Raw genomic sequence first — 57671 nt, forward strand, 5'->3', positions numbered from 1 at the left:
CAGAGGCGGCGATTGAGACAAAAGGTCGTATGCTCGTTCTGTTTACGTCCTATCGGATGCTGAAGCAGGTTTATGATCCGCTCAAGGAAGCGCTGGCGCCAACCGGAATTCATGTTCTGGGACAGGGAATTGACAGCAGCAATCGCAGCAAACTAACCAGAAGATTTCAACAGCAGCAAGCTTCTGTTCTGCTTGGAACAAGCAGCTTCTGGGAAGGCGTAGACATTCCCGGTGATGCATTGACCTGTCTGGCGATTGTCAGACTTCCATTCCAGCCGCCTAACCATCCGCTGGTGGAAGCAAAGTCTGAATTGCTGCAGGAGCAGAAGCAGAACCCGTTTATGAAGCTTTCCATCCCGCAGGCGGTAATTCGCTTCAAGCAGGGCTTTGGCCGCCTTGTGCGGACCGGTAAGGACCGCGGCATTGTTCTTATCTACGATACCAGAGTGATTGATACGTATTATGGCAAATATTTTCTGTATTCCCTACCGGGGCCGAAGATCGAGCATATGCATTTAGAGCAAATTGTTCCTCGCATACGCGAATGGCTTGCACCAAGTCCAAGTTCAACTCCAAGTGAAGAAGAGGTGGAGAAATGAAGCCGATGAAAATATCCGAGGCGGTCGTTCGCAGACTACCGGTTTATCTGCAGGTCTTGAACGATCTGAACATGCGGGATGTTCAGACGGTTTCATCACAAGATCTTGGCAATAAGCTGGATCTGAATCCGGCACAAATCCGGAAGGATCTCGCTTACTTTGGCGATTTTGGCCGAAAAGGGATCGGTTACGATGTCACTTATTTGATCGAGAAAATCCGTCAAATTCTAAAGCTGGACCAGCCGCTGAATGTAGGGCTGGTCGGAGCCGGGAACTTAGGACGAGCACTCTGCAACTATAATACGTATCTGAAGGATAATATGAAAATCACTGCCGTCTTCGATGTTCATCCTTCTATGGTGGGTGCTTCCATTAATGGGTTGACTGTAATGTCGATGGATAAGCTGAAAGAAACGGTCGCTGAACTCAATATCCGCATAGGAATCATTACAGTACCTGCAATTGAAGCGCAAAATGTAGCAGATAAATTCGTCGAGGCCGGCGTTGATGGCATCTTGAATTTTGCTCCTACGATTCTCAGAGTGCAGGAGCATGTGCGTATCCATTATGCGAATTTCACTACTGAGCTGATGAGCTTAGCGTATTACTTGGATGAAGAAGGGGACGACGAGAATGAAACGGTTGTGGATTGAGAACGGTACTTTTGTCACGATGGACGAGCAGCGTCCCGTATTGAAGGGCCATATGGTCGTGGAAGGCGATACCATTCTGTATCTGGATGAGCAAGCGCCGGACCCGATTCCGGCAGGGGCTGAACGTATAGATGGACGAGGGCTGGTATTCATGCCAGGTTTAATCAATACGCATGGACATGCTGCAATGTCACTTCTCCGCGGCTATTCCGATGACGAAGCGCTGCAAGTATGGCTCGAGCAGAAGATGTGGCCGATGGAAGGCAAATATACGGATGAGGATGCTCGCTGGGGGACTGCTCTGGCCGTTGCCGAGATGCTGAAATCCGGAACGACAACATTCGTCGATATGTATGATCGGATGCACATCGTAGCTGAGGTTGTAGAGCAATCCGGTATGCGCGGCCTGCTTACTCGCGGTGTAATTGGACTTTGCCCGCCGGACGTGCAAACTGCCAAGCTGGATGAAGCAAAGCAATTTGCGCAAGAGTGGAACGGAAGAGCAAACGGCCGTATTCGTACGATGCTTTCACCGCATGCTCCATATACATGTCCTCCGGATTATATCGCTCGTATCGTAGAAGCTGCGAACGAACTGGATCTGCCGCTTCATACACATATGTCGGAAACGGCTGCGGAAGTGCAGTTCAATGTCAATGATTACGGCTGCCGGCCTGTCGAGCACTTGGACAAGCTTGGTTTCTTCTCCCGTCCGGCTTTGGTCGCGCATGCGGTTCATTTAACTGATGAAGAGATCGCGCTTCTTGCCGAGCGTGGCGTAAGTGTTTCCCATAACCCTGCCAGCAACCTGAAGCTTGCGAGCGGCATTGCGCGTGTACCGGATCTGATGAAAGCCGGCGTAACCGTATCGCTTGGGACGGACAGTGCGGCAAGCAATAATAATTTGGACCTGTTCGATGAAATTCGGTTGGCAGCATTGATTCACAAAGGGATCTCCGGCGATCCGACTGCAGTTCCGGCATGGGAAGCGCTTAAGCTTGGTACCGTATACGGCGCACGAGCGATTTGGCAGGAGGAGCGCTTAGGCGCACTTAAACCGGGTATGAAGGCCGACTTTATCGCTTTGAATATCGAACAGCCGCATTTCTATCCACAGACTGAAATTGTCTCCCACCTCGTGTATTCCGGATCAGGCCGCGACGTTGTTCATGTATGGGTTGATGGCGTTCAAGTCGTGAAGCAAGGCGAATGTGTCTTCCTGGATGAAGCACAAATTCGCGCTGAGGCGCAGCGCTGCTTCGAAAGGCTGCTCTCCAGCTAATGCGTGCTAATCGACGCAAAAGACCGCCGGTAATGTCAGCAGGCCGCTGGATTGCGCTTAGTGCCACCGTGATCATTCTTATCTTGATTGCGCTAAACTGGTATTACCGGTCTGTGCAGACTCCTGTTTGGAAGGAAGAACAAGCTGCAGAAGCCGAAGCGAAGGATCGCGGCAGTCTCAGCAGCGTGGACAACTCTTATCATTATGTTTGGGACGAACCGGTCTGGGTCGTAAAAGGAAAGGACCATAATGGCGATACTACATATGTATGGCTGAAGCAGAATGAGTCCATTACGCTGCGAGAGAATGAAGGTATTGCTAAATCCGAGATGAAGGAACGGTTTCTGCTTGGGAAGCCGGACGCTGCCATCTCACACTTAAAGCTCGGCCTATTCGGTGGCGAGCCGGTTTGGGAAGTATTCTATTCCCGTGATCAAGCCGGCGTGACGAATCATTATTACGAGTTTTATCGCTTCCGCGATGGCGTGTTCTTGATTACGTATAAGCTTCCTGCAAGGTAGGAGTAGAACGATAATCAACATGCAGTAAGATCGACCATAGTTCCCTTTTATTACACGCCCTCTGTATCTGCAGGTTGTGATATACTTTCGTATAGCAGCAAGTGATAGACGAAAGTGCAGCGCAAATTGTTCGATGAAGGGGGCTTTTTGCTATGAAAATACGTTTACTTCCAGCCATTATTACTGCAGTTATTTCTGCCGGATTATTAGTAGGCGGTTGGTATATACACCGTAATGTGGCGACGATTGAGCCGCTTGAACGCATAGTTGCCGAAACACCTGGAGTGATAGAAGGAGAGCCGGTAATCAGTCGCAGCTCGGTTACGATCGATTTAAAGCTGGACCGTGATGCAAATCTGCGGAACGTGTACGATACGATCGCTACGAAAGGCGATAACATGATCGGGAATCGTGAGCTTATGCTTGATATTCGTAATGACAAGACGTCAAAGCAGCTGGATGACATCTGGTCGACGATGCTCTTCGATGTCGCCCAAGCCATGGAGCATCGCAATTACGCGGATATTCCGGCAACCTTGAAACAAATCCAGAGCCAAAACGCCGGTGTTACTGCAGTATCTGAAATGGATGATACGAATGTCTATATTACGTTAAAAGACAGTAAATCGGAGAAGTACATCCTATTGCCTCGTACGCCAAATACGTTGGGAGCGTGGCCGAATGTTTAAGTATGGGAAAGAAATGGCGATCGGCTTCGTGCCGGTTTTTATCTTATTTCTGCAGTTTTATGTAGGTGTAAACACCATTCCACTTGTTTTTCTTGCTGTTATTGTCGGTGGATTGCTCTACATGGCGAAGTCACGTGGGAATTTGGCTACAGTAGGCGGTGGAAGCAGAGGAAAGGCGAGAGTGACGAAGCCGCTTTCGTTTGACCAAATCGGCGGTCAGGACCGAGCGAAGCAGGAGCTCGTCGAAGCGCTTGATTTTCTGATTCATGTCGATCAAATTTCGAAATTCGGTATTCGACCACTGAAGGGCATTTTGCTTACAGGCCCTCCGGGAACAGGGAAAACGCTGCTGGCGAAAGCGGCAGCTCATTATACGGATTCGATCTATGTGGCCGCATCCGGTTCTGAATTTGTTGAAATGTATGTCGGCGTCGGCGCAAGCCGTATCCGCGAATTGTTCAAGGAAGCCCGCCAGAAGGCGGCTAAGCAGAACAAGGAAAGTGCCGTTATTTTCATTGATGAGATCGATGTTATCGGTGGAAAACGCGACGGCGGACAGCAGCGCGAGTATGACCAAACGCTGAATCAGCTCTTAACTGAGCTTGACGGTATCCATACGTCGGATACACCGCGTATTCTGTTGATCGGCGCGACGAACCGAAAGGAAATGCTGGACAGTGCACTGCTTCGTCCCGGCCGGTTCGATCGTCATATCGCCGTTGATTTGCCGGATAAGAAAGGCCGCTCGCATATTCTTAATATCCATGCGCAGAACAAACCGCTCCATACCGAGGAAGTAAACCTCGATAAGATTGCGGAAGAGTCCTTCGGGTTCTCCGGCGCACAGCTGGAGAGCGTCATGAATGAAGCTGCCATCTATGCAATGCGTGAAGAAGGCGAAGTGATTAGCCAACGTCATCTATCCATGGCCATTGATAAAGTGATGATGGGTGAACGCACGGATCGCGAAGCGACGAGTGAAGAGCGTGAACGTGTGGCTTTGCACGAATTGGGCCATGCGATTGCAGCGGAACTCATACGTCCGGGCAGTGTTTCCCAGGTAGCCCTGCTGCCTAGAGGACAGGCGCTGGGTTATGTACGTCATAACCCGCAGCAGGATAAGTATTTGTATACGAAGCCGTTCTTGGAAGGTCAGATTATGATTGCGTTAGGCGGAGCTGCAGCGGAAGAGATCTTCTATGGCGGACGCAGCACAGGCTCCAGAGGAGATTTCGATCAGGCGATGAGTATCGTTCGTTCTATGGTGGAATCAGGTCTTACCGATCTTGGCATTATCGACAGCTCGATGATGACGCCCGACAAGTGGGCGGATGTGAACGGACGTATCTTAAATGAGCTTATGGAACGTGTGAAACGCATGCTGGAGAGTAATCGTGGAGTGTTTACGTCCTCACTGAAGGTGCTGACCAATGAAGAAACGTTGAGCGGTGACCGCTTCCGTTCTTTACTTGGCCAGGTCGTTTCAGAGGAACAGCTGCTCGCAGCACAATAATGGATGACGAAGAAGGCGGAGCCCCTCCGCCTTCTTATTTGATTTAAAAATATGTATAATAGACACAGAACTATGGAGGTGTGAACGTTGACAGCGGTACGTAAAGCAGGCGTCGTTGGCGCCGGTACGATGGGGCAGGGCATTTGTGAAATGCTGGCCTTTAACGGTCTTGAGGTCTACATAGTAGAACAAGACCAAACACGATTGGATCATGCGATCAATATGATTGAACAAAGCTTAGACAAGCAGATGGAGCGTTGGGCGCTTACGTCAGCGGAGAAGAAGCTGGTTATGAACCGGATTCATCCGATGGAGAAGTTCTCCGATTTGGCTGAATGCGAGCTTGTCATTGAGACGATTACGGAGGATGTGGACAGCAAGCTGGACATCTTCAAGCAGCTGGATCACATTTGCGCGCCGCAGGTTATTCTGGCGAGCAATACGTCAACACTAAGCTTAACCGAGCTTGCAAGTGTGACGAATCATCCGGAGCGTGTAATCGGCATGCATTTCGTCTATCCGGTCAGTAAGACGGATTTGGTAGAGATCGTGCGCGGTCTCAGAACCTCAGATGAAACCTTCGAGCAAACCAAACATTTTGTTGAGGAAACGATACATAAGAAAGGCGTCATGGTGTTCGAGTCGCCCGGTTTCGTCACTACGCGGCTTATCTGCCTGTTCATAAATGAGGCGCTGCACGTGCTTGAGGAAGGAGTCGCCTCGGCTGACGATATTGACAGCGCTATGCGAATCGGCTATTCGTTCCAGCACGGACCGTTCGAGATGGCGGATCGATTCGGTCTCGACGCGGTGCTCGCGGCGCTTGAGCGGATGTTCCGAGAATACGGGGAGCTCAAATACCGGCCATCCTTCATTCTGAAGAAAATGGTGCGAGGCGGGCAGCTCGGCGTGAAAAGCGGCGCCGGCTTCTTCAGCTACGATAAAGATGGAGGCCGAGTATGATCATTCTCGTTATGAATGCAGGCAGCTCTTCGTTGAAATATCAGCTGTACAACATGGAGGATGAATCGGTTCTCGCCCAAGGCCGCGTAGAGCGGATTGGCATGGATGATTCGATTCTGACCCATGAACCGACAGACGGTATTGAGGTGAATCGGGTTAGTGAAATTCTCGATCATAATGAAGCTGTCCGCAAAGTCAGCAACATATTGGTGCACCGCGAACATGGCGTATTGAAATCGTTGGATGAAATCAAGGCCGTTGGTCATCGGGTCGTCCACGGCGGCGAGAGCTTCAAACAGTCTACCCTCGTCACCGTTGATGTGAAGAAAGAAATCAGGCGCTTGTTCGACTTGGCGCCGCTTCATAATCCGCCGGCGATGATGGGCATTACTGCCGTTGAATTGAACCTGCCGGACGTGCCGCAGGTTGTCGTATTCGATACGGCGTTCCACCAATCCATGCCGATAGAGACGTTTCTGTATCCCATTCCAATGGTACTGTACCGCCGCCACAAAATCAGGCGTTATGGCTTCCATGGCACTTCGCATAACTATGTGAGTAAACTAGCTGCACAGAAGCTGGGCAAGCCGCTCAATGAGCTGAAGATCGTAACTTGCCACATCGGAAACGGCGCCAGCTGCGCGGCCATTCTGAATGGACAGTCCTTTGACACCAGTATGGGATTAACGCCGCTTGAAGGGTTGATGATGGGGACGCGGAGCGGGGATTTGGATCCGGCAATCGTGCCATTTACGATGAACAAAGAAGAGCTGACGCTGAATGAAGTGAACTCCATGCTCAATAAGCATAGCGGACTCATGGCCATTAGCGGCATCAGCAGCGATATGCGTGAAATCGTGACCGCGATGGAAGATGGCGATAAGCATGCGAAGCTGGCTTTCGATATGTACACCTACCGCCTTCGCAAGTATATCGGTGCCTATGCGGCCGGTATGAATGGCTTGGATGCAGTCGTGTTTACAGCCGGTGTAGGCGAGAATTCCGTTGCCGTCCGTAAAGCGGTATGCGAGCAGCTGACTTTCCTCGGTATCGAGCTCGACGAAGATCGCAACGCAGAGCGGTCCAAAGAAGTGCGGTACATTACGAAGGATGACTCACGCGTCAGTGTGCTAGTCGTTCCGACGAATGAAGAGCTATTAATTGCAAGAGATACGTATGAGATCGTGAAAGAATAGATGGTTTAATGAATATGAAGATCCGTATAGACGGAAAGGCGGAAATAAACGATGAAAACATTAACGACGATCGGACAATTGAAGGATTTTGCCGGACAATCCGTATGGATTGGCTGCTGGCTGAACGGGAAACGCTCCAGCGGTAAAATCCAATTTCTACAGCTGCGCGATGGAACAGGTTATGTGCAAGGTGTTGTTGTAAAGAGTGAAATCGAGGAAACAATTTGGAACTCCGCGAAGGAATTGACGCAGGAGAGCTCCCTTTACGTGAAAGGCATTGTGCGTGAGGAGCCGCGCAGTCAGTCCGGTTACGAGCTAACCGTTGAAGATATCGAAGTTATCCAAATTGCGCAAGACTATCCGATTACGCCGAAGGAGCATGGCGTCGACTTCTTGATGGATCGTCGTCACCTGTGGCTGCGTTCGCCGAAGCAGCGGGCGATTCTCGTTATTCGTGCGGAAATTATCCGCTCGATTCAGCAGTTCTTTGACGATCGTCAATTTACGCTCGTGGATCCGCCGATTCTGACGCCTTCTTCTTGCGAAGGCACGACGAACCTGTTCCACACGAAATATTTTGACGAGGATGCTTATTTGACGCAGAGCGGTCAGCTGTACATGGAAGCCGCAGCGATGGCGCTTGGCAAAGTGTATTCCTTCGGCCCGACATTCCGTGCAGAGAAGTCGAAGACTCGCCGTCACTTGATCGAGTTCTGGATGATCGAACCCGAGATGGCGTTCGTGGATCATGAAGAAAACTTGCGCGTGCAGGAGCAATTCGTTTCTTTCGTGGTGCAAAATGTCGTTAAGAACTGCCGTAAGGAGCTTGAAACGATTGGCCGCGATATCAGCAAGCTGGAGAACATCGTGGCGCCATTCCCGCGTATTACGTATGACCAGGCGATCGATTTCTTGCAGGAGAACAAGCATGAAATTCAGTGGGGCGAAGATTTCGGGGCGCCGCATGAAACGGCAATCGCGGAGAGCTATGATCGACCGGTGTTCATCACCCATTATCCAGCATCGTTCAAAGCGTTCTATATGAAGCCGGATCCGAACCGTCCGGAGGTTGTCCTTTGTGCGGATATGATTGCGCCTGAAGGGTATGGCGAGATTATCGGCGGTTCGCAGCGGATCGACGATCCGGAGCTGCTGGCAGAACGCTTCGCTGAGCATGAATTGTCAACGGAAGCGTATCAATGGTACCTAGACCTGCGCAAATACGGCACAGTGCCGCATTCCGGCTTCGGACTGGGGCTAGAGCGTACAGTGGCATGGATCTGCGGCTTGGAGCATGTGCGTGAAACGATTCCGTTCCCTCGTTTGCTGTACCGTCTGTATCCGTAAGCGCAAGGGGAGGGAGGACGAACGGTGAAAACCGAAATGTGGAAGGCCTACGCACGCGGAATGGCTGCCGCCATGAACGGCGGCGGCGTCGTGGTGCCGGCCGGTCTGCTCCGTGCTTATCGCGGCATTGGGCTAACGGATACGGAGATGCTGCTTATGCTGCAGCTTATGACGTACCGTCAGGTCGAAGGCGTAGATTTCCCTACGCCAGAGCAGCTGGCCGAGCGGCTTGGCATTCTGCCTAATGCAGCGCATCAGCTGCTCAGCCGCTTGATGAAGGAAGAGCTGCTCGCCATCGATGAGGAAATCGACCCGGTGAGCGGCATGCAATTTGAACGCTACAACTGGAACGGCTTCATTATCCGCAGCGCGGAATGGTTGGCCGAAGAGGCGCGATTGTCGTTTGAGAATGATCGGGAGCTGCAGCGTGCTGCGAGCGTCGGGGTTGGTTCCGGAATTGGAGTGGTTTCCGGCGCAGGAGCGGGTTTAGGAGCATCAGGTGGATATATAGCTGGTGGAGCGGGTTCCGGCGGTGTAGGAGCAGGTGCTGGCGGAGTACATGCCAGTGCCGGTGCCGGTATCGCAGGCGAGTGGCCGAAGCAATCGGATTTATTTTCTGTATTCGAGCAAGAATTCGGCCGACCGTTGTCTCCGATGGAATGCGAGACGATCAGCGCCTGGGTGGATCAAGATCGTTATCCGGACGAGTTGATCCGATTCGCACTTAAGGAATCCGTCTTTGCCGGTAAGCTGCATTTTCGCTATATCGACCGCATTCTCATTGAATGGAGCCGCAACCGGGTGACCAACACCGATGAGGCAAAAGCACATACACAGAAATTTCGCGGTGGCCGCGGGTCTTCATGACCTGCGGTTTTTTTTGCGTGTTTATGGAGAGTGGATGGAAGTAGAAGGTGATACGACGTAGTAGCGTGTAGCGGGGTTAGATGTGAGATGCGGGGTAGCCGCTTGTCCGCAAACGAAATAGGGCGAAGTTGCATAAGCTGTTGTCATAGCTGTGTGAGTAGGCTTCACCCTAGGAAAGTGGAGAGGATGACAGGACAGCGATGCCGGATTATTCGTTTTGGCAAGGTAGACAGGTGTTTGTGACGGGGCATACGGGTTTTGTGGGAACATGGCTTAGCTTATGGCTGCACCGCTTAGGGGCGGTTGTAACAGGCTACAGCGATGAATTGCCGACTACGCCGTCGATGTACCGTCTGTGTGGACTTGAGCACATCATACCGTGGACGAGAGGCGATATACGGGATACCGAGAAGCTTACGGCCGCATTGAGGGATGCGAAGCCGGAGGTGGTTTTTCATTTGGCAGGGCAATCCGAACATCAAGGGAAGCACAGCACGGTTGAAATCTTTGATGTCAATGTCGCTGGGACAGCTGCGCTGCTGGATGCGGTGCGTATCGTACACGAGGATCACCCGATCCGCGCTGTAGTGGCTATGACCGCGGCGGATTGTTACGCGCCGCGCGATTGGGTGCTCGGCTACCGCGAAGCCGACGGCCTCGGCGGAGCGGAGCCCGGCTCCGCGAGCAAAGCATGCGCGGAGCTTGTCGTGTCCGCCTTCCGGCGCGCGTACTTCGCCGGAAGCACTGACGGGCCCGCGGTCGCGACTGTCCGCGCGGGCCATCTCATCGGCGGCGGCGACTTCGCGAGCGGCCGCCTCGTGCCGGACTGCGTGCGCGCCGCGGCCGGCGAGCGCGCAGCGCTCCAGGACCAGCAGCCATGGCCGAGCGGCTTCCGGCCATGGCTGCACGTGCTTGAAGCGCTCGCGGGCTGCCTCGCGCTCGCGCAGCGGCTGTTCCCGCCCGGCGGCGGCGGCGGTGACTTCGCCGAGGCGTGGAACTTGGGTCCGCGCACATGCGAAGCGCGGACCTCGGCCTGGCTGGCCGAGGCGCTGCGCGCTCGCCTCGGCGGCCAGCCGGCAGCGTCGGTGCCTGCTGGCGGGACCGCAGGCGCCTCGAGGCAGCGGCAGCAGGCGGATGCGGCAGCGCCGCCGATGCTGCTCGACACGACGAAAGCTGCTTCTCGCCTTGGCTGGCGGCCCCGATGGGATGCGCAGCTCACGGCTCAGCTTACGGCAGACTGGTACGCGGCTTGGTTGCAAGGCGCACCGATGCGCGATGTCAGCGTTTCGCAGATTGTGCAATATGAAACGCGTTTATGAATAGGTCGTGAAGAGAGCAGCCGCTTGGCTGCTCTCTTTCATGCTATGTCATACTTTCGAAATATGCTAAACTAAGAATATCACTTCCGAAATTGCAGCTGTAACAGCGTGAACCTTCGGAATATTGGAAGGACGTTTATCGATGTCAGAACTTCATTCCCATACTCATAACCATTCGGATGCTCATAAATCGCAAGATACGGTCAAGCAAATGATTGAGATCATGTCGCAAAGCGGCTGGCGCATTACCGAGCAGCGCCGAGAGCTGGCAGAGATTTTCGCGAAGACGGAGGGGTATTTGTCTCCGAAGGACGTATATGACCATATGTCGCGCGCGTATCCGAGCGTGAGCTTCGATACGGTTTATCGTAATTTGCGTCTGCTGAGTGAGATGGGAGCGCTGGAGCAGTTTTATTTTATGGATGGGGGCTTGAAGTTCCGCGTGAGCTGCCTGTCTCATCATCATCATCACTTGATTTGCATCAATTGCGAGAAGACACTTACATTCGAGTATTGTCCGATGGACCAGTCGCTCGATTTGCCGGGTTCATTCAAGATTATGAATCACCGATTTGAAGTTTATGGCGTCTGTGAAGTCTGTCAGCGGGAATCGGGTACATGATGTTCATGTATCCGGCTCCCGTTTTTTATTAGGCAATCAAGGATCTGAGCTGGGCTTGGACATCTCCGCGGAACAAACCGCCATGGTAGCAAATAACCTGATCGATCGGATAGGAGATTAATTGCTCCAATGAACGAAGAGCGGCGTCATTCCGTCGCCGTAGCCAAGTGGTAATTCGCACATTTAAGTGGGATGGCCAGCATTTGTCAAAGCATAATAAAAAGGCATAACCGGTTGATCATCAGCCGGTTATGACTTATTTACTTACACGATGAACATGGCGACGATTGTCGTCACGGCCAGCCCGAATAAGACCGGCTTCAAGTTGCGGCGAGCGAGCTCGAACGGATCAACGCCGCAAATTGCAGCAGCGGGAATGAGTGCCCACGGAATCAAAGTGCCTCCGCCGACCCATATGGCAGCAACCTGCCCGAGTGCAGTGAGCGTTGCCGCACCGGAGCCGATTGCCGATGCGAAGAGCTGCGCAATCGAGCCGGCAAGCGATATCCCCGAGAAGCCGGAGCCGTCAAGGCCGGTAATGGCGCCGGTGACAGCCAGCGTAACGGACCCGATTGCTTGATTAAGCGGTACGTGATTGGCGAGTGCCACCCCCAGGTCATTCACTATGCCATGCGATCCTTCCGGCAGCCCGCCGCCGAACAATTCGGTAAACGCCGAATCTCCCAAGTAGAAGAAGGCCGCGATCGGAATAACGGGTCCAAATACTTTGAATCCAAACTGAAAGCCCTCGATAAGGTACGCGGTCGTCTGTTCCAATCCTTTGTTGCGATGGGCCAGCATCGTGACGAGGATCAGAATAAACACGGCTGTGCCTCCGATTAAAGCCGTCGCATCTCCACCTTGGAGATTGAGCACGAACATCGCCACGACATCGACAATAAACAAGAGGGGAATGAGAATGGCAAGCGTCTTCTTCCATGTCATTGGCATGTTGACCCGATCTTCGGTTAACGAATTCACGGGATTCGTATTTGCCGCAATCAGTCCGTCTCTCCACTTGCCTGTACGCATATCTCTGCGCATCATCCAGAAAGCTGTAAGCGTGGTCACTACTCCCATCACAATGACTAGCGGCACACTGGCTTGCATGACACTGGTAACGGATAACCCGGCTGCGTCGGCGGTCAGCTTCGGCGCACCTTGGATGATATAATCACCGGATAATGCAATGCCATGACCGAACAGGTTCATCGCCATCGCAGCACCAAGCGCCGGAAGTCCAACACGGACGGCAACAGGCAGCAATACAGCTCCGATTAACGCTACGCCGGGGGAAGGCCAGAAAAACCACGAGGTCACCATCATAATCAATCCGATTCCCCAGAAAGCGAGAGCAGGTGTGCGTAAGAAACGCGTAAGCGGCTCTACCATCACTTCGTTGATGCCGGTAATAATCAAGATGCGACTCATCGCAACGATGATCGAGATGATGAAAATCGTGCCGAGCAGCTCCTTCGTTGCATAGATAAAGCTGTTAAAAATACCACTCACCGAATCGCTCAAGCTTTCAGTTGCGATAAGGCCAAGCGCAAAGATGCCGACCACGCAAACGAGCGTCGTATCTCGTCTTTTGATCAGCACACCCAAAATAAAAACGATAAAGGCAAGATACACCCAGTGTATTGGAGCTAAATGCAATTCCACCAACCATCACCCTTTCCAGAGGCTGCTGCCTATATCGTATGCAGGCGGCTAATTAGGCGTTCATCCTGGCTGCTGTACGGGCCTGGGACGATTGCCGGTGACCAAGCTGATGCGAATCTCATATATATGTTAATAGGTTGCAAGATCGAAATGGTAGGGAGGTGTCGTGTCTAGATGGACAAACAATCCTTTTTTGACCTGCTGCTCCCAGTTGCGAAGCGGCTTTATGCAGAAGGATCGCCTATATTTCCATCCGTCCGGTTAGCCCAAAGTTGGTTGGAAACAGGGGGCAATATTCCTTACTGGAATAACCTTGCAGGTTATAAAGTGGGATCAGGCGTGCCCAATGGTTATTGGAAAGGCGCGATCGTGGACAAACGAACATGGGAAGTCATTGACGGTAAACGAGTTACGTTGACGGCGACATTCCGCGCTTATGATAGCATTTACGATTTCTATAAGGACCAGGATTTGTTATTTGCACGCAGCCGATATGAGCGAGTGCGGATGGCTAAGACGCCGTTTGAACAAGTCCAGATGCTGCTTGCATGCGGCTATGCGACAGATCCCGATTATGCGAGTAAATTGACTGCTATTATCAATGGGAGCAGCTTGACGCAATATGACTACAAGAGCAAAGGGGATGAACCGATGACTGCAGAGGAGAAGAAGGCATTCGATGAGCTGCAGAGAATGGCCTTGAAGCTAAAGGCAGACCATGATCAACTCAAAATCGCGCTGCTAGACCAGACGAATGCATTAAAAGAGCTGCAATTATGGGCACTTAAAATCGATGCCAGCAATGAAATGGATACCGTGCCTGATTGGGCGAAAGACGCTGTCGATGCAGCAGTGAAATCGAAACTGATCGATACGCCAAAAGGCGGCAGCTATGATTTTTACCGTTTACTTTCCGTGCTGCACAGGAAGAAATTGATTTAACGATGTATATATTCGCCTGAACTGGGCATTCTTAAGATATCGGCGTCGCGAGATGCCGTAGACAACCGCGGAGAAGACTTACGTTTCCCCATAAGCTCTTCGTCCGGTTTCTCCTCTCCCATGAAAGGGGCCCCAGCAATGGGGCCCCGGATTTTTTTTACCTGATCTATAGCCCTATCAGATACACCGCGATGGACATTCATCGTGGTTTTTTTGTTGTCTCACTTGCTCGTTAAACGAAATTATCCTTGACGTAAATAAATCCTAATGATAGGATAATAAATATCCTAAATATAAGATAAATAATAATAGGATAAAATACATTAGGGTAAAGGGAGAGAGTTAAGTGTTTTCAATCATTCTTCAAATTGTACTGGGTATTGGCTTTCTGATGTTTGGATTTATGAAGTTCGGATCTCAAATGGTTGAAGAATTCAAGCGTTACGGGTATTCGGCAGGATTTAGGGTATTTACAGGTTTCGTTGAGATCATTACCGCAGCATTGCTTATTGCAGGGATTTGGAGTGAAAAATTAGCTGTGTGGGGCGGTTGGTTAATTGTTGTAACCATGCTGGGTGCTATCGTTACGCATATTAAAGTGAAGGATGCGGCAAACAAAATGATGATGCCTATCATTTTGTTCATTTTGGGAATCGTTGTACTACTTATCAATATTTAATCCTTGTATTTAAAGGGTTTGATTAGATATAACAGGCTGTATTATTCATTAGTACAGCCTGAGGTTCTTCCGCTGCCCGAGCCAGACACGATAGTTAAATTTGTAACGGTTGCCAGCGTGCTTATTTCATGAAAAAGTCGACTTTTAAAACGCTAACGGTTGTGACAGAGCTTATATACTGCCAATGGTGGATTTTGGATTGAAATGTGTCCAAATAAGCTTGGTGGCAACCGTTAGAAAAAATAATGAGGTTTTTTATGCCAAATAAGCGCTGTCACAACCGTTACAAAATAGACTGTTGAGTGAGGCCGTTTTCTCTGCAACCTGAGGCTGTACTATTCAAAGGCTGCCGATCTTTGAATCGGCAGCCTATTTTTGGATGTTCGGGAAAGTCTCGGCAGCCTGAGAAAGTCCCGAAGGGGCTGCTGCCTGAGCATTTCAGGAGTGCGGAAAGTTCTAACGAACGGTACGGGTCTTATTTGGCCTTGCGCATTTTGGAGTCGTTTCACCCTAATAGCGCCCCTACGGTTCGTTAGATTTTCGGAGGCGTGAAATTCGGCCTTATAAGGCCTCCACGGTTCGTTAGAGTTAGGAGACCGCAGCTGAGAGTCGCCAAATCGAACTCTCAGCATCATAATGGCGAGGTTTTAGCTCTGAGAGTTCAGATTCTGCACTCTCAGCATCCGATGCGCAGGGATTGGGGTTAGTTTGCTCGCTGAGAGTCGCCAAATCGAACTCTCAGCATCCATCGCGGGGGGAGGGGGTAGTGTGCCCCGCCGTTTTGATCAAACTTAAGTTTCTCTGCAACCTGAGGCTGTACTATTCACAATAGTACAGCCTCATTTTTTTGTTCAACGCCAAGGTCTGGATTGGAGTTGCGTGAAAATTTTAAAACGGAATAATTCCATCACTCACTTAGGAGCCAATGAACCGTTAGCTTCTCACTGTACCGGATTGGGTTAACGTTTTCCGTTTTGAAACATGCAAAAAACGCTATATATAATGAAGAAACTTTTTTGAGAAAACGCGTTACAGCAATAAAGCTACACTCCGTATATGCGTTGAAGTAATAAAGGAGTCTGAAAAGTCGCTGAAATCAGCTGAAATTTGTTCGCATCCAGGCATTTATGCGGTATGATCAACGTAATGGCATGCCGTAAGAAATACTCGGATTATTGCAGAACGAAGGGGAGATATAAGCGATGAGGATTGTAGTCTTGGATGGATTTACGTTGAATCCGGGAGATCTGGATTGGGCTGAATTCAGCAAGCTTGGAGAGCTGATTGTGTATGAGCGGACAGCGCGCGAGGATATTGTGAATCGAGCGTTAAGTGCCGATATCGTGATCACGAACAAAACGCCGATTTCTGCGGAAACAATCGCTAAGTTGCCGGAGCTTCAATACATCGGCGTATTAGCTACCGGTTATAACATCGTGGATACGAAAGCCGCTGCAGAGCATGGCATTGTGGTGACGAATGTGCCGGATTACAGCACGCATTCCGTTGTTCAATTGGTCTTCGCGCTTATGCTGGAGCTGACTTATCATGTAAGTGCCCACAGCAGTGCCGTACATAGCGGACGTTGGTCTGCAGGACCTGATTTTACATTTTCACTGCATCCTCTGATGGAGCTATCGGGCAAAACGATGGGGATCGTCGGCTATGGCCAAATCGGTCAGCAGGTTGCCAGAGCAGCGTTAGCTTTCGGTATGAATGTTGTCGTACAGACGCGCACCCCTCGCGAGGTTCCGGGTCTTGAATCGGTTACCTTTGTCAATAACAGTGAATTGTTCCGCACAGCAGATGTTATCTCGCTGCACTGTCCTTTGACGCAGGACACTACCGGACTCGTGAACCAGCGTACATTAGGACTCATGAAACGCTCGGCGATCCTTATTAACACTGCACGGGGCGGTCATATCGTGGAACAGGATTTGGCGGAAGCACTTAACAGCGGTCGGATTGCAGGAGCGGGACTTGATGTACTGAGTGTGGAGCCGCCTGCAGTCGACCATCCGCTGCTGCATGCCGCTAATTGTACGATTACCCCGCATATCGGCTGGGCAACAGTCGAAGCACGAAGAAGACTGATGGGGATTGCAGCAGATAATTTGCGCTTGTTTATGCAAGGCGATATTCGCAATCAGGTGAACTAAGGCGATGCGCGGTTTTTGCATTATTATGGGCTTTGACGGGTTGGGCTGGCTGTTGCATCAGTTTGCGTCGGTTCCGCTTCCCTCACATGTATTAGGGCTGCTGCTTCTGTCAGCAGCTTTATTTATGGGCATCGTGAAACTGGAGTGGGTGGAACAAAGTGCGGGATTTCTGAATCGGCATATGATGCTGTTCTTTATCCCGCTTCTGGCCGGTGCAGCAGCATTCGGTCCGCAAATCGGATCATCCTGGTTAGCGGCGATTGTTAGTCTTACCGCAGGGACGTTAACGATCGTAATCATAACAGGACTATCAACCAAGATGCTGGTTAAGCGGAAGGAGCGTGCAGGGAATGAGGAGTGAACTGTTCGCTGATCCAATGTTTGGCATCGGACTGACGCTGGCCGCATACGCTGCCGCCGTACTCATAAGGCGTCGATGGGGTTGGCTGCATCCGCTGCTGAGCGCACCGATCCTTGTTTATTTGGTGCTGCTGCTTGGGGATATCTCCTATCCTGACTATAGGGCGGGCGGAGATATCGTGACCTTTTTTCTCGGCCCAGCAACGGTTGCGATGGCGGTTCCGTTGTATAAGCATGCCATGAGGCTTCGCCGCATGCTTCCGTCTTTATTGCTTGGTGCTCTTGTTGGAAGTTTTGTAGGCCTTCTGGTGAATGCTCTGTGTGTAGTGCTGTTTGGCGGAACGGAAGACTTTCTTCGCTCGGCGCTGCCCAAGTCGGTAACCGCCGCCGTAGCCGTTGATTTATCCGGCTGGCTGGGCGGAGCGCCGGAACTAACTGCCGCTCTTACCGTATTGACCGGACTTGTCGGCAGTATTGCAGGTCCTCCGCTGCTGCGATTATGCGGTGTGCGAGACAACATTGCCTCGTCGATAGCAATAGGTGCTGCCGCACATGGAATTGGGTCGGCGAAGCTGCTTTCCGAGTCTGAAGAGCAGGGAGGTCTCAGCGGCTTCTCCATGGCTGCTTGCGCCATGTTTACGCCTGTACTTTTGCTGCCTGTGCATGCTTGGCTGTTTTGACGAATTTTCGATTATTTCGTCATATTTCATCTTATCTTAAGGTTTACGCGGGTTATACATGATATAGTGTCACAGTAATGTTAAAACTGATTGCAAATGCCGGAAGGGAGTTTTCAAGTTGAACGAGAAAGATAAAGAGAAAAATTTGAATGACAATGAGCTTGAGGCAGTAGAGCAAGAAACGAATGAAACGAAAGAGGATATGTCCTCGAATGAAACGGCTGAGGTTACAGCTGTTGAACAAAACGAATCGACAGATAGGGACAAGGAACAGGCTGTCGAAGAGACCGAAGAGGATAAACAACAACCTGCAGTTGTACAGCCTGTACCAGAGGTAGCAGCAGCTCCTGCAGCAACGAATAACGGTAAGGCATGGATGTACATTTCGATCGGACTAGCTGTCATTTTGATCTTCACCATTGTAAAAATGCCATTCGGCGGCGGCAGCAGCGATACAGTGGGCTCCGTTAACGGCGTGGCCATAACGAAGGATCAATTGTATGACGAGATGGCGAAGGTTGGCGGCGAGCAAACGCTTGACAACATGATTCAGGACGAGCTTATTAAGCAAGAAGCAGATAAAGCGGGCATCGTTGTAGGCGATGCTGAAGTGACGAAAGAAATCGACAGCATCAAGAAGCGTTTCCCATCCGAAGCGGAATTCGAGACAGCGCTTCAGCAGGCAGGTATGACGCTTGACGATTTGAAGAAACAAACACCAATGCAGCTTCGTATCCGCAAAATTCTGGAGCCACAGGCGAAAGTAACGGACGAAGATATTAAAACGTATTTTGAGCAAAACAAAGCACAATTCGATCAGGCGGAACAAGTGAAGGCTTCGCATATTCTTGTAGCCACCAAAGAAGAAGCGGATGCAATCGAGAAACAGCTTAAAGAAGGCGCAGATTTTGCAACGTTGGCGAAAGAGAAGTCCACTGATCCAGGCAGCAAAGAACAAGGCGGCGACCTTGGTTTCTTCGGCAAAGGCGCTATGGATCCGGCATTTGAAGAAGCTGCATTCAAGCTGAAGAAAGACGAAATCAGCGCACCGATTCAAACGCAGTACGGCTTCCATATCATCAAAGCAACCGATCATAAAGCTGCTAAGGCGGCAACGCTTGATGAGAAGAAAGCCGATATTAAAGAGCAATTGATAGCGCAGAAGGTACAAGAGCTGTCGCCGACTTGGCTCGAAGACCTGAAGAGCAAATCGAAAATCACGAACACAATCAAAGATGCAGCTGCAGAGGATGCGGCGCAAGCACCAACTACGGGCAATGCTGCGACAAACGGTTCGACAAACGCAAAGTAATCCCGAAACCCAAATAAATAAGACGACCATCACAGGTAAAATTTGGCCTGTGGTGGTCGTCTTATTTTGTGGCACAATAAGTTCGTAAAAGCTAGTGAGCACAAGGGCTGAATACGCTACCAGTCACGTTCTTGTTAACTTATATGACACGAAAAGATAGTAAATCTTTACAACTGTTCAAAATGTGTTTTACAAATGTTTAAAATCGTTGTATTATTGGCTCTGGGTTTAAAAAATTACACTTATCAACATGGAGGCGGGTTCTAAGAATGAAAAAGAAAATGCTAGTTCTAGTTTCACTCATGCTCGTTCTAACAGGCGTATTGTCTGCCTGCGGAAAAAGCGGATCGGGTAGCGATCAAACGTTCCGGATGAACCTTACATCCGAGCCGCCTAGTCTCGATGTTGCACAAGCACAGGATCAAGTATCCTTCACTGTGCTGAGCGGACTCTTTGAGGGTCTGACACGTATGGACGACAAAGGTAATATCGTTCCAGGCGTAGCTGAGAAATGGGATATTTCGGAAGACGGCAAGAAATTCACGTTCCACCTTCGCGATGACGCGAAATGGTCCAATGGTGACCCTGTTACTGCAGGCGATTTCGAATACTCCTGGAAACGTACTTTGGATCCTAAGCTAAACCCACCGGCTCCATATGCTTACCAGCTCTATTACATCAAAAATGCACAAAACTATAACATCGAGCAAGACAACCCGGATCACATCGCTGATCCTGCACAAGTCGGCGTTAAAGCACTCGATGATAAAACGCTTGAAGTACTGTTGGAAAACCCGACTCCATACTTCTTGAATATCACAGCGTTCTTCACTTCCTTCCCGGTTCACAAATCGGCGAAAGAGAATGCTAACTGGGCTGCTGAGTCCAAAGACTACATCAGCAATGGTCCTTTCAAACTGGCATCGTGGAAACACGGCGATTCCATTGAGCTTGTACCTAACGAGAACTACTGGGCTAAAGACGAAATCAAATTGTCCAGCGTTAAATTCTCGATGGTTAAAGACGCTAACACAGAGCTAAACATGTACAAAACAGGTCAACTTGACTGGGCAGGCGCTCCAACAGGCAGCATCCCGCCGGAACAGCTTGACAAGTTCCGTAAAGAAAACAACAAAGAATTGTCTGTAAAAGGTATTGCAAGCACATACTACTACAACTTCAACAACCAAAAGAAACCTTTCAACAACGCAAAAGTTCGTAAAGCTCTTGCAATGGCTGTAGACCGTCAAGCAATCGTTGACAACGTAACTAAAGCCGGACAAGTACCTGCTTACGGTTTCGTTTCCACTGGTATCCACGGCGTGAACGGCGAATACCGTTCCGAAGTGAAAGACGACTACTTCAAAGAAGATGTAACAGAAGCTAAGAAATTGCTTGCAGAAGGTTTGGCTGAAGAAGGCATGACTTCGATGCCTGAATTCTCGCTTTCCTTCAACGAAGGTCTTCACAAGAACGTTGCTGAAGCAATCGCTGACATGTGGAAAACGAACCTTGGCATCACAGTTAAACTGGATCTTCAAGAGTGGAAAGTATTCTTGAAAAACCGTCAAAGCTTGAACTATGATGTTGCACGCGCTGGTTGGGGTGCTGACTACAATGACCCGATGACTTTCATCGACATGTTCACATCCAAAGGCGGTAACAACGATATCGGCTTCGCAAGCCCAGAGTACGATGCACTGGTTAAAGAAGCTTACAGCACTAACGATCAACAAAAACGTGTAGACGCTATGGCTAAAGCAGAGAAATTGCTGATTGGCGACAATCAAGCACTTATGCCGCTTTACTACTACTCGTCCGCTCAATTGGTTAAATCGTATGTGAAAAATGCGGTTGTTGACTACAGCGGCAACGTTGACTACACTCGTATCTCGATCGAAAAATAATAACAGCAAGAAAATACTAAGGGGTATAGGGATATATGTGGGTTCCCCATATATATCCCTTCTCTTTGATTGGGGGGGCTTGGGATGGCTCGGTATTTAGGTGGTAAGTTCGTTAATATTGTGATTTCGTTGCTAATTCTAGCCACCGCAACCTTTTTCTTGATGAAGGCTGTCCCAGGGGACCCTTTCACACAAGAAAAAGCAATTCCGCCGGAGATTAAAGCGCAAATTATGGCGCATTACGGCTTGGATAAACCGATTGGCACGCAATACGCGATTTACATGAAAAACCTGTTCCAACTTAATCTTGGTGAATCCATGAGAAGTCAGAACCGTACTGTATCGAGTATTATTACGGATTCCTTCGGTACTTCGCTTAAAATTGGTTTGATTGCAGTAGTTGTTTCGGTAATTGTCGGGATTTACCTCGGTATGATGGCAGCGCTAAGACATAAGAAATTGATTGATAACCTGGCGATGTTTATTGCCGTTATCGGTATTTCGGTTCCAAACTTCGTTATCGGTGCCATGATCCAATATTATCTTGCCGTTAAGGTGCCGATATTTAATGTTGCAGGGTTGGAAAGCCCGCTCGATTACGTGCTTCCTGTAATCACCTTGTCGACACTCCCTATTGCATTCATCGCGAGATTAACGCGTTCAACAATGCTCGAGGTACTGACCTCGGACTATATTCGTACTGCTAAGGCAAAAGGGTTGACGCCGTCAGCTATTCTGTGGCAGCACGGACTTCGTAACGGTATTTTGCCGGTTGTTACCTATCTGGGTCCAATGACAGCGAACATCATTACAGGTTCCGTCGTAGTTGAACAAATTTATGGTCTGCCGGGTTTGGGTGCTCACTTCGTGGACAGTATCACTAACCGCGACTACACGCTCATTATGGGTATTACGATTTTCTACGCCGTAATTCTTATGGCAGCACGCTTCTTGACAGATGTGGCTTACATTCTTGTCGATCCGCGTATCAAAGTCAGCGGAGGTGTCGTTAAAAAATGAGTACGCGTCTGAAAGAACTGCACCTGGAAGAGCAGATTGCTAAAGCGCCATTTGAAAAATTGAAGCAAAGACATACAGAAGCTGAAGTGATTACAGCTCCAAGCCGTTCCACGTTCCAAGAGAACTGGGCACGTCTTCAGAAGAACAAATGGGCGATTACAGGGATGTATGTCCTGATCGTCATGATAATTTTGGCAGTTGTTTGTCCGATGTTTTCGCCTTATGATTCATCTACGAACGATTTGAAGAATACCTATGCTTCGCCATCGGGCAAGCACTGGTTTGGAACAGATAACCTAGGCCGTGATCTCTTTACGAGAACATGGATGGGCGTTCGTATCTCCCTTCTTGTTGGTTTTACGGCTGCTTTTATCGACCTTGTAATTGGTGTTGCTTATGGCGGTATTATGGGCTTTGCAGGCAAACGTGTCGGCGATGCAATGAACAAGCTTGCTGAAGTGCTTTATGCCATTCCGCATCTGCTTGTCGTTATCTTGCTGTCCGTCGTAATGGGCTCAGGTCTTACGACCATCATTATCGCACTATCCATCACCGGTTGGATTACGATGTCGTGGATCGTTCGCGGTCAAATTTTGCAGCTGAAGAACCATGAATACGTGCTTGCTGCACAATCGATGGGCGCCAGCGGTTCCCGGATTTTGTTCCGTCACTTGATTCCGAATACACTCGGCCCGATCATCGTTACCGTAACGTTGTCGGTACCGTCCGCTATATTTGCAGAAGCATTCCTAAGCTTCTTGGGTCTAGGCGTTCAATCGCCGGCAGCTTCGCTTGGTACATTGATTGGCGAAGCGATGTCCTCTTGGACACTGTACCCATGGCTGATGCTGATTCCTGCATCCTTGTTGAGTATTACAATGCTTGCCTTCAACATTTTCGGTGACGGTCTTCAAGATGCGTTCGATCCGAAAATGAAAAAATAAACAGCGCAGGGAGTGAGCTTATGAGTAATCCGATTCTAAGTATTTCTGATTTGCATATCTCGTTTCACGTGCGCGGTGGAGAGGTTCAGGCTGTTCGCGGGGTTGATTTGGAAATTAACCCAGGAGAGTCTGTTGCCATTGTCGGCGAGTCCGGCAGCGGCAAGAGCGTTACCGCTCAATCTATTCTTCGTCTGATCCCTACACCTCCGGGTGTGTACAAGAAGGGGTCCATTAAATTTATGGGCGAAGATCTTCTAAGCAAAAGCGAGAAAGAGATGGAGTCCATTCGCGGTAAGGAGATCGGCATGATCTTCCAAGATCCGATGACTTCCCTTAATCCTACGCTTACAGTAGGTCGCCAAATTACGGAAGTTCTTATCAAACATCAGAAAATGAGCGCATCGGATGCAAATAGCCGTGCGGTTGAATTGCTGAATTTGGTTGGTATTCCAAATGCGGGCGAACGTGTAAAGCAGTTCCCGCATCAGTTCTCAGGCGGTATGCGTCAGCGTGTTATGATTGCAATCGCACTTGCATGTAATCCAACGCTTCTAATAGCGGATGAGCCGACAACTGCACTAGACGTAACGATTCAAGCGCAAATTATGACGTTGATGAAGGATTTGCAGAAAAAAACCGGCACATCGATCATCCTGATTACACATGACCTTGGTATCGTTGCCGATATGTGTGATCGTGTCGTTGTTATGTATGCGGGTAAAGTTGTCGAAACCGGCACGAAGCAAGAGATTTTCAAAAATCCACAACATCCATACACGAGAGGGCTGCTTCGTTCCCTTCCTCGTTTGGATCATGATAAGAATGAGCCGCTTATTCCGATTATCGGAACACCGCCGGATATGTCATCGCCGCCGACTGGCTGCGCGTTCTGCGCGCGTTGTGATGAAGCGATGCGGATCTGTGTAGACAACGATCCTGCTGCTTACACAATCAGCGAAACGCAAGCAGCTAAGTGCTGGTTGCATGACGCGGCCCTCAAAGGGGGAGAAAGTGCATGAAATCAAACAATGACATGTTGATCGAAGTCGATCATTTGATGAAGCACTTCGATATTGGCAATGGCAAAACGGTCAAAGCGGTTAATGATATTTCATTTGGTATCCGCAAAGGCGAGACGCTTGGCATGGTAGGAGAATCCGGCTGTGGCAAATCAACAGCGGGACGTACCCTCCTTCGTCTATATGAACCGACTGCAGGAGCTGTGAAGTTCCAAGGTCAAGACATTATGACAGCAAAAGGTTCCAAGCTGAAGGCGCTTAGACGCGAAATGCAAATGGTATTCCAAGATCCATATGCTTCGCTGAATCCGCGTTGGAAAGTTGAGAACCTGATTGCCGAACCGCTTGATATTCACGGTTTGGCTGGCAGTGCCAAGGAAAGAAAACTGCAGGTTGAGCGCTTGCTTGACCGTGTAGGTCTTCGTTCGGATCACGCGAAGCGTTATCCGCATGAATTCTCCGGCGGTCAGCGTCAGCGGATCGGGATTGCTCGCGCACTTGCGCTCAATCCGAAGTTTATCGTTTGCGATGAGCCGATCTCTGCGCTGGACGTTTCCATCCAAGCGCAAGTAGTCAATTTGCTGCAGGATTTGCAGCGCGATTACGGCTTGACGTACTTGTTTATCGCGCATGACCTTGCGATGGTAAAACATATCAGTGACCGTGTTGCCGTAATGTATTTGGGTAAAATGGTTGAGCTTGCAAGCAGCGAAGATCTCTACGCCAATCCGAAGCATCCGTATACCAAAGCGCTGATGTCCGCGATTCCGGTACCGGATCCGGATGTGGAAGAGAACAAAGAGCGTATCGTCCTGACAGGCGAACTGCCGAGTCCGGTTAACCCGCCTAGCGGCTGTAATTTCCGGACACGCTGTCCGTTTGCAACAGAGAAATGCGCTGCAGAAGTGCCTGCATTCCGAGAGGTTGCACCTGACCAATGGGCTGCCTGCCATTATGCTTAATTAAATGAGAAGGACGGTTCGCATCTCATGCGAATCGTCCTTTTTGGCGTATTCGTGTAACTTGTATCTTCTATAATATACGTTCCCCGAGCAATGAGCCGATAAGCTCGACAGCGAGTCTGGCAGTACGGCCATTCGTATCCAGCAGCGGGTTTACTTCTACGATATCGGCGGAGGTTACCATTCCGCAATCAAATAACATCTCCATGGCCAAATGCGCCTCTCTGTAATTTAGGCCGCCGCGTACGGGAGTGCCCGTGCCCGGAGCTTCGCCCGGATCGACGCTGTCGATGTCGAAGCTGACGTGCACACTTTCGGAGCCATACGAAGCGATTGCGATCGCTTTCTCCATCACACGCCCCATCCCGAGTCGATCGATATCGTGCATGGTGAAGCAGGTAATGCCGGTTTCGTATATATTTCTTTTCTCGCCTTCGTCCAGTTCTCGCACACCGACAAGTACGACACGCTTGGCTTGTAATTTAGGTGATCGCCCGAGCAGATCGGTAAATCGCGAATCGCCAAGTCCAAGACTAGCGGCCAAGGCCATCCCGTGAATATTGCCCGTCAGGGACGTTTCCGGTGTATTCATATCGGCATGTGCATCAATCCAGACGACACCTAACTGTTGAATATGCTCTGTAATTCCGGCGATGGTGCCGATCGCGATGCTATGATCTCCTCCTATTGTGAGCGGGAAGGATTCGTTTGCGATAGCGGATTGCACCGATTGTGCGAGAACTTCACTCATCGCAAGCACGCGTCCCCAGTTGCGTAACCGTTCCAGTGTCCGGCGTTCGATCGCCGATTCAGCGGATTCTGCCCAAGGTAATATAGAGTAACTCTGATTCAACAACTGAAGCTTCTCGGGTAACCCTGCTTGTAGGACGGCCTCCGGACCGCCGCTTGCACCGGGTCTGCTGGCTCCGTAATGAAAAGGGACGGGAAGGACTGTTACGGGCTGCCGCTCTTTGTTCATGGGAATCCCTCCTATGGAATGCGTTGCGCCTGCATGGTTATATATAGACGCGAAGGGGCGAAGACATGACAATCCGGAGGCAATCCTTTAACATGCAGGCCTAATTGTGGTACGATACAAGCAGCAGTAAGGATGGCTAAGGTGAAAGGGGCAAGAGCAGCTTTGAGAGTAATTGCAGGCACGGCGAAAGGCCGGACCTTAAAGGCAGTGCCGGGTAAGAATACTCGTCCGACAACCGATAAAGTTAAAGAAGCGATTTTCAGTATGATTGGTCCCTTCTTCGATGGCGGGCTTGTACTTGATCTCTTCGCCGGTACCGGGGGGTTAGGTATTGAGTCGTTAAGCAGAGGGATGGAACGCGCGGTTTTTGTCGATTTGGACGGAGGAAGCATTGAGATTATCAAGCAAAATGTGCAGGCTGCCGGGTTGGCGGAACAAGCGGAAATTTATCGTACGGAGGCTGTGCGAGCGGTGAAAGCACTGGCGAAGCGCGGACTTAAGTTTGAGCTCGTTTTTCTTGACCCGCCTTACCGAATGAAAGAAATGGACAGTTTAATGAATGAGCTGGCAGAACGCGATCTGCTCCTCACTGCCGCGACGATCGTCGTCGAGCATGATGCTGACCATGTTTATCCGGAGACGATGGATGTATTCCGGCAGATCAGACATTCGAAGTATGGCGACACGGCAGTGACTATTTACCGGTTTGAGAAGATTGCAGAGTCGAATGTACATATGGAGGCGTAAGCATGACGACACCAACAGGAATGCCGAAACAGCGAGTTGCCGTATATCCGGGCAGCTTTGATCCTGTTACATGCGGGCATTTGGATATTATTAAACGCGCGGCAAAGCAGTTTGATCATTTGATCGTTGCGGTCCTGAACAATTCCAGCAAAAATCCGCTGTTTACGGTGGAGGAGCGCAAAGCGCTGTTAACCGAAATCACCAAAGAACTGCCGAACGTGACGATCGACAGCTTCCGTGATCTGCTCGTTAATTTCATGCGCTCGCGCAATGCGGATTGTATCGTGCGCGGTATTCGATCGGTTACGGACTTTGAATATGAGCTCCAGATGGCTTCGACCAATCATCAGCTTGATGGCGAAATCGAGACGATATTTATGATGACAAATCCCAAATATTCGTATTTGAGCTCCAGTATCGTGAAAGAAATTGCTAAGTTTAAAGGTAACGTTCAGGACCTGGTGCCTGATGAGGTGCGAGAAGCGCTGATTGCCAAATATGCGGATCAGGATTAATTGGCCTTTGATTGAGGTACGGCCAGCATAGAAGCGATCAAGAGTGCCAGCAAGATGAAGAGGAATAGTACCAACAGGACAGGTGTATACGGCCACAGTGAATGTAAATCACCCGCGTGGATGATTGCATTCGAGGCGGCGCCTGTCTTTTCGGTTTGTTCCATAACAGGAGCGGCAGCAGGGACGATGCGTCCGAGCAGTGAAGTCATCGGATTCCATGCTGCAAGGGTAAGGATGAATGCGAGCAGGCTCTGAATGAGCCGTGTAGCGGCGAGCCGCTTCAGAGATAAGCCGGTACCGGTGATGGCGCTGCCGGCTTGGAGGAGGGCGCTTAAGCCGCCGAAGCTGAGTACGGCTGCGATAGCTGCCGCGTTCCAAGGCAGTCCGCCTGTGAAAGTCGATGAAGCCGCAGCGTACGTGCCGATATGGCTTTCGATTAGCCCGGGCAGCAGGAAAGCAGGCGTACCTTGCGGCAGCAGCGGCTGTATGAGCTTAACGAGAACGGCACCGAACATCATGAAGCCGCCAATGGCCATCAGCTTGTAGACGGAGATGGTAACGGAATCGCCAAGCACTTTGCCGAAGGTTCGGCCATCGCGTTTTCTTGCGGCCAGCATGGCGACCGCCGCTTGTTTCAGCAGTATGGACAGGGATGCAGATGGCTGAGATTGCTTGCTTGAAGCGGCAGGTTTAGGTTTGGTGAAACGAGCGTGAAGGAATGCTGTGAGCAGTGCGGAGACCCATACGGCTGCGGCAATTGCGGCCCCGACTGCCGGTTGTTTTAAGAAGCCTGCTCCGACGACGAGAAGCATGAACAGAGGGCTTGGCATATGTGTCAGTGCGAGCAGTCTCTGTCCTTCGGGGGCGGTTACCGTTTCGCTGCGACGAAGCGCGGCTGTCGTCTCCGCACCGCAGGGGAAACCTCCGGACCATCCCAGTGCTATCGCAATGCCGGCTTCGCCAGGCAGACGAAACAGCTTGCGCATGAGCGGCTGAAGCAACGCTCCGAAGCCGTGAATCGCGCCGAAGGCGAGCATCAGCTCAAGTAAAGTAAGGAATGGGAGCAGTCCGGGGAAGACGAGATTCCACCAGACAGTGAGCCCTTGCAAGGACGCTTGAAAGGCTTCGCCCGGCCGAAGGATAATAGAAGCGACGAGCAATATCGACAAACATGCGAGCATGATGGTTCGCGTCATGGGTTTCACTCCATTGGTTCATGTAGTGACTGGGACAAACACAGCCACTACATTTTTACGCTTGTCTGCGTAAGGATAGACCTAAGTCATGAAATCCGTCTTAGATTGTGATCGGTCTCTCGTAATAGTCGCGGAAGAGATCACGAGGGCTTGCATCCGGCCAACCGAGCGCATATACCGAAGTAGCTTGAACATCAAGCTCGAGATAGGGATCGGCTTGCTGTGACCTCGCAGCGCTGTTTAAGATCGGAAGCTTGGCTGACTTGCGCATTCGCTTAAGCAGCTCTTGCCCTCGAGGGCTGTATCCGAGTATTCTTATGTATTGAATGCCGGTGCGCAGTCGCTCCGGTGATAAAAGTTCCTTCGAATGTCCGAGCAGTATGGAGAGCAGCGCGCGCTGAAGTTTCGTACGCGTGTAGCGTTTCGTCTTTAGTTTATCGAGCAATGGTTCAAAGGCAAGCGTATCGAGCGCAGGGAGTGTCTTCTTCAGCCGATATTCCAAGCCTTCGGTCATTTCGTGATAGCTGCCAAGTGTGGTTGTCGACTCGCTGGCGAGCTTATGAAACAGCTGCGACATATATTGCTCCCAACTGTTACGCCCTCTGCCGATCGCATGATCGCGCAGCAGCAGCTCGAGTGTTGAACGCGGCACGTAAGGTGCGGCTTCTTCGGGGGAAGCAGCCTCAAGCGTCAACTTGCGGATCGCCGTAGCGCTTGCGATTTGCGCATCCGTAATGGTCGTCTGCGAGTAGCCGGCCTTCTCGCGCTTGAGAGAGAAAGGCTCTATTGCGCTGCCAAGCCGCTCGAGCGCAAGCAAATAATGCAGCCCCAGCGTGTTGTTCGGCTGTGCAAGCGGGAAAGCGGCCGCTTCAGCATCGCCGGCCGCTTCCATATACAAGCGCACAGCTTCGCTGTAAGCCGCGGGATAGCTGGCGCCGGTCCGCAGGCAATCCGCCATGAGCGCGCTGAAGGCCGCCGGCTCATGCCCGAGCAGCCGGGCAACTCGGCGCAGCGGATCAATCTCGCCGGCCTCGCTGCCGAAGCAGAGCGCGTCTACGACGCCTGTCGCCTCTAGAAGCGCGACCGCGCCGTAGCCGAACCATTCTGCCGCCTGCGTAGAATAGGCGACAGGCAGCTCGATGACGACGTCGCAGCCTCCGCGCAGCGCCATCTCGGTGCGCGTCCATTTATTAAGCAGCGCAGGTTCGCCGCGCTGCAGGAAGTGGCCGCTCATGACGGCGATGACGGCGTCGCTTTCCGTTATTTTGAGCGATTGCTGCAAATGATAGTGATGTCCGTTATGAAATGGGTTATACTCGACAATGAGCCCGACGGTTCGCATGAATGTAAGCCTCCAAAAGGGGATAGGGTATTTTTTCACTATATCACGGCGTGAAAATGTTGACAAAACGATTCAATAGTCGATATAATAAACTTTGTTTGTTTGGAGTGATGGTATGGAGATTTATGTCCGGGAATTAATCGCCAAAGGATTGAAAGTTCCCACTCAGTCTAGCTTAAATACGGATTGGCTGCTGCAAGTTCGTAAAGACGTATTACATGCAGACCCTATGCAAGTCAACATGACAGCTTGGGGCGGAGATGGTATTGCTCATGTGGAGGGCGAACTGTCCGTTGATGTCGATCTTGCATGCTCGCGGTGTTTGGAGTCGACGAAAGAACATGTTGTCGTTCCGTTTCACGAGCGTTTCAAGCCGAAAGCCGCTTTAGACGGATCTGAGGAAGAAGAAATCATTCCGGTGGAGGAGGACAAGCTTGAGTTTGAGCCATTTCTTGAAGAGATGCTGATGCTCGCTTTGCCTTTCGTACCGCTTTGTTCAGAGGACTGCAAAGGACTTTGCCACACATGCGGCACCAACTTAAATGAGACAAATTGCGGATGCCAAAAGGACGATATCGATCCCAGACTAGCCGCGTTGAAAGATTTGTTTAAGTAGGAACAAAACGGAATTCGCTGATTTTGAATTTCGTTTTGTTCCAAGGATCATAAGGGGAATATCTATTCCGTTTTTGATCCGGAAGAAGGTTGGAATTCTGTTAAGGAGGTGGGAAACATGGCAGTACCACAACGTAGAACATCTAAAACACGTCGTGACAAACGTCGTACGCACTTTAAACTCGCGGTGCCGGGTATGATTAAATGCGATCAATGCGGAGAGTTGAAATTGGCTCACCGGGTATGCAAAGTGTGCGGAACTTACAAATCAAGAGAGATCATCAAACAATAGTTATAAGCGTAGTAATAGTACTTCATCCCGTGATGAAGTGCTATTTTTTTGCCCGAAATGGCGGTCAAACATTGCGCTCGGCTGCTTTCTTGACTATACTATTAGTACCTGGTTATAATAGCTGATTGTAATCAGTGTGCTCAAACATGGTGTACGATAATCAGCCGAGGTACATACTTAGAACATTAGGCAAAGGTGGTGCGGACCATCGAACGTCTTCCGAAAAGACAAAGGCATCAGCTGCTGACCGGACTTATTGAGGATAATCCGTTCATAACGGATCAGGAGCTGACACGTCAGTTGAAAGTAAGCATCCAAACGGTGCGGCTTGACCGGCTGGAGCTTGGCATACCCGAGCTGCGGGAGAGAATGAAGCTGATGGCGGAGCGTTCGTATGACGCCGTCCGTTCACTGCCGCTGCATGAGGTAATCGGGGATATAGTGGATTTGCAGCTGGATAACAGCGGTATTTCTATTTTTGAAATTAAGGAAGAGCATGTATTTTCAAGAACCGGCATCGCACGCGGTCATCATGTCTTTGCACAAGCGAACTCACTCGCGGTAGCGGTGATTAACGATGAAATTGCTTTAACGGCAACAGCTGACATTAGATTCGTACGATCCGTGAAGCTTGGTGAGAAATGTATCGCCAAAGCTTACGTTCGTTCCGGCGGCCGCAGCAAAGCAAAGGTTGAGGTTTGCTCGTACGTAGCTGACGAATTGGTGTTCCAAGGCCATTTTGTCATCTATCGTTCCGCAGGCGCAGGCGAACCGGGTATCGAAGGAGGAATGGATGGTGCGGATCGCAATTGACGCGATGGGGGGCGACCACGCTCCTTCTCTGATTGTTCAGGGAGCGCTGGAAGCAGCACTTGAATGGCCGGCAGTACACTTGATTCTCGTTGGGGATACGGCTCAGATTGAAGTGCATCTTGGTTCTAAGCGCCCCTCGAACATTGAGATTCTACACGCGGAGGATGTAATCGGTCCTGATGATGAACCGGTTAAAGCCGTTCGTCGGAAGAAGAATTCTTCGATGGTCATGGCCGGACAGCTGGTGCGCGAAGGCAAAGCGGAAGCGATGCTTTCAGCCGGTAACACCGGTGCACTGATGACCACGGGACTTCTGGTAGTAGGACGGATGGAAGGCATTGAGCGCCCTGCGCTCGTCACGATGCTCCCGACTATGGATGATAAAGGCGTTCTCGCGCTCGATCTTGGTGCGAACATGGATGCCAAACCAGAGCATCTGCTGCAATATGCCATCATGGGCAGCTTATATCGCAGTAAGATGAATGGCATGGATAAACCTCGCGTTGGTCTGCTCAATGTGGGAACAGAAGCGATGAAAGGCAACGAGCTTACAAAGGCGGCTTATGAGCTGCTGGAAACGGCTCCGATACATTTTATCGGGAATGTCGAGGCACGCGATGTCCTGCTGCGTAATTGCGATGTGCTGATTTGCGACGGTTTTGCCGGCAATATCATGCTCAAAGCGATGGAAGGTACGGCAGGAACATTGTTCAAAACCATGCGTGACGTGTTCACGAGCTCGCTGTTATCCAAACTTGCGGCAGCTATCGTGCAGCCTAAGCTCAGAGCGCTTCGGAACAAAATGGATTATAAGGAACATGGCGGTGCGCCCCTTCTTGGTGTAAACGGTCTGGTCGTAAAATGTCACGGCTCCTCGGATGTGAAGGCGGTTAAGAACGCCGTGCGTCAAGCGAAATTAGCAATCGAGAGCAATTTAATATCATCTATTGCAGCGGAAATTAGCAGGAAGTGAGTGGGACCATGCAGCTACATCCCGTAGGCATTATCGGCACAGGCAAATATGTGCCGGAACGCATTTTGACGAATAAAGATTTGGAACAAATGGTAGAAACGAATGACGAGTGGATCGTAACGCGGACCGGCATGCGTGAACGCCGTATTGCTGCTCCGGATCAGGCAACATCGGACTTGGCGCTGCATGCATCCAAGAAAGCGCTCGAAGCAGCAGGCATTTCGGCAGAAGAGCTGGACTTGATCATCGTAGCAACCATCACACCGGATATGTTCTTCCCTTCGACGGCTTGTTTGCTGCAAGAGAAGCTCGGTGCTAAGAAAGCCGCTGCCTTTGATTTATCTGCGGCTTGCTCGGGCTTTATCTACGGTCTTGCAACGGCGTCAAATATGATCGCGACGGGTATGTACAAGCATGTTCTGGTCGTTGGAGCAGAATGTCTCTCCCGGATTACGGATTATACAGACCGCAACACATGCATTTTGTTCGGCGATGGTGCAGGTGCGGTTGTTCTTGGGCAAGTGGCTGAAGGCCGCGGTTTCCGTTCATTCGAGCTTGGTGCAGATGGCGCCGGCGGTGAATTGCTGAAAGTGTGTGCAGGCGGCTCCCGTACTCCTTCCTCACCGGAGAGCATCGAGAACAAGCAGCATTATATTTATATGGCCGGCAATGAGGTCTATAAATTTGCGGTGCGGATCATGGGGAACGCAGCTGAAGAGGCGCTTCGCAAAGCAGGTCTCGACAAAAGCAAGATTGACCTGCTCATTCCGCATCAAGCGAACATCCGGATCATTCAATCTGCACTTAACCGTCTGGATCTATCGGAAGAGAAGTGCATGATTAATTTGGATAAGTACGGCAACGTGTCGGCAGCGTCGATTCCGATTGCTCTTGCGGAGGCGGTTGAACAGAACCGTGTGAAGGAAGGCGATCACCTGGTGCTGGTTGGCTTCGGAGGCGGCTTAACTTGGGGCGCATCCGTTCTTGTTTGGTAATGAGGCAATGCCATTATATATGCATATTCAGATTCATTGAAAAGCACGGAGGTGCAGTGAAGCTTGGGTAAAATCGCGTTTGTTTTTCCCGGTCAGGGGGCGCAAGCCGTCGGCATGGGCAAAGACGTATATGAAGCATTCGACGCATCGAAAGCTGTAATTGACGCTGCGGACGAAGCGCTCGGCTTTAAACTGAGCGATATTATTTTTAACGGACCTGAAGAGCAGTTGAAACAAACCGCGAATACGCAGCCGGCACTTCTTGCCGTAAGCATTGCTCTGCTGGAAGCATTGAAAGACAGCGGCTTAAAGCCGGACTTCGTAGCTGGCCACAGCCTAGGCGAATACAGCGCACTCGTCGCAGCAGGCACCTTGTCTTACCAAGATGCGGTGCGTACCGTACGCGCTCGCGGTGAGTTCATGGAGCAAGCCGTGCCAAGCGGTCAAGGCGCAATGGCGGCCGTATTAGGCGCAGAACGCGAAGCGCTTGCAGCACTTTGCGCAGCAGTATCTTCCGAAGTAGGCGCAGTGGAGCTGGCTAACGTCAACTGCCCCGGCCAAATCGTAGTCTCCGGCACAGCCGCAGGCGTACAGGGCGTAGTCGAACGCGGTAAAGAAGCAGGAGCCAAACGCGTCATCCCGCTCGAAGTAAGCGGACCGTTCCACTCCTCGCTAATGAAACCAGCAGCCGATCGCCTCGAAGGCGTACTGGCAGCTATTTCACTTAGCGATGCTTCCATACCCGTCATTGCAAACGTAACGGCTCAGCCGGTAACAAACGCAGACGAAATCCGCAAACTCCTAGCCGAGCAAGTTTACTCGCCGGTGCTCTGGGAAGACAGCGTACGCTACTTGATCGAGCAAGGTGTAGACACCTTCGTCGAAATCGGATCAGGCTCCGTGCTAGCCGGCCTAATCAAGAAAATCGACAAAACCGTCAACATCATCTCGATCAACAGCCTAGACTCGCTCAAAGCAGCTGTCCTTTAACAAGCCGCTTGCGGCCAGGTGGTCTTGGTCTTTTGGTCGGTCTAATTCGCCAATCAGGCGAACAGCCCTGTGGCACCGCAGGTGCCATGCTCTTGATCTACCCGGCGAAGACTTAATCGCCGGTACAAGAAGCCAGCCGCAGGCGCAGGCTGTCAATGCCTCGTGGTGCCGCATGCACCATGCCCTTGACCTGTCCGGCGAAGGCGAAGCGGCCGGCCAACAAAGCCAGCCGCAGGCGCAGGCTGTCAAAACGCCCGACCAAAAGTAAAGCGTGTCCCGAATGGGACGAAAGCGAGCAAAAGCACGAACCTCCACCCACGCGTCTCTGGAGCGGTCTACGTTACCATGTGTCCCGAATGGGACAACAGGTAGCTAAACGGCGCCAAAAGTAAAGCGTGTCCCGAATGGGACGAAAGCGAGGACCCGCACGTACAACACTCGCGAGCGGTACTCTGCAGCTTAAACGTTAAACCTTCCGGGTGTCCAGAGGGTCGGAGACCCTTGGGGTCCCCCTATATAGGGGGATTTAGGGGGTAATTAAAGGTTAGGAGGTAGGTTCTCAATGTTTGCAGATCTCTCTGGAAAAATCGCCTTAGTAACAGGAGCATCCCGCGGAATCGGCCGATCCATTGCAATCGCATTGGCAGAAGCCGGCGCAGACGTAGCAATCAACTATTCCGGCAGTGAAGCGGCAGCAGCAGAAACAGCGGAAACAATCCAGGCGCTCGGCCGCCGCACGCTGGTGCTGAAAGCTAACGTAGGCAAGACCGATGAGTTCGACGGCATGGTCAAGCAGGTCGTGGAAACATTCGGTTGCATCGATATTTTGGTCAACAATGCAGGCATTACGCGCGACAACCTTATCATGCGGATGAAGGAAGAAGAGTTCGACCAAGTCATCGAAACAAACCTTAAAGGTGTTTTCAATGGCATTAAAGCCGTTACTCGACAAATGATGAAGCAGCGTTCAGGCCGCATCATCAATATTTCGTCCGTTGTAGGTGTTCTGGGCAATCCGGGGCAGGCTAACTATGTGGCTGCGAAAGCAGGCGTAATCGGTCTCACGAAAGCGTCAGCTCGCGAGCTGGCTTCTCGTGGAATCACAGTGAACTGTGTCGCACCGGGCTTTATTCAAACCGATATGACAGACAAATTGCCGCAAGAAATGCGTGAGAAGCTTGCTGCGGACATCCCGCTTGCAAGGCTCGGCGACCCGCAGGATATTGCTGCTGCCGTTCGTTTCCTTGCGTCAAACGCGGCGGGATACATGACCGGACAGACGATTCACGTGGATGGCGGCATGTACATGTAATCTAGGCGGAATGTCCGCAGGGACGCCGCTTGGACATGGTCGGTATGGCAATTTGTCCGCAATTCTCGTATAATACCATGGAGGAGGTGAACCGGATGTCCGATGTATTTGATCGTGTGAAGCGCATCGTTGTCGACCGCCTTGGCGTTGACGAGTCGGAGGTGTCTCTTGAGGCTTCTTTCAAAGAAGATCTTGGAGCTGACTCTCTTGATGTCGTTGAACTTGTCATGGAGCTGGAAGATGAATTCGATATGGAAATCTCTGATGAAGATGCAGAGAAAATTACCAGTGTGGGAGAAGTAGTGAACTACATAGCTTCTCTAGCTAAGTAATACAAATGATTAGTCCCGTTGTTATAGGCGGGACTTCTCTCCATATTCATGTGCTTTGCCATTATAACTGCTGTAAGCGCATTAGCGTTTTTATAGATAGATTAACCAATTGGGTTTCCCATCAGAGGTGAATAGGTATGACACAGAGAGTAGTCGTTACGGGCATGGGGGTTATGACTTCGCTCGGTTCCGATTTGAATACGTTTTGGGGTAATTTAATGGAAGGGAAATCAGGCGTCTCGTTAGTGGAAGCTTTCGACGTTTCTGAGTATCCGACTCGAATTGCCGCAGAAATCAAGAACTTTAACCCGGAAGATTATCAAATTGATAAGAAAGAAGCGCGTCGGATGGACCGTTTCGTGCAATTCGCAGTTGTTGCGAGCACACTGGCTGTTAAAGATGCCGCATTGAACATCGGCGAAGAAGTAGATGCAGAGCGCGTTGGCGTCATGATCGGCTCTGGTATCGGCGGTCTGGGCACTTGGGAAGACCAGCATAATATTTTGCTGGAGAAAGGTCCGAAGCGCGTCAGCCCATTCTTTATTCCGATGATGATTGCGAACATGGCTTCCGGCCAAGTTTCGATGATTACCGGAGCTAAAGGTCCCAACAGCACTGCGGTTACAGCTTGTGCAACAGGAACGCATTCCATTGGCGATTCCTACAAAATGATTCAACGCGGTGACGCCGATGTCATGATTTGCGGCGGCGCTGAAGCGACAATCAGACCGACAGGTATGGCCGGATTCTGTTCCTTGCGTGCAATGTCGACAAGAAACGATGAGCCGACTAAGGCTTCCCGTCCTTTCGATGTGGACCGCGACGGATTCGTTATGGGCGAAGGCTCAGGCGTGTTGATTCTGGAATCGCTGGAACATGCACAGAAACGCGGCGCTCGCATTTATGCGGAAATCGTCGGTTATGGTATGAGCGGCGACGCTTATCATATGACAGAGCCTGATCCGGATGGCGCTGCTCGTTGTATGGTGAAAGCTCTTCGCGACGGCGGAATCGAACCGTCCCAAATCGACTACATTAATGCACACGGAACATCGACTCCGGTTGGTGACAAGTCCGAGACAACGGCCATCAAGAAAACATTCGGCGAGCATGCCTACAAGCTGGCTGTAAGCTCTACGAAGTCGATGACCGGTCACTTGCTTGGCGCGGCCGGCGGTGTGGAAGCCGTTATACTGGGTCTTTCCCTGCAGAATGGCATTATTCCTCCGACGATCAACCTGGAGAATCAAGACCCGGAATGCGATCTCGATTACGTGCCGAATACTCCGCGTAAAGCCGATCTTACTTATGCATTGTCCAATTCCTTCGGATTCGGCGGTCATAACGCAACGATCGTGATGAGAAAATATGAAGCATGATAAGTTTGATGAGCTGCAGCAACGTCTGCAGCTCCATTTTCGTACCATCCGACTTCTTAGACAAGCATTTACACATACCTCATATGTGAACGAACACCGTCAAACCGCCATGGAGCACAATGAACGGCTGGAGTTTCTGGGCGATGCGATTCTACAGTTAACCGTTTCCGAGTTTCTGTACAAGACATTTCCGGAACGACCGGAAGGTCAGCTGACTCGCATGCGGGCTTCGATCGTTTGTGAACCTTCACTTGCACGGTTTGCGGATCTGCTGGATTTAGGCTCCCATGTTCTTCTCGGACGCGGTGAGGAGCAGCTGGGCGGGCGCCAACGTCCTGCACTGCTTGCAGATTTATTCGAAGCATTTGTAGGTGCCATTTATTTGGATCAGGGCTTGGATGCGGTTCGTGCGTTTCTGACTGCACATATGTTTCCGCATATCGACAGCGACGGCGGCTTGCTGGTGAAGGATTTCAAATCGAACCTGCAAGAGAAAGCGCAGCACGCTGGGATGGGCACGATCGAATATCGCATTGTAGAAGAACGCGGTCCGGCGCATGATCGAGAATTCATTGTAGAAGTCTTTATCGGGGATACGAGCTATGGCTCCGGTACAGGCCGAACGAAGAAGGAAGCCGAGCAGCAAGCAGCCGCAGAAGCATGGCGTAAATTGGTATAGCATCGATGTGAAACAAAATTCTGGTCGCCACTGGTAACCGGGATTTTTTGCATTTATAAGGGCAAGGTGGATACAGGACTTGGAAACGCCTTCCTTTATGATGCGCTTCATGCGTGTAAAGGGCGGATTTCGGGCATTTTCGACGTTTTTCGACCTGACCTTTTGGGACAGTTATGGTACAATAATCGTTGAGGTGAAGGTAAGCGATGTTCCTGAAAAGGATAGAATTAGCAGGGTTTAAGTCGTTTGCCGACAAGACGGAATTGGAATTCGTCCGCGGTATCACGGCGGTCGTTGGCCCCAACGGCAGTGGTAAGAGCAATATTAGCGATAGCATTCGCTGGGTATTAGGGGAACAAAGCGCGAAGAGTCTTCGTGGCGGCAAGATGGAAGACATTATTTTCGCGGGAAGCGATGCGCGTAAAGCGGTCAATTTCGGCGAAGTATCGCTCACGTTGGATAATTCCGATAACGCGCTTCCGCTTGATTTTAACGAAGTGACGGTCACGCGCCGCGTGCATCGCAGCGGTGACAGCGAATATTTGATTAACAAGCAGTCATGCCGACTGAAAGATATTACAGAATTGTTTATGGATACGGGGATAGGTAAGGAAGCCTATTCCATTATCGGACAAGGCCGTATTGAAGAGATTCTAAGTACGCGCTCCGAGGATCGACGCGGAATCTTCGAAGAAGCTTCCGGAATCGTCAAATATAAATCACGCAAACGCGAGGCCCAGAAGAAGCTGGAGGAAACAGAAACAAACCTGCTTCGGATCCACGATTTGGTCACAGAACTGGAGGATCAGGTTGAGCCGCTGCGCGTGCAATCCGAGAAAGCCAAACAATTCAAGCTGCTGCGGGAACAGCTGAAGCAGACCGAAATTTCGATGTATGTACATAACATTGAAACCGTTCATCATTCATGGAGCGATTCCAATACGCGCATGAGCAAGCTGCAAGAAGAACAATTGTCCTTGTCAACCGTAGTAAGCAAGCACGATGCGGTGCTGGAGAAAGATCGGTTCAAGCTTCGCGAGCTGGAAGAAGCGCTTGATCGTTTGCATGAATCGATGCTGCAATACAGCGAAGAGTATGAGAAATGCGAAGGCTACGGCGAGGTACTCAAAGAACGTAAACGTAACCTGGAGCAGAATCGTACACAGCTGGAAGCAACGATTGCGACGCAAAACGAACGGATCGGTGCATTGACGAAGGAAGAAGCGGAATTCCGCGGCAAAGCGGCTTCATTGGAGAACGAGTTGAACACGATTCGCTTCAAGCTTGCTGAAGAAGAGGCGCAGCTTCTTGGTACGTCGGCTTCCGCGTCCGGCGATGCCGAAGAATCACTCAAAGGCGAGTTGCTGGATGTGCTGAGCACGATGGCGCAGCTGCGTAACGAGATTCGTTATGCACTTCAGCAGGAAGAAGCGCTTCAGCGCAGAATGGAGCGGCTGGGTGACGAGCATTCCAAGTGGCAGGAGCAGCATGAGCGTGTAAGTGCCAGACGTATGGAGCTTAAGGAGCGGCTCGAAGCCACACTTGCTGAGATTAATAAAGCCCGGAATCGCTACATTACCGAAGCGGAGCATCTCCAGAACGGACAGAAGCTGCTTGAAGAAGCCCAGTCTGCTGTGCGCAAATGGGAGCAGAAGCTGGAAGCGCTAACCTCAAGGCGCGATACGATGAAGGAAATGCAGGATGATTTGGACGGCTTTATGCAAGGCGTCAAAGAAATCCTGAAAGCTTCGCGTCGTACAAGCGGCGGTGTTGAAGGTGTACATGGAGCGGTCGCAGAGCTGATTCGCGTACCTGAGAAAGTGGAACTTGCCATTGAGACTGCGCTCGGGGGAGCGCTCCAGCATGTCGTCATGAACGATGAACGCAGCGCACGCGCAGCGATTGCCTTCCTGAAGCAGCGTCAGCTTGGACGAGCAACGTTCCTGCCGCTAGATGTCATTCGTGGACGTCATATTCCGGAGCATGATAAACGCACGATCTCGGGAATGGACGGTTTCGTAGGCGTAGCGGCAGAGCTGATCTCCTGTGATGCGAAATATGCGCATATCGCCGAGAGTCTGCTCGGCAACGTACTCATCTCCGAAACATTGGAGCATGCCAACCGAATTGCTGCGAAATGCCAATATCGGTTCCGCGTCGTAACGCTCGAAGGCGATGTCGTCAATGCCGGCGGATCCATGACCGGGGGAAGCATCCAGAAGAAAGGTGCCAACCTGCTGGGAAGACAGCGCCAAATCGAACAATTGGACGAAGAGATTCGTTCAACGGACGGGCAGCTCGTTAAACTTCGCGACAAAATCAGTGATTTGCGCAAGGAGCAATCCATCCGCAATCAGAATGTAGATGATCTGCGGGAGCAAGGCGAGAAGCAGCGAATCGAGGAGCAGCACATCCGTGCAGAGCTTCAGCAGCTGGATAACGAGAAGCGTCACTTGGATGACCAAGCGCAGCTGTTCCAAGCAGACAGCGCCGGCCACAAGTCCGAGAAACAGCAGATTAGCCAATCCGCGAAGGACGCGGAGACCCGCCTTGAAGTGCTGACCAAGGAAGAGGCTCGATTGCAGGAAGAGATCCGGACCGCGGAAGATCGCCGGAAAGCCGGTGAATCGGCGAAGGAACAGCTGCAGGATCAATTGACGGATCTGAAGATCGCGTTCGCCAAGACGGATCAGGAGAAAATGTCATTCGAGGATCAAGCTACACGTGTTCGATCGGATATCGGTCGTGCGAAGCAGGAACTTGCCGGGTTGCGTGAAATGCTGCAGCGCCAAGATGAAGAAGCCGAGCAGCATCTAACCGAGAGTGTGAAGCAAGTCGAGCAGCTAAACGCACTGAAGCTGAAGAAGGACGGCTGCTCCGAGCAGACGGACCTTAAGCGTGCACAGCGTGCAGAGCTAACTCGTGATCTGGAGCAGGGCGAGAGTGAGACGAAGGAGCAGCGTGCACAGCTTCGCAGCATTGAGGATCAATTGCGGCAGATCGAAATTGCAGCGAATCGACTCGATGTCGAGCTGGACAACCTGCTTCGCAAGCTGAGTGAGGAATATGAGCTCAGCTATGAGCTTGCGAAAGAGCGCTACCCTGTACCGGAGGACGTGCAGGCTGCACAGAATGAGGTGCGTGATCTCAAGCGCCGTATTTCAAGCTTAGGCGAAGTCAGCCTTGGTGCGATCGATGAGTATGAGCGTGTCAAAGAACGGTACACCTTCTTGGACGATCAGAAGAATGACCTTATCGAAGCCAAGACAACGCTGTATCAAGTTATCCGCGAGATGGATGAAGAGATGGGCAAACGATTCCGTACGACGTTCGAAGCGATTCGCGGCCATTTCGTAGTCGTCTTCTCGAAGCTGTTCGGCGGCGGACGCGCGGATCTGGTTATGGTTGATCCGGAGCGGGTTCTTGACAGCGGTATCGATATCGTTGCTCAACCTCCCGGTAAGAAGCTGCAAAATTTGCAACTCCTATCCGGTGGTGAACGTGCTTTAACGGCGATTGCCCTGTTATTTGCAATTCTGCAAGTGAAGCCGGTTCCGTTCTGCGTACTCGATGAGGTTGAAGCGGCACTTGATGAAGCGAACGTTGCACGCTTTGCGCAATACTTGCGCGAGTTCTCGGAATTGACGCAATTTATCGTCGTTACCCATCGCAAAGGGACAATGGAAGAAGCAGATGTTCTTTACGGGGTCACAATGGAAGAAGGCGGCGTTTCGAAGCTGGTATCGGTACGACTCGAAGACGAAGACGAAGCATACTCAGCATAAAAAAGAATCAAACTCACGAATACACACGTACTATGAGAAGCCGGAGCTTGGCGCACCCTGCGTCACAGCCCGGCTTTTGCAAGTAAAGGATGGAGGACTATAACATGAGCTTCTTTAAACGCTTGAAAGAAAGCATTGCCCAGAAAACCGAAGCGGTAACATCCAAGTTCAAAGAAGGACTGACGAAGACCAGAACGGCGTTCGTTGGCAAAATCGAAGAGCTGATCACGCGTCGCAAAAAAATCGACGAAGCTTTCTACGAAGAGCTTGAAGAAATTCTGATCGGCGCCGATGTTGGCGTGAATACGGTTATGCAGCTAATCGATGATTTGCGTGCCGAAGTAAAGAAACGCAAAATCGAAAATGCAGCCGACTTGCAGCCTGTCCTCTCGGAAAAGCTGGTGGAATTGCTTAAAGGCGATGCCAAAGCAGAGCTGCGTATGGCTGATCAAGGCATGACTGTTATTTTGTTCGTCGGCGTGAATGGTGTCGGTAAGACGACAACGATCGGCAAGCTGGCCCACAAGTTCAAGAGTGAGGGCAAGAGCGTATTGCTTGCAGCGGGAGATACTTTCCGTGCCGGCGCGATCGAGCAGCTTGAGGTTTGGGGCAAACGAGTTGGCGTCGATGTTATTAAGCAAGAGTCCGGCGCAGATCCTGCGGCAGTTATGTATGATGCTGTCCACGCGGCTAAGCAGCGTGGTGTAGATGTCCTGCTTTGCGATACGGCGGGACGACTACAGAATAAGCACAACCTGATGGAAGAGCTGAACAAAATTTTCCGTGTCATTCAGCGTGAAGTGCCAACAGCGCCTCATGAAGTACTGCTGGTGCTCGATGCGACAACCGGTCAGAACGCACTCAGTCAAGCGAAGCTGTTCGGCGAGAAGAGCGGCGTTACCGGTCTTGTACTGACGAAGCTCGACGGGACGGCGAAAGGCGGTATCGTCATTGCCATCCGTAATGAGCTCGATCTTCCGGTGAAGCTCGTCGGACTTGGCGAGAAGATGGATGATTTGCAGGAGTTTGACTCTGAGCAGTTCGTTCATGCGTTGTTCGGCGGCCTCCTGCAAAGCGCTGAAGAAGAGACTGAGGATAGTGACAAGTAAATATACTTGACAGTCTATAGGCCGCTGAGCTATGATAAACGTCGTGGAATTGATGTAAAGGTATTTGCCTTGACGCAAAGGAGTGGCTGGCATGAAGACGGTCCATGAAGCTGACGCCTCGGTGAAGAAAACTCATCTTCCGGAAGCAGATGCTTTGGCGAAGACAAACCGAATTAATATGCTGTTTGACTTCTACGAGAAGCTGCTGACGGAGAAACAGCAAACCTTTCTGAAATATTATTTTCATGACGATTATTCACTTGGCGAAATTGCAGCTGAGTTCGATATTAGCAGGCAGGCCGTTTATGAGCATGTTAAACGTGCAGAGACGGTACTGGAGAGTTACGAAGGCAAGCTTCAACTGCTTGCCAAGCATGAAGCGACAGCGCGCATGCTCGCCCAGCTCGAAGAGCTTGTGGAGCAGGTTGTGACGCAGAAGGAATTAAGTATGGAACTGCACAAGCTCACCCAGAGCTTTCGTGCTCATATACAAGGTGTTACATAGCAGCGACTAGGAGGTGACGATCATGGCATTTGAAGGGTTGTCCAGCAGACTGCAGAATGTATTCGGCAAACTGCGCGGCAAAGGCAAAGTGTCTGAGGATGATGTTAACGAAGCGATGCGCGAAGTACGATTGGCGCTTCTGGAAGCCGACGTTAACTTCAAAGTCGTCAAGGATTTCATCGCAAAGGTGAAGGAACAGGCTATCGGACTTGAAGTCATGAAGAGCTTCACGCCTGGCATGGTCGTCGTCGACATCGTAAATAAAGAACTAACCGAGCTTATGGGTGGTACACAGTCTAAGCTTGCGAAGTCTAATAAGCCGCCGACAGTCATTCTAATGGCGGGTTTGCAGGGTGCTGGTAAGACAACGTCCACTGCAAAGCTGGCGAAGCTTCTACTCAAGGACAAGCATAAGCCGCTAATGATAGCAGGCGATATTTATCGCCCCGCTGCCATCAAGCAGCTGCAAGTATTGGGTGAGCAAATTGGTGTTCCGGTCTTTACGCTCGGAGATCAAACATCGCCGGTTGAGATTGCTCGTGCAGGTCTGCAATTTGCCAAAGATAACGGTCATGATTACGTGATCGTGGATACAGCCGGCCGACTTCATATCGACGAGGCGCTCATGGGTGAGATTCGCCAAATCCATGATGTAACCAAGCCGGACGAAGTACTGCTAGTCGTAGATGCGATGACAGGTCAAGAAGCGGTTAACGTAGCGCAAAGCTTCCACAGCCAGCTTGAGCTGACAGGTGTCATACTGACGAAGCTTGACGGTGATACGCGCGGTGGTGCGGCATTGTCCGTCAAAGCCGTTACAGGCTGCCCGATTAAGTTTGCGGCAACCGGAGAGAAGATTGAGCCGCTTGAGCCGTTCCATCCGGAACGTATGGCTTCGCGTATTCTCGGAATGGGCGACATGCTGTCCCTGATCGAGAAAGCACATTCCACAATCGACGCTGAGAAAGCGGCCGAGATGGAACGCAAAATGCGTACAGCGGAATTCACCTTTGAGGATTTCCTTGACCAAATGGAACAAGTTCGCAAGCTCGGACCGTTGGATCAATTGCTTGACATGATGCCTGGTATGGGCAAAATGAAGGATATGAAGAACCTCAAGGTGGATGAGAAGCAAATCGGACGCGTCGAAGCGATCGTGAAATCGATGACGAAGGCCGAGAAGCAGAAGCCCGAAATTCTCAATCACAGCAGACGTAAACGGATTGCGACAGGGAGCGGAACTTCCATTGCGGAAGTAAACCGACTCATCAAGCAGTTCGACGATATGAAGAAAATGATGAAGCAGTTCTCGTCGATGATGGGTCCTAAAGGACCTAAAGGCGGAATGAAGGGTCTTAAAGGGATGCTTCCTAAAGGAATGAAATTCCCGTTCTAATATAAAGCTCAGAAATTTTTTGAAGGAGGTGAATTATCATGGCAGTACGTATTCGTTTGAAACGTATCGGTGCGCACAAAGCGCCTTTCTACCGTGTGGTTGTATCGGACTCCCGTTCCCCACGTGACGGTCGCTTCATTGAAGAAATCGGCACTTATAACCCGGTTGCACAACCGGCACAAGTGAACATTGATGAAGAGAAAGCTCTTAAATGGCTTAAAGACGGAGCACAAGCTTCTGACACAGTTCGCAACTTGCTTTCCAAAGCAGGCGTAATGACTAAGCTTCATGAACTGAAGCTTCAAAAATAACTACTCGATGCGGGGGGCCTATTGTGATGAAAGATTTGATTCTTGTCATAGCGAAGGCTTTAGTGGATTACCCGGAGGACGTACGTGTCGACGTGAAAGAAGACGATCGCGGCACCGTCTATCTGTTATCCGTGAATCCTGACGATGTTGGGAAAGTCATTGGTAAGCAGGGACGGATTGCTAAAGCGCTTAGGACGGTTGTCACATCGGCAGCCGTCAAAACGCAAAAGCGTGTCATGGTCGATATTGTTTCGTAGCGATCGTACATCGAAGCAGGGTTAGGATACGAAGGTATCCTAGCCCTTTTTCGATGCTAAATTACGAAAGAGATAGGTGAACACAATGGATCAATGGCTATCGGTAGGTAAGCTTGTGAATACACACGGTATTCGCGGTGAAGTAAAAGTCGTTTCGCAAACGGATTTTCCGGAGGAGCGCTTTGCTCCGCGTAAAATACTTACGTTACTAAACCCGGAGACCAAGCAACAGCTTGAGCTCGAAGTGGTTTCAGCAAAATTGCACAAAAATATGTACATCATCAAGTTCCGCGGTTTCGAGGATATTAATCAAGTCGAGAAGTACAAAGGCTGGGAGCTTAAAGTTTCCAAGGATGATCTTGTTGAGCTGGAAGATGGCGAGTATTATCAGCATCAAATTATCGGCTGCACCGTAGTAACGGACGAAGGCGCAATACTTGGTCCTATTACCGAAATCCTCGTTCCGGGTGCTAACGACGTGTGGGTCATTCAGCAGCCAAAGGGCAAACAGATATTGATTCCTGTCATTGATGAAGTTGTACTTGATGTCAATGTGAAAGAAAAAGTCGTTAAGGTTCACCTGATGGAAGGGCTGATTTAACGTTATGCGCATTGACGTATTGACGCTGTTTCCGGAAATGTTCCACGGCGTGTTCGGAGCGAGTATTCTTGGAAAAGCGAAGGATAAAGGAATTGTCAGCCTGAATGCGGTTAACTTTCGCGAATATGCGAATAATAAGCATAATACGGTTGATGATTATCCTTATGGCGGCGGCGGCGGCATGGTATTGAAGCCGGAGCCGTTGTTCGCTGCTGTAGAGGACTTGATGCCCGAAGGCGCTGAGCGTCCTCGTGTAATACTGCTATGTCCGCAAGGGGAGCCTTACACACAGAAGAAAGCCGAAGAGCTGTCGGCTCATAAGCATCTTGTGTTTGTATGCGGTCATTATGAGGGATATGATGAGCGCATCCGTCAGCATTTGGTGACCGATGAAATCTCATTAGGGGATTATGTGTTAACCGGCGGCGAGCTTCCCGCAATGGTTATGATCGATAGTATCGTTCGCCTTTTGCCCGGCGTTCTCGGCAATGAGAACTCGGCTGTGACGGATTCGTTCAGTACAGGTTTACTGGAGCATCCGCATTATACACGCCCAGCAGTATTCCGTGATTGGGAAGTGCCTGAAGTGCTCATGTCCGGTCATCATGCCAATGTAGAAGTGTGGCGTCGTCAGCAGTCTATATTACGCACATTGGAACGTCGTCCGGAGCTGCTTGAGACCGCGGAGCTTACGAAGAAGGAACGTCAATGGCTGAATGAGCAGATCCGCTCTCGGGAACAAAGCAGGTAGATCTAGCTTGGATGCTATGGTTTAAAAAGTTTATGAAATGTTATTGTGTTACTGGGCTTGGGTGTGTTATAATTTCAGATGTTGCTTTTGCAAAGTCGGACGGTCCGCTATGAAGCCATGATCCGGTTTTCAATTTGTTACCGGTTAGCTTATATGAACGTCTATGGTGGAAGGAGTTGAAACTACAATGAATCTTTTACAAATCATTGCACAAGAAAATCTTCGTACTGACCTTCCTAGCTTTCGTCCAGGCGATACGTTGAAGGTACATGTAAAGGTTATCGAGGGAACTCGCGAGCGTGTACAGTTGTTCGAAGGCGTTGTTATTAAACGTCGCGGCGGCGGTATCAGTGCTACTTTTACAGTGCGTAAAATCTCGTATGGTGTTGGTGTGGAAAGAACTTTCCCACTTAACTCGCCGAAGATTGAGAAGATCGAAGTTGCTCGTCGTGGTAAAGTTCGCCGCGCGAAACTGTACTATCTTCGCGAACTTCGCGGTAAAGCTGCGAGAATCAAAGAAATTCGTTAATTATCGACAAGAGAGGGGACTTGCGCAAACAAGTCCCTTTTCGTTTTTTTAAAATACTAGTTTTACTTACATAACTAACAACAGACCCAGCATAGAAGAGGGTGGAATTAATGGATCAACAGAACCGCACAGAAGAGAATGGACAAGAGTCGAACGAACCGAATCAACGTGATCATGGACATGCTGCAGCAGACGGTGTTGATCCTTCAATCAATGCGTCCAGATCTAATCGATCGAACGGCAGTCGCGCGCAGAAAGAAGTATTCGAGTGGGTTAAAGCACTCGCAATTGCAGCTATACTAGTGCTTGTGATCCGATATTTCTTGTTTGCACCGTTCATTGTAGATGGCCCGTCGATGGAGCCAACCTTCTATACAGGGGAACGACTCATTGTAAACAAAGTGATTTATGATATTCGTGAACCGCATCATGGCGAAGTAGTCGTTTTTCATGTTCCCGATGAGGGAAGAGATTTTATTAAACGGGTTATTGGAGTGCCCGGCGATAAAGTCAAATATGAAGGCGATGATTTGTTTATTAATGACAAGAAGGTCGAAGAGCCGTATTTAAAGGAATCGATCGAGAATGCTAAAGCAAACGGTGAAATCTTCAACAACCAAGGAACAGACCGTAATTTCCCGAATGCTAATTTTACAACCGATGTTGTACCTGAAGGAATGATCCTTGCATTTGGTGATAATCGCCGCAACAGCAAGGACAGCCGGATGATCGGTTACGTATCGATGAAGGAGATCGTTGGCCGTGCGGATATCATTTTCTGGCCGATGGACAAAATTTCTTTCGTGAAACACAAATGAGGTGAAGTAGTTAGATGACAATTCAATGGTTCCCCGGCCATATGACGAGAGCGAGAAGGGAAATCCAAGAGAAGCTCAAGCTGATCGATATTGCGATTGAGCTGCTGGATGCCCGTGTACCGCTATCGAGCCGGAACCCGATGATTGATGATATTTTATTGAATAAACCAAGACTTATATTGCTGAACAAATCGGATTTGGCGGATGCGCGTACGACTGAGAAGTGGATGGCTTATTTTACGGACCTCGGTTATGCAAGCTTGGCTATCGACTCCTCCACGGGTACACGCGTCAATGAAATTCCGGTGAAGGTCAAGCAATTGCTCCATGAGAAGATCGAACGACAAATATCCAAAGGGATTACGCCGAGGGCCATTCGCGGACTCATCGTCGGAATTCCAAATGTGGGTAAGTCGACACTCATCAACCGTCTGGCTGGCCGTGCAATTGCGGCTACCGGAGATCGTCCGGGTGTGACGAAAGGCCAACAATGGATTAAAGTCGGCAAGGAAATGGAGCTGCTCGATACGCCGGGTATTCTATGGCCGAAGTTCGAGGACCAGCTCGTTGGCCAACGACTTGCCATGACAGGCGCGATTCGTGAACAGGTTCTGAACATCGAAGATGTAGCATTCTTCACGGTGAGAGAGCTGGCGAAACGCTACTGGCCGATGCTGTCGGAACGTTTCGGTTTGAAGGACCCTCCGAAGGATTATGAAGACAATGACGAAATCGTCCGTTTGATGGAGGATATCGGTCGCAAGCGTGGCTGCTTGATTAGCGGAGGCCGCGTTGATTTGGAGAAAACGTCCGGCATTATTTTGCGCGAGATGCGGGCAGGTAATATGGGCCGACTTTCGCTTGAAGCTCCGGAAGATTTTATGTAAGAGGCAGATTGTTGCATTCTGCTATTGGGACGGCTGCCTCTTGTATGTGAGGGAGCCGTTCGTTTTGTATATGGGGCTATACGGATAAGGGCAGAAGTGTGAATGGGGAGCGGATTGTAATGTTGGAGTTTGAGAAGCCGCTATGGGAGCAAGGCTATCGCAATATTGCCGGCATCGATGAGGTTGGGCGGGGTTGCTTGTTTGGTGATGTGGTGGCAGCTGCCGTTATTTTGCCGGAGGGTGTGATTCTTGATGGCGTCGATGATTCCAAGAAGCTGTCGGAGAAGAAACGTGAGGAGCTGTATGAGCTCATTATGGATCAGGCTGAAGCTTGGGCGGTATCTTGCGTGAATGCAGCAGTGGTTGATTCCATTAATATTAAGCAAGCTGCAAGACTTGCCATGAAACAAGCAGTAGAGCTGCTCGCTGTTCCGGCAGATTATTTGCTGGTGGATGCGGAGAAGGTGGATATTGACCTTCCGCAAGAGTCCATTATTAAAGGAGATGCAAGAAGCCAGTCTATCGCAGCTGCTTCGATTATTGCGAAGGTTACGCGGGACCGGCTATGCAAGGGAGAATGGGATCAGCTTTACCCCGAGTATGGGATTGCGATACATAAAGGTTATGCGACGAAGCTGCATCGGGAGAAGCTGCTGGAGCTCGGTCCCAGTCCGATGCACCGACAGAGCTTCCTCGGGAAGCTGTTTATGGAGCAGCAGGTGCTGTTTTAGTAATGCGCACAGATGAAGCAGAAAAAAGAGAACAAAAGCTGCGTTTTGACCGTTCGTTCCTATATAATTTGGGATGGACGTTTTTTTATTTGGGATCGTTAATCTGTGTCTCATCTGAGCCGATAATAACGATATAGATAGGATAACTAGGTAAGAGCGGTTCATGTGAGCCGATAATAACGAGTCTGTCAGGAAGGAAGCGGTCGCGTTATGTCATTATCGATCGGACAATTGATGAAGGGACTGCTTGGCGATGTGCAGCCCGGCGACAGTAAGGCATTAGAGCTTAAGGTCGGCCAAATTGTACGCGGCGTTCTAGTTAAGATGTTAAACGATCAGGAAGCGGTCATTCAAATAAATGGGACACAAGTACAAGCGAAATTGGAAACACCGCTGCAGCCAGGGCAATCGACCTTGCTTCAGGTGCAGCCGCAATCCGTCGATGGCACGCTTGTTCTAAAGCTAGTTGATCAGCAAACGGCAACTATGAATGAAGCGAGCTTAAAAGATTGGCTGAAAGCGTCAGGACTGCCTGAACAGAAATGGACGCAGGAGCTTGTGCGCGATTTGCGTCGTGAGGGCGGTACTCTGACTCACGAAACAGCGAGTCAATTTAAGCAGGCGCTGACTGCTATGCCGCAAGGCAGCGATGCGCAGGTTTGGGCGAAGGCGACCGCGCTCGCGAATAAGCGCGGGCTGCCGATGACAAGCGCGACGATCGGAGCGCTTGCACAGACGCTCTCCGGCACTCCGGCGCATACGCTGCTGGAGTCGCTGGAGCGGGGGCTTGCCGCTTGGAGCGGCGCGTCGTCCGCCGGCGATGCGGCGGGCGATGCCGCGCAGCCGCAGTCGGCGGCGCAAGAGGCTGCAGCGAAGCTGCAAACGCTGCTGCGCGAAGGCGCAGCGTTGATGCGCGCAGCGCCGGGCGGGGCCGAGGCGCAGCCGGCTTCGAGCGCCGAAGGCGCGCAAGGCGCCGGGGCGCAGCCGGCGCCGGGGCCGGCGGGAGCAGCGGGGTCCGCTGCTGCTCCCGTGCCCGCTGCGCGCAGCGCAGCGGGCGATGGCGCGGCGGCTGGCACAGCCGCGCCGAGCAGCGGAGGCGCAGCTGCCGCGAGCGCGCAGCCCGCGGCTCCGCCACCAACAGCCCCGCCAATCACGCCTGGCGGCGGGGCTGCCAAGTCGGCTTCGCCGGATGGCGCAGCCCACAATCATGCCGCAGACGCTGGCACTACAACCCCCTCGCCGCAGCCGGCTGGTTCATCCTCCAACTGGGTGGGCCAGATGATGAAATGGCTGGGCGTCGATCATGAGCGTCTGCTTGCAGCTGCAGTTACCGATGATCAGCAGCAAGCGGCGAAGCAGCCCGAGCTGCCAAAACAACCAATTGATCCTGCGATTCAAGCTGGTCAAGAAAACAAAGCTTCGGCGACTAGTCAGTCCCCTAAGGATAGCTTAGATCGGAATGTTGTTGTTGCAGGCTTGATCAATGATCGAGTTCAGGTGCAACAGGGAAACACGCCGCTTCCGAATGTGCTGCCTTCTACGGATTCTCTCGATTCCGTCAAGAACGCTGCCGATGATTCAATGAAGAGCGCATTAATGACGCTTGCTTCCACGGATGATGTGCCGCCGGCTCTTCGGGATACGGCGCAGCAACTCGTTTCCCATATTACCGGGCAGCAATTGCTGTTATCCCCGGAGAAAACCAGCTCGTTGTTGTCACATGTGACGATGTTTATTCCGATGCACAGTCAAGACGGAGGACAGACAGCCTCGGTACACATTCAAACAAGACGTGGCCGTAAAGGTGAACTCGATGCAGATAATTGCAGACTTCTATTTGATCTGCGCATGAAGTCGTTAGGTGATACTGTCGTAGATGTACAGGTCGTTAATAAAATCGTCAGTCTTAACTTATGGAATGATCATCCGATGGCAGGTTCACTTATAGAGACATCCCGTGCTGAGTTATCGGAAGCGCTGCAGCGTGCCGGATATCAACTGTTATCATTGAAAGCAACTCCGATGCCGGAAAGAATGGCGGAACGCATGAACACTTCGGAGGCAATGGCGGCAGGACCGGGTTCGACCGAGTGGTCGACGAAACCTTACAAGGGAGTAGACTATCGCGTATGAACGAGAAAGATAAGAAGGGACAAACCCAAGATAGCCTCATGCAGAATAAAAAAGCAGTTGCACTCAAATATGAGCCGGGAGAGCGCAACGCTCCGGTTGTTGTAGCCAAAGGCCGAGGTAAGATGGCGGAGGCTATTCTGGACAAAGCAGCTGAGAGCGGGGTACCGATTCAACAGGATTCCTCTCTTGTCGAAGTGCTGTCAAAGCTCGATTTGGATCAAGAAGTGCCGCCGGAGCTATATACACTGGTTGCGGAAATATTGTCGTTTGTTTATCGATCGGATCGTAAAGCGGGAGGAAGCAAAGATTGAAAGCAGATAACCGAACATCCAGAACCGATACGAGACAAGCGATTGGCAAGTTTGGCGAAGAGGAAGCCGCTAGATACCTGAAAGAGCAGGGGTATACGATCATACATCGGAATTGGCGTTGTCGTATGGGCGAATTGGACATTGTAGCGAAATCGGAATCCCTACTAATCATAGTCGAGGTGCGGACACGCAGAGCTGGCGGCAGGTTTGGCACAGCTGTGGAATCGGTCGATATACGGAAACAACTGAAAGTCAGGTCCATAACAGAGGTGTACCTGTCCATGAATAAGCTTCAGCATCCTGCGATCCGCTTTGATGTCATTGCAATTACCGCAGCTGTTCGGGTAGAATCACTCGAACCTTATCAAATTACCGAACTTAAACATATTGAATCCGCGTTCTAATTTCACTTCACACATAACTGAAAGCTGCGTTTGATACAACGTCGGTTTTTTAGCTTCTGGTACGGTAGTTCTGTACCTCCGTGATGAGTGTACTTTGTCGTCGCATTCCTACGCTAACGGTTGTGACAGTGGTAATTTGGCATAAATTAGCCCTATTTATTTTCTAACGGTTGCCCGCGAGCTTATTTGAACGTTTTCCCCTTGGAATCGACCCATTTGTTGTAAATAACGTCTGTCGCAACCGTTAGATTTTCAAAAAGGCTTATTTGTATGAAATAGCCACGCTGGCAACCGTTAAAATATTATTCATGATGTATAGACAACAATGTGGCTGTCCGAGAAAGTCTCGCCTTACCGAACGACAGACCGTGAGGGATACCGCAGCACTACGCTTCGGATCCGAAACATGTGCATCCTGCTCGATGCTGCAGAAATGCACAAGATTGCGCAACAAGCGAAAGATTGTTACCGGCATAGTTGGGAGGACAGCAAAGAGCAAGTCCGGCGAACCGCAGATTGCCCACCACCCGGAAAGGAGGGCTTAGGAGGGGGAATTCTCCCTCCTAAGCCCATATACTGAACCTGAAACTAAAAAGAGAAACCTGCCGTTATTGAAAAACGTGGTTTTCTCTACATTCTGATGACCTCAGGCTATCTCTTTCTTGTATTTACGCCTACAACGCATGAAGCTTTCGATCCAGACTCCGATAACCGATCGCCTCAGCGACATGCTGGCTATCAACGAGATCGCTTGAATCCAAGTCAGCAATCGTTCGTGAAAGCTTTAGTATCCGATCATGCGCACGTAAGCTGACGCCAAGTGTATCGAAAGCTACACGAAGCAGTTGTTCAGCTTCTCGTGTTAAATGAACGGCCTTTCGAAGCGACACACCGGCCAATTCGGCAAACGAACGACCGGTAAGGCTACCTGCTGTTCGAGCCTGCTGGCGCTCAGCTGCCGCAAGTACAATATCTCTCATTTGAGCAGATGTCATGCCGCTTGTCAGACCCTCGGTAGTCGGTGGTCGGGGTACTTCAATATGCATATCAATACGGTCCAGAAGCGGGCCGGAAATCTTCGCTCGGTATCGTGCGAGTACTACCTCGCTGCATACGCAGCGGTTCTCGTCAGTCTCATGTCCGTAGTAGCCGCATGGGCATGGATTCATAGACGCGGCAAGAAGAAAGGAAGCCGGAAATCGGAATACAGCGCGTGATCTGGCTATCGTTACTTCCCGATCCTCGAGCGGCTGCCTAAGCACTTCCAGTGATGCGCGTGAAAATTCAGGGAGTTCATCAAGAAACAACAGCCCTCGATGGGCAAGTGTAACTTCGCCCGGTCTTGGAATAGATCCGCCTCCAATTAAACCGGCTGATGAGATTGTTATTAAAAGGGTGTACACTCTAAACCCTTGTATTATAAGGGTTTTTCTTTTTGTTGCCAAACCTTATATTTAAATAGAACCCCACATCAAGCGGATTATCTTATTTGATAATTTATTTATCTGTGGTTTTATTTAGAAAGAGATTATGAACAATTGTGCATTAGTGGTAGGCGCATGAATAAATTACCGCAACTTTACTCGCATCGAGGGTTTATAATGGAATTGGGTGATGATAATGTTTATTTCTCCAATGTTGCTGCAGTACGCTCCAAACAACAGAGCATATGACAAACGAAATCATATCGCTGAGATGAAGTTTGATGGCATCCGATTGATTGTATCGAACATGGATGAACTGAAGCTTTATACTCGGCACAATAATGATGTAACTGCAAAGTTTCAAGAACTGCATAATCCACCATTCCCACAAGGAACAATACTTGATGGAGAACTGGTTGTAATTGATAAACAAGGTAAGCCGGATTTCGAAGAGATGATGTCTCGATTTCAATCAAAGTCTAATAAAACGAGGGTCACTTTTTGTGCCTTTGACATCCTTAGGTATCGAGGGATAGACGTAACGGGGTTGCCACTTTCACGTAGGAAAGAGCTTCTGGCTGAAGCCTTTCGAGATAATGAGTATTATACGAAGGTTCAAATGTCCAATGGTAGCATCGTGGATTATTTCGAAGCTGTACAGCTGCATGGGCTTGAAGGCATCGTAATCAAGGATCTGAATTCAAGGTATAAGGTTGATACTAGGTCACCATCATGGCAGAAGGTAATCAACTGGACTGAGGCTGAGGTTTTCCTGACCGGATATAAGAAGAATGAGTTCGGCTGGTTAACTTCAATTGAAGATAACGGACGTATCCGGCCTGCTGGAATTATTGAGTTTGGAGTGAATGATGACCATAAGAAGGCATTCCGAAGTGTCGTTGAAAAACTCGCCTACAAAGACGATAAGGATTTCGTTCACTTACAGCCGGTTATCAAGGCCCGGGTTAAAACAAGGAACTGGACGAAGAATGGTATGTTGCGGTCACCGGTATTCATGGAATTCATTCTTTGATCATTGATTTAAGAACATTCGTTCGTATATAATTGCCTTACGAGGTGAGCGAACGTGAGTGAGATTAAGGTAGCATCAAAAGAAGAACTGGAAATGATCCGCGACAGCTGCCTGCTCCCGATGCTTATGGACGTCGTTGAAAGGCAACGTAAGAAGATGGAGTATACCTCGATGCCACTGAAGGCATTGTTTCTCGCATCGGTTTCAGGGCTGCTTGATTTAATCCATTCGGATCTTGTTGAGATAAGAAGAAAACTTAAACAAGCGGATATTAAGGTGTGGGAGTTGCCTGAAAAAACAAGTAACGCCGCGATATGGTACCGTTACAAATGTCGTGGATACCAGAACGATTTTGGTATTATGCATTTTGTAATTATATCGGATCTCCAAATTAAGCTTGGAAAGTATGCTACGCGAGTGGAGAATGCATTTAATTGAGGTTAATGCGTGAAGTGGTCAAGACGGAGTTCTCCGTAAGGTTTAATCAGTATATCGCCAAGGTGTTCAAATAAAAAACGCTGCTATCCAGTATGGTTCTGGAAGCGGCGTTTTAGCTTTCTAAGAAATTAATCTTTCGATTTCATCTAGTGTTGAAAGAGCTCCTTCATGAATACCTTTAAGTGTTGGAAGGACTTGAAGATTGTACTCGTCAAATGTAAAGTCCACCCAAATTGTGACATCTGAATAGATGATTTCAGGAGGTGGAGATTTAAAGTTGACCTCTTCACCACCAAGTTTTATTGGACTACCACTGAAATCCTCGAAAACAACATTTGTAATAGTGGCACCTGAAGTAGTAACGAGATGTTTTATCTCAGTTTTTTCTTTTCGGGTTTGGGGTACTAGACGTTCATGCTTATTTTTATTTACTAAGTTTCTAAGTTGATAGAGCCATGAGTCCTTTTGGAGCATTTCAGTATAGCGCTGGTGACTTTCAAATAAGTCCACTAGAGCTTTGTTATTATTTTTTAAATCTTTGAAAACATCACGTAGTGCTCGTTGAAACCCACTCTTGTCTTGCTTAATTGGGAAGTAAACTTGAATATGTTTCTTCATCGAACTAGGAAATTTAGATTCACAGTAAATGGAAAAGATTTGAAAAGCTGCGTAATCTAAAGCAGAACGTACGTCTTCTAGGAAGTGCTTTATTTTTAGTTTGAGGACTGGGGAGACTTCTTTTTCAAGAAGCGATTCACCGTAAAACCTTTCAATGATCTGGTACTGCTCTTTTGCATCATCAAGAAGGAATTTTGCATCTGCTAAAGAAGACATTTAACTGAGCACCTCCGAAAATTTTATTGGGTATATGGTATCACTTTTGGTTATAACTGTAAAATGATTGGGAGGATTTAAATTATGGATGAAGAAGATGAGCCGATTGAAACTTTAGTTGACGATAATTACAATCAGGTTCAAGTCTTCGATGGATTTATTATATTGAACTCTGATCTTATAATACAGGCTGATCAAATTGGAGACATTATAGAACTGCTTGACCAGGCTCGTGAAAAGCTAGCAAAGAAATAAATCAAGTTTTGCGCTTAAGAGCGCGAGTGAAAAGCGGCCTACCGGATATAGAACCGGCAGACCGCTTTTGTGTAATACATATCGTTGATTTTGACAGCATGCTCGTTCACTTCCTGGATCAGGCCGCCATAGTCGGCAACTTCACCATCTTCATACATTACGATAACCGGCAGATTATCTAGAATGGCAACAATAAGTTGCGCATCCGTAACAAGCCGCTTGCGTGTAGGTCGACCCATTTGCGTTATCCTCCTCTAGATGACTAAATAGTACTTTCGACATAATAGAGGAAATTCCTTCCTATTTGTCGAAGTTACATTTAAAGGAGATGATCGAACTAATGAGAACCGAAGATGCTTTGATTATTAAAGGTGGCACTATAAGTCACACAGATCAATGCTTTATTTGTGAGAAGAAAATCGAATGGTATGCTATATTCGACAATGAGGAACATTCCCTACAAAACCATCTGCAATTAGGCGAGGTAATTGCAGAAAACAATAACGTATCTGAAGGACGCAACTTGTGGGCAGATGTTTCGATTAAGGTCAATTGCAAGCATTGTGGAATCAGAAATAAATTCAAAGGGATTAAGGTTAAATTAAAATAGAAGTCTCTCTCTTACCTTCCTTGAAGCTTAAATCATCTTGCCCTCGGCTATATGCCGGGGGCTTTTTTTGTTGTCCACGCATCATTTAGCACCTTTCGCATATATAAATCATAAGCTGCGTTTGAACGCGTAGCAGAAGACGCAGCTTCAGATTCATTGTCCGTGGCAAT

The 57671-nt window shown here is 50.0% G+C and carries 62 protein-coding genes (1 of these 62 running past the window's edge); 54 read left to right on the forward strand and 8 right to left on the reverse strand.

Annotated elements, in window-relative coordinates:
- The 12 genes from dinG to AC0YNS_RS02320 form a co-directional block, all read left to right on the forward strand.
- Positions 1-599 carry the final stretch of an ATP-dependent DNA helicase DinG gene (gene dinG, locus AC0YNS_RS02265; RefSeq protein ID WP_475779417.1) on the forward strand. Its footprint begins 2320 nt before the window's first position, so only the last 599 of its 2919 coding nucleotides appear in the window; its start codon lies beyond the left edge, outside the window; its stop codon occupies positions 597-599.
- On the forward strand, positions 596-1252 hold the full coding sequence (locus tag AC0YNS_RS02270) for a redox-sensing transcriptional repressor Rex (RefSeq protein ID WP_475779418.1): 657 nt from the start codon (positions 596-598) through the stop codon (positions 1250-1252). The genes dinG and AC0YNS_RS02270 overlap by 4 nt, the downstream gene beginning before the upstream one ends.
- Positions 1233-2534 carry an amidohydrolase gene (locus AC0YNS_RS02275; RefSeq protein WP_475779419.1) on the forward strand — a complete coding sequence of 434 codons (1302 nt, stop codon included), beginning with the start codon at positions 1233-1235 and terminating at the stop codon, positions 2532-2534. The genes AC0YNS_RS02270 and AC0YNS_RS02275 overlap by 20 nt, the downstream gene beginning before the upstream one ends.
- On the forward strand, positions 2534-3055 hold the full coding sequence (locus AC0YNS_RS02280) for a cell wall elongation regulator TseB-like domain-containing protein (protein WP_475779420.1): 522 nt from the start codon (positions 2534-2536) through the stop codon (positions 3053-3055). The genes AC0YNS_RS02275 and AC0YNS_RS02280 overlap by 1 nt, the downstream gene beginning before the upstream one ends.
- A gap of 152 nt (positions 3056-3207) precedes the next feature.
- Entirely contained in the window at positions 3208-3744 is a 537-nt protein-coding gene (locus AC0YNS_RS02285) for a hypothetical protein (RefSeq protein WP_475779421.1), read from the forward strand.
- Positions 3737-5257 (forward strand): AAA family ATPase, encoded by a 1521-nt coding sequence (locus AC0YNS_RS02290; protein ID WP_475779422.1) that lies wholly within the window; start codon positions 3737-3739, stop codon positions 5255-5257. The genes AC0YNS_RS02285 and AC0YNS_RS02290 overlap by 8 nt, the downstream gene beginning before the upstream one ends.
- An 87-nt stretch (positions 5258-5344) precedes the next feature.
- Positions 5345-6220, forward strand: coding sequence for a 3-hydroxyacyl-CoA dehydrogenase family protein (locus tag AC0YNS_RS02295; protein ID WP_475779423.1), 876 nt, complete (start codon positions 5345-5347; stop codon positions 6218-6220).
- The gene (locus AC0YNS_RS02300; RefSeq protein WP_475779424.1) at positions 6217-7416 is read left to right on the forward strand and encodes an acetate/propionate family kinase; all 1200 of its coding nucleotides are present in this window, start codon (positions 6217-6219) and stop codon (positions 7414-7416) included. The genes AC0YNS_RS02295 and AC0YNS_RS02300 overlap by 4 nt, the downstream gene beginning before the upstream one ends.
- Positions 7417-7467: 51 nt before the next feature.
- The gene (gene asnS / locus AC0YNS_RS02305; protein WP_475779425.1) at positions 7468-8763 is read left to right on the forward strand and encodes an asparagine--tRNA ligase; all 1296 of its coding nucleotides are present in this window, start codon (positions 7468-7470) and stop codon (positions 8761-8763) included.
- A gap of 24 nt (positions 8764-8787) precedes the next feature.
- Entirely contained in the window at positions 8788-9630 is an 843-nt protein-coding gene (locus tag AC0YNS_RS02310) for a DnaD domain protein (RefSeq protein ID WP_475779426.1), read from the forward strand.
- Positions 9631-9830: 200 nt separating this feature from the next.
- Positions 9831-10949 (forward strand): CDP-glucose 4,6-dehydratase, encoded by a 1119-nt coding sequence (gene rfbG / locus AC0YNS_RS02315; protein WP_475779427.1) that lies wholly within the window; start codon positions 9831-9833, stop codon positions 10947-10949.
- Positions 10950-11091: 142 nt separating this feature from the next.
- The gene (locus tag AC0YNS_RS02320) at positions 11092-11571 is read left to right on the forward strand and encodes a Fur family transcriptional regulator (RefSeq protein WP_475779428.1); all 480 of its coding nucleotides are present in this window, start codon (positions 11092-11094) and stop codon (positions 11569-11571) included.
- Positions 11572-11835: 264 nt separating this feature from the next.
- Here AC0YNS_RS02320 and AC0YNS_RS02325 read toward each other — a convergent pair whose 3' ends face one another.
- The gene (locus AC0YNS_RS02325; RefSeq protein ID WP_475779429.1) at positions 11836-13236 is read right to left on the reverse strand and encodes a hypothetical protein; all 1401 of its coding nucleotides are present in this window, start codon (positions 13234-13236) and stop codon (positions 11836-11838) included.
- 174 nt (positions 13237-13410) lie between these two features.
- On the opposite strand from AC0YNS_RS02325, the gene AC0YNS_RS02330 reads away from it, so the two are divergent.
- The 11 genes from AC0YNS_RS02330 to AC0YNS_RS02380 all read left to right on the forward strand — a co-directional run bounded on the left by AC0YNS_RS02330 (position 13411) and on the right by AC0YNS_RS02380 (position 25220).
- A complete protein-coding gene (locus tag AC0YNS_RS02330) occupies positions 13411-14178 on the forward strand; it encodes a glycoside hydrolase family 73 protein (protein WP_475779430.1) in 768 nt (255 codons plus the stop codon).
- A 346-nt stretch (positions 14179-14524) separates the two neighbouring features.
- Positions 14525-14857: a DoxX family protein gene (locus tag AC0YNS_RS02335; protein WP_475779431.1), complete on the forward strand. Its 333-nt coding sequence runs from the start codon at positions 14525-14527 to the stop codon at positions 14855-14857.
- A 1202-nt stretch (positions 14858-16059) separates the two neighbouring features.
- Positions 16060-17016, forward strand: a complete 957-nt coding sequence (locus AC0YNS_RS02340; protein ID WP_475779432.1) for a D-2-hydroxyacid dehydrogenase — start codon at positions 16060-16062, stop codon at positions 17014-17016.
- A 4-nt stretch (positions 17017-17020) separates the two neighbouring features.
- Entirely contained in the window at positions 17021-17377 is a 357-nt protein-coding gene (locus tag AC0YNS_RS02345) for a CidA/LrgA family protein (RefSeq protein WP_475779433.1), read from the forward strand.
- A complete protein-coding gene (locus AC0YNS_RS02350; protein WP_475779434.1) occupies positions 17367-18056 on the forward strand; it encodes an LrgB family protein in 690 nt (229 codons plus the stop codon). Before AC0YNS_RS02345 ends, AC0YNS_RS02350 begins: the two co-directional genes overlap by 11 nt.
- Before the next feature lie 118 nt (positions 18057-18174).
- Positions 18175-19368 (forward strand): peptidylprolyl isomerase, encoded by a 1194-nt coding sequence (locus tag AC0YNS_RS02355; RefSeq protein ID WP_475779435.1) that lies wholly within the window; start codon positions 18175-18177, stop codon positions 19366-19368.
- Between the two features lie 269 nt (positions 19369-19637).
- Positions 19638-21275 carry a peptide ABC transporter substrate-binding protein gene (locus tag AC0YNS_RS02360; RefSeq protein WP_475779436.1) on the forward strand — a complete coding sequence of 546 codons (1638 nt, stop codon included), beginning with the start codon at positions 19638-19640 and terminating at the stop codon, positions 21273-21275.
- An 84-nt stretch (positions 21276-21359) separates the two neighbouring features.
- Positions 21360-22295 carry an ABC transporter permease gene (locus AC0YNS_RS02365; RefSeq protein WP_090976621.1) on the forward strand — a complete coding sequence of 312 codons (936 nt, stop codon included), beginning with the start codon at positions 21360-21362 and terminating at the stop codon, positions 22293-22295.
- Positions 22292-23239 carry an ABC transporter permease gene (locus tag AC0YNS_RS02370; RefSeq protein WP_475779437.1) on the forward strand — a complete coding sequence of 316 codons (948 nt, stop codon included), beginning with the start codon at positions 22292-22294 and terminating at the stop codon, positions 23237-23239. The genes AC0YNS_RS02365 and AC0YNS_RS02370 overlap by 4 nt, the downstream gene beginning before the upstream one ends.
- 20 nt (positions 23240-23259) lie before the next feature.
- Positions 23260-24258: an ABC transporter ATP-binding protein gene (locus AC0YNS_RS02375; RefSeq protein WP_475779438.1), complete on the forward strand. Its 999-nt coding sequence runs from the start codon at positions 23260-23262 to the stop codon at positions 24256-24258.
- Entirely contained in the window at positions 24255-25220 is a 966-nt protein-coding gene (locus tag AC0YNS_RS02380) for an ABC transporter ATP-binding protein (protein ID WP_475779439.1), read from the forward strand. Before AC0YNS_RS02375 ends, AC0YNS_RS02380 begins: the two co-directional genes overlap by 4 nt.
- A 70-nt stretch (positions 25221-25290) precedes the next feature.
- On the opposite strand, the gene rocF is transcribed toward AC0YNS_RS02380, so the two are convergent.
- Entirely contained in the window at positions 25291-26199 is a 909-nt protein-coding gene (gene rocF, locus AC0YNS_RS02385) for an arginase (RefSeq protein WP_475779440.1), read from the reverse strand.
- Between the two features lie 162 nt (positions 26200-26361).
- On the opposite strand from rocF, the gene rsmD reads away from it, so the two are divergent.
- Positions 26362-26946 (forward strand): 16S rRNA (guanine(966)-N(2))-methyltransferase RsmD, encoded by a 585-nt coding sequence (gene rsmD / locus AC0YNS_RS02390; protein WP_475780088.1) that lies wholly within the window; start codon positions 26362-26364, stop codon positions 26944-26946.
- A gap of 2 nt (positions 26947-26948) precedes the next feature.
- Entirely contained in the window at positions 26949-27461 is a 513-nt protein-coding gene (gene coaD, locus AC0YNS_RS02395) for a pantetheine-phosphate adenylyltransferase (protein WP_475779441.1), read from the forward strand.
- Here the strand turns inward: coaD and AC0YNS_RS02400 are convergent.
- Together AC0YNS_RS02400 and AC0YNS_RS02405 are read right to left on the reverse strand one after the other, a co-directional pair.
- Positions 27458-28657 (reverse strand): nucleoside recognition domain-containing protein, encoded by a 1200-nt coding sequence (locus tag AC0YNS_RS02400; protein WP_475779442.1) that lies wholly within the window; start codon positions 28655-28657, stop codon positions 27458-27460. The two genes, coaD and AC0YNS_RS02400, sit on opposite strands and share 4 nt — an antisense overlap.
- Positions 28658-28757: 100 nt before the next feature.
- Positions 28758-29999, reverse strand: a complete 1242-nt coding sequence (locus tag AC0YNS_RS02405; protein WP_475779443.1) for a nucleotidyltransferase — start codon at positions 29997-29999, stop codon at positions 28758-28760.
- Between the two features lie 115 nt (positions 30000-30114).
- Between AC0YNS_RS02405 and AC0YNS_RS02410 the strand changes: the two genes are divergently transcribed.
- From AC0YNS_RS02410 to fabD, 6 genes are all read left to right on the forward strand, one after another.
- On the forward strand, positions 30115-30615 hold the full coding sequence (locus tag AC0YNS_RS02410) for a YceD family protein (RefSeq protein WP_475779444.1): 501 nt from the start codon (positions 30115-30117) through the stop codon (positions 30613-30615).
- Between the two features lie 117 nt (positions 30616-30732).
- Entirely contained in the window at positions 30733-30906 is a 174-nt protein-coding gene (rpmF, locus tag AC0YNS_RS02415; RefSeq protein ID WP_090976607.1) for a 50S ribosomal protein L32, read from the forward strand.
- A gap of 195 nt (positions 30907-31101) precedes the next feature.
- The gene (gene fapR, locus AC0YNS_RS02420; RefSeq protein ID WP_090976605.1) at positions 31102-31719 is read left to right on the forward strand and encodes a transcription factor FapR; all 618 of its coding nucleotides are present in this window, start codon (positions 31102-31104) and stop codon (positions 31717-31719) included.
- Complete coding sequence (gene plsX / locus AC0YNS_RS02425; RefSeq protein WP_475780089.1) at positions 31703-32692, forward strand: phosphate acyltransferase PlsX; 990 nt, start codon at positions 31703-31705, stop codon at positions 32690-32692. Before fapR ends, plsX begins: the two co-directional genes overlap by 17 nt.
- A gap of 8 nt (positions 32693-32700) precedes the next feature.
- A complete protein-coding gene (locus AC0YNS_RS02430; protein ID WP_090976604.1) occupies positions 32701-33687 on the forward strand; it encodes a beta-ketoacyl-ACP synthase III in 987 nt (328 codons plus the stop codon).
- Between the two features lie 63 nt (positions 33688-33750).
- Positions 33751-34677, forward strand: coding sequence for an ACP S-malonyltransferase (gene fabD / locus AC0YNS_RS02435; protein ID WP_475779445.1), 927 nt, complete (start codon positions 33751-33753; stop codon positions 34675-34677).
- Positions 34678-34789: 112 nt separating this feature from the next.
- On the opposite strand, the gene AC0YNS_RS02440 is transcribed toward fabD, so the two are convergent.
- A complete protein-coding gene (locus AC0YNS_RS02440) occupies positions 34790-34939 on the reverse strand; it encodes a hypothetical protein (RefSeq protein WP_475779446.1) in 150 nt (49 codons plus the stop codon).
- A gap of 300 nt (positions 34940-35239) precedes the next feature.
- On the opposite strand from AC0YNS_RS02440, the gene fabG reads away from it, so the two are divergent.
- From fabG to AC0YNS_RS02535, 19 genes are all read left to right on the forward strand, one after another.
- Positions 35240-35989 (forward strand): 3-oxoacyl-[acyl-carrier-protein] reductase, encoded by a 750-nt coding sequence (gene fabG / locus AC0YNS_RS02445; RefSeq protein WP_475779447.1) that lies wholly within the window; start codon positions 35240-35242, stop codon positions 35987-35989.
- A gap of 95 nt (positions 35990-36084) precedes the next feature.
- Positions 36085-36321, forward strand: coding sequence for an acyl carrier protein (gene acpP, locus AC0YNS_RS02450; RefSeq protein ID WP_090976600.1), 237 nt, complete (start codon positions 36085-36087; stop codon positions 36319-36321).
- Between the two features lie 137 nt (positions 36322-36458).
- Complete coding sequence (gene fabF, locus AC0YNS_RS02455; RefSeq protein ID WP_475779448.1) at positions 36459-37700, forward strand: beta-ketoacyl-ACP synthase II; 1242 nt, start codon at positions 36459-36461, stop codon at positions 37698-37700.
- Positions 37690-38379 (forward strand): ribonuclease III, encoded by a 690-nt coding sequence (gene rnc / locus AC0YNS_RS02460; RefSeq protein ID WP_475779449.1) that lies wholly within the window; start codon positions 37690-37692, stop codon positions 38377-38379. Before fabF ends, rnc begins: the two co-directional genes overlap by 11 nt.
- Before the next feature lie 206 nt (positions 38380-38585).
- Positions 38586-42164, forward strand: coding sequence for a chromosome segregation protein SMC (smc, locus tag AC0YNS_RS02465; RefSeq protein WP_475779450.1), 3579 nt, complete (start codon positions 38586-38588; stop codon positions 42162-42164).
- Positions 42165-42268: 104 nt separating this feature from the next.
- A complete protein-coding gene (gene ftsY, locus AC0YNS_RS02470) occupies positions 42269-43273 on the forward strand; it encodes a signal recognition particle-docking protein FtsY (RefSeq protein WP_475779451.1) in 1005 nt (334 codons plus the stop codon).
- 178 nt (positions 43274-43451) lie between these two features.
- Entirely contained in the window at positions 43452-43778 is a 327-nt protein-coding gene (ylxM, locus tag AC0YNS_RS02475) for a YlxM family DNA-binding protein (RefSeq protein ID WP_371264681.1), read from the forward strand.
- A gap of 22 nt (positions 43779-43800) precedes the next feature.
- A complete protein-coding gene (ffh, locus tag AC0YNS_RS02480) occupies positions 43801-45174 on the forward strand; it encodes a signal recognition particle protein (protein ID WP_475779452.1) in 1374 nt (457 codons plus the stop codon).
- A gap of 38 nt (positions 45175-45212) precedes the next feature.
- On the forward strand, positions 45213-45485 hold the full coding sequence (gene rpsP / locus AC0YNS_RS02485) for a 30S ribosomal protein S16 (protein ID WP_475779453.1): 273 nt from the start codon (positions 45213-45215) through the stop codon (positions 45483-45485).
- 26 nt (positions 45486-45511) lie between these two features.
- Positions 45512-45742 carry a KH domain-containing protein gene (locus AC0YNS_RS02490; RefSeq protein WP_090976584.1) on the forward strand — a complete coding sequence of 77 codons (231 nt, stop codon included), beginning with the start codon at positions 45512-45514 and terminating at the stop codon, positions 45740-45742.
- A gap of 85 nt (positions 45743-45827) precedes the next feature.
- Positions 45828-46343: a ribosome maturation factor RimM gene (gene rimM, locus AC0YNS_RS02495; RefSeq protein WP_475779454.1), complete on the forward strand. Its 516-nt coding sequence runs from the start codon at positions 45828-45830 to the stop codon at positions 46341-46343.
- 4 nt (positions 46344-46347) lie between these two features.
- Complete coding sequence (trmD, locus tag AC0YNS_RS02500) at positions 46348-47094, forward strand: tRNA (guanosine(37)-N1)-methyltransferase TrmD (protein ID WP_475779455.1); 747 nt, start codon at positions 46348-46350, stop codon at positions 47092-47094.
- Between the two features lie 187 nt (positions 47095-47281).
- On the forward strand, positions 47282-47623 hold the full coding sequence (gene rplS / locus AC0YNS_RS02505; RefSeq protein ID WP_090976579.1) for a 50S ribosomal protein L19: 342 nt from the start codon (positions 47282-47284) through the stop codon (positions 47621-47623).
- A 110-nt stretch (positions 47624-47733) separates the two neighbouring features.
- Complete coding sequence (gene lepB, locus AC0YNS_RS02510; RefSeq protein ID WP_475779456.1) at positions 47734-48441, forward strand: signal peptidase I; 708 nt, start codon at positions 47734-47736, stop codon at positions 48439-48441.
- 14 nt (positions 48442-48455) lie between these two features.
- Complete coding sequence (gene ylqF, locus AC0YNS_RS02515; RefSeq protein ID WP_475779457.1) at positions 48456-49328, forward strand: ribosome biogenesis GTPase YlqF; 873 nt, start codon at positions 48456-48458, stop codon at positions 49326-49328.
- A 119-nt stretch (positions 49329-49447) separates the two neighbouring features.
- Positions 49448-50059 (forward strand): ribonuclease HII, encoded by a 612-nt coding sequence (locus tag AC0YNS_RS02520; RefSeq protein WP_475779458.1) that lies wholly within the window; start codon positions 49448-49450, stop codon positions 50057-50059.
- Positions 50060-50269: 210 nt separating this feature from the next.
- The gene (fliK, locus tag AC0YNS_RS02525; protein ID WP_475779459.1) at positions 50270-52192 is read left to right on the forward strand and encodes a flagellar hook-length control protein FliK; all 1923 of its coding nucleotides are present in this window, start codon (positions 50270-50272) and stop codon (positions 52190-52192) included.
- Positions 52189-52503: an EscU/YscU/HrcU family type III secretion system export apparatus switch protein gene (locus tag AC0YNS_RS02530; RefSeq protein ID WP_475779460.1), complete on the forward strand. Its 315-nt coding sequence runs from the start codon at positions 52189-52191 to the stop codon at positions 52501-52503. The genes fliK and AC0YNS_RS02530 overlap by 4 nt, the downstream gene beginning before the upstream one ends.
- A complete protein-coding gene (locus AC0YNS_RS02535; RefSeq protein ID WP_475779461.1) occupies positions 52500-52907 on the forward strand; it encodes a YraN family protein in 408 nt (135 codons plus the stop codon). Before AC0YNS_RS02530 ends, AC0YNS_RS02535 begins: the two co-directional genes overlap by 4 nt.
- Positions 52908-53581: 674 nt before the next feature.
- Here the strand turns inward: AC0YNS_RS02535 and AC0YNS_RS02540 are convergent.
- Entirely contained in the window at positions 53582-54310 is a 729-nt protein-coding gene (locus tag AC0YNS_RS02540) for an ATP-binding protein (RefSeq protein ID WP_475779462.1), read from the reverse strand.
- Between the two features lie 217 nt (positions 54311-54527).
- On the opposite strand from AC0YNS_RS02540, the gene AC0YNS_RS02545 reads away from it, so the two are divergent.
- Both AC0YNS_RS02545 and AC0YNS_RS02550 read left to right on the forward strand, forming a co-directional pair.
- Complete coding sequence (locus AC0YNS_RS02545) at positions 54528-55364, forward strand: ATP-dependent DNA ligase (protein ID WP_475779463.1); 837 nt, start codon at positions 54528-54530, stop codon at positions 55362-55364.
- A gap of 54 nt (positions 55365-55418) precedes the next feature.
- On the forward strand, positions 55419-55802 hold the full coding sequence (locus AC0YNS_RS02550; RefSeq protein WP_475779464.1) for a YhjD family protein: 384 nt from the start codon (positions 55419-55421) through the stop codon (positions 55800-55802).
- 120 nt (positions 55803-55922) lie between these two features.
- On the opposite strand, the gene AC0YNS_RS02555 is transcribed toward AC0YNS_RS02550, so the two are convergent.
- Positions 55923-56636, reverse strand: coding sequence for a hypothetical protein (locus AC0YNS_RS02555; protein ID WP_475779465.1), 714 nt, complete (start codon positions 56634-56636; stop codon positions 55923-55925).
- A gap of 84 nt (positions 56637-56720) precedes the next feature.
- On the opposite strand from AC0YNS_RS02555, the gene AC0YNS_RS02560 reads away from it, so the two are divergent.
- The gene (locus tag AC0YNS_RS02560; protein WP_475779466.1) at positions 56721-56891 is read left to right on the forward strand and encodes a hypothetical protein; all 171 of its coding nucleotides are present in this window, start codon (positions 56721-56723) and stop codon (positions 56889-56891) included.
- A 38-nt stretch (positions 56892-56929) separates the two neighbouring features.
- Here AC0YNS_RS02560 and AC0YNS_RS02565 read toward each other — a convergent pair whose 3' ends face one another.
- Positions 56930-57130 carry a hypothetical protein gene (locus tag AC0YNS_RS02565; RefSeq protein ID WP_475779467.1) on the reverse strand — a complete coding sequence of 67 codons (201 nt, stop codon included), beginning with the start codon at positions 57128-57130 and terminating at the stop codon, positions 56930-56932.
- Between the two features lie 101 nt (positions 57131-57231).
- Between AC0YNS_RS02565 and AC0YNS_RS02570 the strand changes: the two genes are divergently transcribed.
- On the forward strand, positions 57232-57501 hold the full coding sequence (locus tag AC0YNS_RS02570) for a hypothetical protein (protein ID WP_475779468.1): 270 nt from the start codon (positions 57232-57234) through the stop codon (positions 57499-57501).
- Positions 57502-57671: the final 170 nt, after the last annotated feature.

The organism is Paenibacillus sp. J22FR21 (assembly GCF_056269135.1).

Coding starts and splice junctions, on each gene's coding strand:
- AC0YNS_RS02350 (WP_475779434.1), top strand. CDS start 17,367: ATGAGGAGTGAACTGTTCGCTGATCCAATGTTTGGCATCGGACTGACG.
- AC0YNS_RS02285 (WP_475779421.1), top strand. CDS start 3,208: ATGAAAATACGTTTACTTCCAGCCATTATTACTGCAGTTATTTCTGCC.
- AC0YNS_RS02405 (WP_475779443.1), bottom strand. CDS start 29,999: ATGCGAACCGTCGGGCTCATTGTCGAGTATAACCCATTTCATAACGGA.
- AC0YNS_RS02275 (WP_475779419.1), top strand. CDS start 1,233: ATGAAACGGTTGTGGATTGAGAACGGTACTTTTGTCACGATGGACGAG.
- asnS (WP_475779425.1), top strand. CDS start 7,468: ATGAAAACATTAACGACGATCGGACAATTGAAGGATTTTGCCGGACAA.
- rplS (WP_090976579.1), top strand. CDS start 47,282: ATGAATCTTTTACAAATCATTGCACAAGAAAATCTTCGTACTGACCTT.
- fliK (WP_475779459.1), top strand. CDS start 50,270: ATGTCATTATCGATCGGACAATTGATGAAGGGACTGCTTGGCGATGTG.
- AC0YNS_RS02270 (WP_475779418.1), top strand. CDS start 596: ATGAAGCCGATGAAAATATCCGAGGCGGTCGTTCGCAGACTACCGGTT.
- fabF (WP_475779448.1), top strand. CDS start 36,459: ATGACACAGAGAGTAGTCGTTACGGGCATGGGGGTTATGACTTCGCTC.
- ffh (WP_475779452.1), top strand. CDS start 43,801: ATGGCATTTGAAGGGTTGTCCAGCAGACTGCAGAATGTATTCGGCAAA.
- AC0YNS_RS02290 (WP_475779422.1), top strand. CDS start 3,737: ATGTTTAAGTATGGGAAAGAAATGGCGATCGGCTTCGTGCCGGTTTTT.
- ylqF (WP_475779457.1), top strand. CDS start 48,456: ATGACAATTCAATGGTTCCCCGGCCATATGACGAGAGCGAGAAGGGAA.
- AC0YNS_RS02545 (WP_475779463.1), top strand. CDS start 54,528: ATGTTTATTTCTCCAATGTTGCTGCAGTACGCTCCAAACAACAGAGCA.
- AC0YNS_RS02280 (WP_475779420.1), top strand. CDS start 2,534: ATGCGTGCTAATCGACGCAAAAGACCGCCGGTAATGTCAGCAGGCCGC.
- AC0YNS_RS02530 (WP_475779460.1), top strand. CDS start 52,189: ATGAACGAGAAAGATAAGAAGGGACAAACCCAAGATAGCCTCATGCAG.
- ftsY (WP_475779451.1), top strand. CDS start 42,269: ATGAGCTTCTTTAAACGCTTGAAAGAAAGCATTGCCCAGAAAACCGAA.
- coaD (WP_475779441.1), top strand. CDS start 26,949: ATGACGACACCAACAGGAATGCCGAAACAGCGAGTTGCCGTATATCCG.
- AC0YNS_RS02560 (WP_475779466.1), top strand. CDS start 56,721: ATGGATGAAGAAGATGAGCCGATTGAAACTTTAGTTGACGATAATTAC.
- fabG (WP_475779447.1), top strand. CDS start 35,240: ATGTTTGCAGATCTCTCTGGAAAAATCGCCTTAGTAACAGGAGCATCC.
- rfbG (WP_475779427.1), top strand. CDS start 9,831: ATGCCGGATTATTCGTTTTGGCAAGGTAGACAGGTGTTTGTGACGGGG.
- lepB (WP_475779456.1), top strand. CDS start 47,734: ATGGATCAACAGAACCGCACAGAAGAGAATGGACAAGAGTCGAACGAA.
- rocF (WP_475779440.1), bottom strand. CDS start 26,199: ATGAACAAAGAGCGGCAGCCCGTAACAGTCCTTCCCGTCCCTTTTCAT.
- AC0YNS_RS02340 (WP_475779432.1), top strand. CDS start 16,060: ATGAGGATTGTAGTCTTGGATGGATTTACGTTGAATCCGGGAGATCTG.
- AC0YNS_RS02490 (WP_090976584.1), top strand. CDS start 45,512: ATGAAAGATTTGATTCTTGTCATAGCGAAGGCTTTAGTGGATTACCCG.
- acpP (WP_090976600.1), top strand. CDS start 36,085: ATGTCCGATGTATTTGATCGTGTGAAGCGCATCGTTGTCGACCGCCTT.
- AC0YNS_RS02345 (WP_475779433.1), top strand. CDS start 17,021: ATGCGCGGTTTTTGCATTATTATGGGCTTTGACGGGTTGGGCTGGCTG.
- AC0YNS_RS02320 (WP_475779428.1), top strand. CDS start 11,092: ATGTCAGAACTTCATTCCCATACTCATAACCATTCGGATGCTCATAAA.
- AC0YNS_RS02400 (WP_475779442.1), bottom strand. CDS start 28,657: ATGACGCGAACCATCATGCTCGCATGTTTGTCGATATTGCTCGTCGCT.
- rimM (WP_475779454.1), top strand. CDS start 45,828: ATGGATCAATGGCTATCGGTAGGTAAGCTTGTGAATACACACGGTATT.
- AC0YNS_RS02365 (WP_090976621.1), top strand. CDS start 21,360: ATGGCTCGGTATTTAGGTGGTAAGTTCGTTAATATTGTGATTTCGTTG.
- rnc (WP_475779449.1), top strand. CDS start 37,690: ATGAAGCATGATAAGTTTGATGAGCTGCAGCAACGTCTGCAGCTCCAT.
- rpmF (WP_090976607.1), top strand. CDS start 30,733: ATGGCAGTACCACAACGTAGAACATCTAAAACACGTCGTGACAAACGT.
- AC0YNS_RS02555 (WP_475779465.1), bottom strand. CDS start 56,636: ATGTCTTCTTTAGCAGATGCAAAATTCCTTCTTGATGATGCAAAAGAG.
- AC0YNS_RS02570 (WP_475779468.1), top strand. CDS start 57,232: ATGAGAACCGAAGATGCTTTGATTATTAAAGGTGGCACTATAAGTCAC.
- AC0YNS_RS02380 (WP_475779439.1), top strand. CDS start 24,255: ATGAAATCAAACAATGACATGTTGATCGAAGTCGATCATTTGATGAAG.
- AC0YNS_RS02370 (WP_475779437.1), top strand. CDS start 22,292: ATGAGTACGCGTCTGAAAGAACTGCACCTGGAAGAGCAGATTGCTAAA.
- AC0YNS_RS02410 (WP_475779444.1), top strand. CDS start 30,115: ATGGAGATTTATGTCCGGGAATTAATCGCCAAAGGATTGAAAGTTCCC.
- AC0YNS_RS02360 (WP_475779436.1), top strand. CDS start 19,638: ATGAAAAAGAAAATGCTAGTTCTAGTTTCACTCATGCTCGTTCTAACA.
- AC0YNS_RS02520 (WP_475779458.1), top strand. CDS start 49,448: ATGTTGGAGTTTGAGAAGCCGCTATGGGAGCAAGGCTATCGCAATATT.
- AC0YNS_RS02565 (WP_475779467.1), bottom strand. CDS start 57,130: ATGGGTCGACCTACACGCAAGCGGCTTGTTACGGATGCGCAACTTATT.
- AC0YNS_RS02375 (WP_475779438.1), top strand. CDS start 23,260: ATGAGTAATCCGATTCTAAGTATTTCTGATTTGCATATCTCGTTTCAC.
- AC0YNS_RS02430 (WP_090976604.1), top strand. CDS start 32,701: ATGCAGCTACATCCCGTAGGCATTATCGGCACAGGCAAATATGTGCCG.
- AC0YNS_RS02300 (WP_475779424.1), top strand. CDS start 6,217: ATGATCATTCTCGTTATGAATGCAGGCAGCTCTTCGTTGAAATATCAG.
- trmD (WP_475779455.1), top strand. CDS start 46,348: ATGCGCATTGACGTATTGACGCTGTTTCCGGAAATGTTCCACGGCGTG.
- rpsP (WP_475779453.1), top strand. CDS start 45,213: ATGGCAGTACGTATTCGTTTGAAACGTATCGGTGCGCACAAAGCGCCT.
- smc (WP_475779450.1), top strand. CDS start 38,586: ATGTTCCTGAAAAGGATAGAATTAGCAGGGTTTAAGTCGTTTGCCGAC.
- ylxM (WP_371264681.1), top strand. CDS start 43,452: ATGCTGTTTGACTTCTACGAGAAGCTGCTGACGGAGAAACAGCAAACC.
- AC0YNS_RS02330 (WP_475779430.1), top strand. CDS start 13,411: ATGGACAAACAATCCTTTTTTGACCTGCTGCTCCCAGTTGCGAAGCGG.